52 protein-coding genes (2 of these 52 running past the window's edge) are annotated in these 56,231 nt (G+C 68.6%); 29 read left to right on the top strand and 23 right to left on the bottom strand.

Annotated features, from left to right (window positions below; translation table 11 throughout):
- Positions 1-560, bottom strand: partial view of a peptidylprolyl isomerase gene (locus tag ACZ1DY_RS24550; protein ID WP_465480973.1) — the 5' portion only. It extends 298 nt beyond the left edge of the window; the window shows 560 of its 858 coding nt (coding positions 1-560); the start codon lies at positions 558-560; its stop codon lies off the left edge, out of view.
- A gap of 156 nt (positions 561-716) precedes the next feature.
- Here ACZ1DY_RS24550 and ACZ1DY_RS24545 point away from each other — a divergent pair, with 156 nt between their 5' ends.
- Both ACZ1DY_RS24545 and ACZ1DY_RS24540 read left to right on the top strand, forming a co-directional pair.
- Positions 717-1,325, top strand: coding sequence for an MBL fold metallo-hydrolase (locus ACZ1DY_RS24545; protein ID WP_465480972.1), 609 nt, complete (start codon positions 717-719; stop codon positions 1,323-1,325).
- A complete protein-coding gene (locus ACZ1DY_RS24540) occupies positions 1,325-1,981 on the top strand; it encodes a hypothetical protein (protein ID WP_257486236.1) in 657 nt (218 codons plus the stop codon). Before ACZ1DY_RS24545 ends, ACZ1DY_RS24540 begins: the two co-directional genes overlap by 1 nt.
- A gap of 168 nt (positions 1,982-2,149) precedes the next feature.
- Here ACZ1DY_RS24540 and ACZ1DY_RS24535 read toward each other — a convergent pair whose 3' ends face one another.
- From ACZ1DY_RS24535 to ACZ1DY_RS24525, 3 genes are all read right to left on the bottom strand, one after another.
- The gene (locus ACZ1DY_RS24535) at positions 2,150-2,410 is read right to left on the bottom strand and encodes a hypothetical protein (protein WP_257486237.1); all 261 of its coding nucleotides are present in this window, start codon (positions 2,408-2,410) and stop codon (positions 2,150-2,152) included.
- 83 nt (positions 2,411-2,493) lie between these two features.
- The gene (locus tag ACZ1DY_RS24530) at positions 2,494-3,915 is read right to left on the bottom strand and encodes a YibE/F family protein (RefSeq protein WP_465480971.1); all 1,422 of its coding nucleotides are present in this window, start codon (positions 3,913-3,915) and stop codon (positions 2,494-2,496) included.
- A 41-nt stretch (positions 3,916-3,956) separates the two neighbouring features.
- Positions 3,957-4,934, bottom strand: coding sequence for a GlxA family transcriptional regulator (locus ACZ1DY_RS24525; protein ID WP_034307757.1), 978 nt, complete (start codon positions 4,932-4,934; stop codon positions 3,957-3,959).
- A 98-nt stretch (positions 4,935-5,032) separates the two neighbouring features.
- On the opposite strand from ACZ1DY_RS24525, the gene ACZ1DY_RS24520 reads away from it, so the two are divergent.
- Together ACZ1DY_RS24520 and ACZ1DY_RS24515 are read left to right on the top strand one after the other, a co-directional pair.
- Positions 5,033-5,743, top strand: coding sequence for a DJ-1/PfpI family protein (locus ACZ1DY_RS24520; protein ID WP_465480970.1), 711 nt, complete (start codon positions 5,033-5,035; stop codon positions 5,741-5,743).
- Between the two features lie 86 nt (positions 5,744-5,829).
- Complete coding sequence (locus ACZ1DY_RS24515) at positions 5,830-8,796, top strand: AfsR/SARP family transcriptional regulator (protein WP_465480969.1); 2,967 nt, start codon at positions 5,830-5,832, stop codon at positions 8,794-8,796.
- Between the two features lie 175 nt (positions 8,797-8,971).
- On the opposite strand, the gene ACZ1DY_RS24510 is transcribed toward ACZ1DY_RS24515, so the two are convergent.
- Positions 8,972-10,090 carry an erythromycin esterase family protein gene (locus tag ACZ1DY_RS24510; RefSeq protein WP_465480968.1) on the bottom strand — a complete coding sequence of 373 codons (1,119 nt, stop codon included), beginning with the start codon at positions 10,088-10,090 and terminating at the stop codon, positions 8,972-8,974.
- Positions 10,091-10,730: 640 nt separating this feature from the next.
- Here ACZ1DY_RS24510 and ACZ1DY_RS24505 point away from each other — a divergent pair.
- The 3 genes from ACZ1DY_RS24505 (at position 10,731) to ACZ1DY_RS24495 (ending at position 13,595) form a co-directional block, all read left to right on the top strand.
- Entirely contained in the window at positions 10,731-11,588 is an 858-nt protein-coding gene (locus ACZ1DY_RS24505; RefSeq protein ID WP_126734598.1) for a helix-turn-helix domain-containing protein, read from the top strand.
- Between the two features lie 69 nt (positions 11,589-11,657).
- Positions 11,658-13,166, top strand: coding sequence for a CYTH and CHAD domain-containing protein (locus tag ACZ1DY_RS24500; protein WP_465480967.1), 1,509 nt, complete (start codon positions 11,658-11,660; stop codon positions 13,164-13,166).
- A gap of 75 nt (positions 13,167-13,241) precedes the next feature.
- Positions 13,242-13,595: an STAS domain-containing protein gene (locus ACZ1DY_RS24495; RefSeq protein ID WP_465480966.1), complete on the top strand. Its 354-nt coding sequence runs from the start codon at positions 13,242-13,244 to the stop codon at positions 13,593-13,595.
- Here ACZ1DY_RS24495 and ACZ1DY_RS24490 read toward each other — a convergent pair.
- From ACZ1DY_RS24490 to ACZ1DY_RS24475, 4 genes are all read right to left on the bottom strand, one after another.
- Positions 13,592-15,040: a DNA polymerase ligase N-terminal domain-containing protein gene (locus ACZ1DY_RS24490; protein WP_465480965.1), complete on the bottom strand. Its 1,449-nt coding sequence runs from the start codon at positions 15,038-15,040 to the stop codon at positions 13,592-13,594. The two genes, ACZ1DY_RS24495 and ACZ1DY_RS24490, sit on opposite strands and share 4 nt — an antisense overlap.
- A 128-nt stretch (positions 15,041-15,168) precedes the next feature.
- A complete protein-coding gene (locus tag ACZ1DY_RS24485) occupies positions 15,169-17,193 on the bottom strand; it encodes an ABC transporter ATP-binding protein (protein ID WP_371878843.1) in 2,025 nt (674 codons plus the stop codon).
- Positions 17,193-18,926: an ABC transporter ATP-binding protein gene (locus tag ACZ1DY_RS24480; RefSeq protein WP_465480964.1), complete on the bottom strand. Its 1,734-nt coding sequence runs from the start codon at positions 18,924-18,926 to the stop codon at positions 17,193-17,195. The genes ACZ1DY_RS24485 and ACZ1DY_RS24480 overlap by 1 nt, the downstream gene beginning before the upstream one ends.
- A gap of 30 nt (positions 18,927-18,956) precedes the next feature.
- Entirely contained in the window at positions 18,957-19,586 is a 630-nt protein-coding gene (locus ACZ1DY_RS24475) for a TetR/AcrR family transcriptional regulator (protein WP_465480963.1), read from the bottom strand.
- A 271-nt stretch (positions 19,587-19,857) separates the two neighbouring features.
- On the opposite strand from ACZ1DY_RS24475, the gene ACZ1DY_RS24470 reads away from it, so the two are divergent.
- The 7 genes from ACZ1DY_RS24470 (at position 19,858) to ACZ1DY_RS24440 (ending at position 25,098) form a co-directional block, all read left to right on the top strand.
- Positions 19,858-21,084 carry a sensor histidine kinase gene (locus ACZ1DY_RS24470; protein ID WP_257486247.1) on the top strand — a complete coding sequence of 409 codons (1,227 nt, stop codon included), beginning with the start codon at positions 19,858-19,860 and terminating at the stop codon, positions 21,082-21,084.
- Positions 21,081-21,515: a roadblock/LC7 domain-containing protein gene (locus tag ACZ1DY_RS24465; RefSeq protein WP_005159022.1), complete on the top strand. Its 435-nt coding sequence runs from the start codon at positions 21,081-21,083 to the stop codon at positions 21,513-21,515. The genes ACZ1DY_RS24470 and ACZ1DY_RS24465 overlap by 4 nt, the downstream gene beginning before the upstream one ends.
- Positions 21,516-21,534: 19 nt before the next feature.
- Entirely contained in the window at positions 21,535-21,918 is a 384-nt protein-coding gene (locus ACZ1DY_RS24460; protein WP_125683188.1) for a DUF742 domain-containing protein, read from the top strand.
- Entirely contained in the window at positions 21,893-22,510 is a 618-nt protein-coding gene (locus ACZ1DY_RS24455) for a GTP-binding protein (protein ID WP_125683190.1), read from the top strand. The genes ACZ1DY_RS24460 and ACZ1DY_RS24455 overlap by 26 nt, the downstream gene beginning before the upstream one ends.
- Before the next feature lie 25 nt (positions 22,511-22,535).
- Positions 22,536-23,762, top strand: a complete 1,227-nt coding sequence (locus ACZ1DY_RS24450; protein WP_257486248.1) for a styrene monooxygenase/indole monooxygenase family protein — start codon at positions 22,536-22,538, stop codon at positions 23,760-23,762.
- A gap of 118 nt (positions 23,763-23,880) precedes the next feature.
- Positions 23,881-24,735: a non-homologous end joining protein Ku gene (ku, locus tag ACZ1DY_RS24445; protein ID WP_465480962.1), complete on the top strand. Its 855-nt coding sequence runs from the start codon at positions 23,881-23,883 to the stop codon at positions 24,733-24,735.
- Between the two features lie 150 nt (positions 24,736-24,885).
- Positions 24,886-25,098: a hypothetical protein gene (locus ACZ1DY_RS24440; RefSeq protein ID WP_126734587.1), complete on the top strand. Its 213-nt coding sequence runs from the start codon at positions 24,886-24,888 to the stop codon at positions 25,096-25,098.
- A gap of 157 nt (positions 25,099-25,255) precedes the next feature.
- Here ACZ1DY_RS24440 and ACZ1DY_RS24435 read toward each other — a convergent pair whose 3' ends face one another.
- The 6 genes from ACZ1DY_RS24435 to ACZ1DY_RS24410 form a co-directional block, all read right to left on the bottom strand.
- Positions 25,256-25,477, bottom strand: a complete 222-nt coding sequence (locus ACZ1DY_RS24435) for a DUF2795 domain-containing protein (protein WP_126734586.1) — start codon at positions 25,475-25,477, stop codon at positions 25,256-25,258.
- A 148-nt stretch (positions 25,478-25,625) separates the two neighbouring features.
- Entirely contained in the window at positions 25,626-25,781 is a 156-nt protein-coding gene (locus ACZ1DY_RS24430) for a DUF6131 family protein (RefSeq protein WP_007034891.1), read from the bottom strand.
- 318 nt (positions 25,782-26,099) lie between these two features.
- Positions 26,100-27,575: an adenosylhomocysteinase gene (gene ahcY, locus ACZ1DY_RS24425; protein ID WP_257486251.1), complete on the bottom strand. Its 1,476-nt coding sequence runs from the start codon at positions 27,573-27,575 to the stop codon at positions 26,100-26,102.
- A gap of 245 nt (positions 27,576-27,820) precedes the next feature.
- Entirely contained in the window at positions 27,821-28,873 is a 1,053-nt protein-coding gene (locus ACZ1DY_RS24420) for a DNA polymerase IV (RefSeq protein ID WP_465480961.1), read from the bottom strand.
- A 10-nt stretch (positions 28,874-28,883) separates the two neighbouring features.
- Positions 28,884-29,309, bottom strand: a complete 426-nt coding sequence (locus ACZ1DY_RS24415; protein WP_465480960.1) for a YciI family protein — start codon at positions 29,307-29,309, stop codon at positions 28,884-28,886.
- A 61-nt stretch (positions 29,310-29,370) separates the two neighbouring features.
- On the bottom strand, positions 29,371-29,637 hold the full coding sequence (locus tag ACZ1DY_RS24410) for a DUF3040 domain-containing protein (RefSeq protein WP_257486254.1): 267 nt from the start codon (positions 29,635-29,637) through the stop codon (positions 29,371-29,373).
- Between the two features lie 255 nt (positions 29,638-29,892).
- Here ACZ1DY_RS24410 and ACZ1DY_RS24405 point away from each other — a divergent pair, with 255 nt between their 5' ends.
- On the top strand, positions 29,893-30,951 hold the full coding sequence (locus ACZ1DY_RS24405) for a cobalamin-independent methionine synthase II family protein (RefSeq protein ID WP_465480959.1): 1,059 nt from the start codon (positions 29,893-29,895) through the stop codon (positions 30,949-30,951).
- A gap of 23 nt (positions 30,952-30,974) precedes the next feature.
- Here the strand turns inward: ACZ1DY_RS24405 and ACZ1DY_RS24400 are convergent, their stop codons facing one another.
- On the bottom strand, positions 30,975-31,601 hold the full coding sequence (locus ACZ1DY_RS24400) for a LysE family translocator (RefSeq protein ID WP_257486256.1): 627 nt from the start codon (positions 31,599-31,601) through the stop codon (positions 30,975-30,977).
- Positions 31,598-32,164, bottom strand: a complete 567-nt coding sequence (locus tag ACZ1DY_RS24395) for a GNAT family N-acetyltransferase (RefSeq protein WP_192742069.1) — start codon at positions 32,162-32,164, stop codon at positions 31,598-31,600. The genes ACZ1DY_RS24400 and ACZ1DY_RS24395 overlap by 4 nt, the downstream gene beginning before the upstream one ends.
- Positions 32,165-32,215: 51 nt before the next feature.
- Between ACZ1DY_RS24395 and ACZ1DY_RS24390 the strand changes: the two genes are divergently transcribed.
- Positions 32,216-33,001 carry an alpha/beta fold hydrolase gene (locus ACZ1DY_RS24390; protein WP_465480958.1) on the top strand — a complete coding sequence of 262 codons (786 nt, stop codon included), beginning with the start codon at positions 32,216-32,218 and terminating at the stop codon, positions 32,999-33,001.
- 209 nt (positions 33,002-33,210) lie between these two features.
- On the opposite strand, the gene ACZ1DY_RS24385 is transcribed toward ACZ1DY_RS24390, so the two are convergent.
- Together ACZ1DY_RS24385 and ACZ1DY_RS24380 are read right to left on the bottom strand one after the other, a co-directional pair.
- Positions 33,211-34,026 carry a MerR family transcriptional regulator gene (locus ACZ1DY_RS24385; protein WP_465480957.1) on the bottom strand — a complete coding sequence of 272 codons (816 nt, stop codon included), beginning with the start codon at positions 34,024-34,026 and terminating at the stop codon, positions 33,211-33,213.
- Positions 34,027-34,071: 45 nt separating this feature from the next.
- Positions 34,072-35,226: an epoxide hydrolase family protein gene (locus ACZ1DY_RS24380; RefSeq protein WP_257486260.1), complete on the bottom strand. Its 1,155-nt coding sequence runs from the start codon at positions 35,224-35,226 to the stop codon at positions 34,072-34,074.
- A 109-nt stretch (positions 35,227-35,335) separates the two neighbouring features.
- Here ACZ1DY_RS24380 and ACZ1DY_RS24375 point away from each other — a divergent pair, with 109 nt between their 5' ends.
- Both ACZ1DY_RS24375 and fdhD read left to right on the top strand, forming a co-directional pair.
- Positions 35,336-36,667, top strand: a complete 1,332-nt coding sequence (locus ACZ1DY_RS24375; RefSeq protein ID WP_465480956.1) for an OFA family MFS transporter — start codon at positions 35,336-35,338, stop codon at positions 36,665-36,667.
- On the top strand, positions 36,667-37,494 hold the full coding sequence (gene fdhD / locus ACZ1DY_RS24370; RefSeq protein WP_465480955.1) for a formate dehydrogenase accessory sulfurtransferase FdhD: 828 nt from the start codon (positions 36,667-36,669) through the stop codon (positions 37,492-37,494). The genes ACZ1DY_RS24375 and fdhD overlap by 1 nt, the downstream gene beginning before the upstream one ends.
- 35 nt (positions 37,495-37,529) lie before the next feature.
- Here fdhD and ACZ1DY_RS24365 read toward each other — a convergent pair whose 3' ends face one another.
- From ACZ1DY_RS24365 to sucC, 3 genes are read right to left on the bottom strand one after another with little or no spacing between them, the layout of a single operon-like run.
- Positions 37,530-38,015: a beta-class carbonic anhydrase gene (locus ACZ1DY_RS24365; protein WP_371878844.1), complete on the bottom strand. Its 486-nt coding sequence runs from the start codon at positions 38,013-38,015 to the stop codon at positions 37,530-37,532.
- A complete protein-coding gene (gene sucD / locus ACZ1DY_RS24360) occupies positions 38,012-38,884 on the bottom strand; it encodes a succinate--CoA ligase subunit alpha (RefSeq protein WP_465480954.1) in 873 nt (290 codons plus the stop codon). The genes ACZ1DY_RS24365 and sucD overlap by 4 nt, the downstream gene beginning before the upstream one ends.
- Position 38,885: 1 nt before the next feature.
- Entirely contained in the window at positions 38,886-40,049 is a 1,164-nt protein-coding gene (gene sucC / locus ACZ1DY_RS24355; RefSeq protein WP_465480953.1) for an ADP-forming succinate--CoA ligase subunit beta, read from the bottom strand.
- 208 nt (positions 40,050-40,257) lie between these two features.
- Here sucC and ACZ1DY_RS24350 point away from each other — a divergent pair, with 208 nt between their 5' ends.
- Genes ACZ1DY_RS24350 through ACZ1DY_RS24335 form a run of 4 tightly spaced genes read left to right on the top strand, consistent with a single transcriptional unit; the run spans position 40,258 to position 46,799 of the window.
- Positions 40,258-41,997 (top strand): thiamine pyrophosphate-binding protein, encoded by a 1,740-nt coding sequence (locus ACZ1DY_RS24350; RefSeq protein WP_465480952.1) that lies wholly within the window; start codon positions 40,258-40,260, stop codon positions 41,995-41,997.
- Positions 41,998-42,013: 16 nt separating this feature from the next.
- Entirely contained in the window at positions 42,014-43,243 is a 1,230-nt protein-coding gene (gene frc / locus ACZ1DY_RS24345; RefSeq protein ID WP_465480951.1) for a formyl-CoA transferase, read from the top strand.
- A gap of 10 nt (positions 43,244-43,253) precedes the next feature.
- Positions 43,254-45,383 carry an acetate--CoA ligase family protein gene (locus tag ACZ1DY_RS24340; protein ID WP_465480950.1) on the top strand — a complete coding sequence of 710 codons (2,130 nt, stop codon included), beginning with the start codon at positions 43,254-43,256 and terminating at the stop codon, positions 45,381-45,383.
- 33 nt (positions 45,384-45,416) lie between these two features.
- Positions 45,417-46,799 (top strand): OFA family MFS transporter, encoded by a 1,383-nt coding sequence (locus ACZ1DY_RS24335; RefSeq protein ID WP_465480949.1) that lies wholly within the window; start codon positions 45,417-45,419, stop codon positions 46,797-46,799.
- On the opposite strand, the gene ACZ1DY_RS24330 is transcribed toward ACZ1DY_RS24335, so the two are convergent.
- Positions 46,796-47,524 (bottom strand): GntR family transcriptional regulator, encoded by a 729-nt coding sequence (locus ACZ1DY_RS24330; protein ID WP_192742080.1) that lies wholly within the window; start codon positions 47,522-47,524, stop codon positions 46,796-46,798. The two genes, ACZ1DY_RS24335 and ACZ1DY_RS24330, sit on opposite strands and share 4 nt — an antisense overlap.
- 407 nt (positions 47,525-47,931) lie before the next feature.
- Between ACZ1DY_RS24330 and ACZ1DY_RS24325 the strand changes: the two genes are divergently transcribed.
- The 7 genes from ACZ1DY_RS24325 to gcl form a co-directional block, all read left to right on the top strand.
- The gene (locus ACZ1DY_RS24325; protein WP_257486269.1) at positions 47,932-48,924 is read left to right on the top strand and encodes a 2-dehydropantoate 2-reductase; all 993 of its coding nucleotides are present in this window, start codon (positions 47,932-47,934) and stop codon (positions 48,922-48,924) included.
- A gap of 14 nt (positions 48,925-48,938) precedes the next feature.
- Positions 48,939-50,858 (top strand): molybdopterin oxidoreductase family protein, encoded by a 1,920-nt coding sequence (locus ACZ1DY_RS24320; protein WP_465480948.1) that lies wholly within the window; start codon positions 48,939-48,941, stop codon positions 50,856-50,858.
- 10 nt (positions 50,859-50,868) lie between these two features.
- Entirely contained in the window at positions 50,869-52,605 is a 1,737-nt protein-coding gene (locus ACZ1DY_RS24315; RefSeq protein WP_465480947.1) for an NADH-ubiquinone oxidoreductase-F iron-sulfur binding region domain-containing protein, read from the top strand.
- Positions 52,602-53,525: a 2Fe-2S iron-sulfur cluster-binding protein gene (locus ACZ1DY_RS24310; protein ID WP_257486272.1), complete on the top strand. Its 924-nt coding sequence runs from the start codon at positions 52,602-52,604 to the stop codon at positions 53,523-53,525. The genes ACZ1DY_RS24315 and ACZ1DY_RS24310 overlap by 4 nt, the downstream gene beginning before the upstream one ends.
- Before the next feature lie 345 nt (positions 53,526-53,870).
- Positions 53,871-54,698, top strand: coding sequence for a hydroxypyruvate isomerase family protein (locus ACZ1DY_RS24305; RefSeq protein ID WP_465480946.1), 828 nt, complete (start codon positions 53,871-53,873; stop codon positions 54,696-54,698).
- Positions 54,695-55,582, top strand: a complete 888-nt coding sequence (locus tag ACZ1DY_RS24300; RefSeq protein ID WP_465480945.1) for a 2-hydroxy-3-oxopropionate reductase — start codon at positions 54,695-54,697, stop codon at positions 55,580-55,582. The genes ACZ1DY_RS24305 and ACZ1DY_RS24300 overlap by 4 nt, the downstream gene beginning before the upstream one ends.
- 3 nt (positions 55,583-55,585) lie before the next feature.
- A protein-coding gene (gene gcl, locus ACZ1DY_RS24295) for a glyoxylate carboligase (protein WP_257486275.1) crosses the window boundary here: on the top strand, positions 55,586-56,231 show its 5' end (the start). 1,049 nt of this gene lie beyond the right edge of the window; the window shows 646 of its 1,695 coding nt (coding positions 1-646); its start codon is at positions 55,586-55,588; its stop codon lies beyond the right edge, outside the window.

The raw sequence follows: 56,231 nt of genomic DNA, 5'->3' as shown, positions 1-56,231 counted from the left end.
ATACCGCTGGCCTCGGGGTCACCGCACTGCAGCATCTGCAGGCCGGTGGTGCCGAGCCGGTGGCATTTGGTGTCGTTGAAGTAGCCCTGCTGCGAGAGGCTGATGAAGCTCTGCACGGCGCACGGGGCGAGCGCCCGGTCGAGCGTCAGCGGGATGTCGCCCGCGGTGCTCTTCAGCACGACGTTGACCGTGCCGTTCGAGGAGACGTCCTTGCCTTCCGGCTTGTTCACCTTCTTCGACGCCGGCTTGGAGGTGTCGTCCTTGTAGTCACAGGCCACCGGGTTCGCCAGCGGCGTCGGCCGCTTCGGCATCGGAGCGCGCTCCGTGGGGATGGTGACCTCGGGGGTCGGAGGGGCCGAGCTCGGGGAAGCGTCGGAGGCGGCATCGTCACCACTGTTGCTGCTGACGATCCACCACACCGCGCCCGCCACGATGGCGACGACACCGACGACCGCTACCGAGCCGACGATCCTGCGCCGCTTGGCCTGTTCGGCCCGTCGCACGATCTGTCGCTCGAGCTTGCGCTTCGCGGCTTCGCGGCGCTGCTGGTTGGTCGGCACCCGCCCTCCCGGTTTCCACTCGATGTCACACGTCTGAGGTAGCGGGAGTCTATTGGCACAGCCTGTGAGGCCCCCGTACAGGGGCCGCTAGGCTTACTTGATCGTGATCAGGGCCATCCTGCCACCTGTTCGGCGGAAGAATTGAGGAGGCGTTTCGTGCTGGTCGTCGGTTTTCCGGCAGGCCCCCTCGAAGCCAATTGCTACCTGCTCGCCCTTGAAGGCGGCGGGGAGTGCGTGATCATCGATCCCGGGGAGGACGTCGCCGGACCACTCGCGGCCGCGCTTTCCACCCACGGCCTGACACCCGTCGCGATGCTCGCCACCCACGGCCACCCCGATCACGTCGCTTCGGCGGACGAGATCGGCGCGCGCCACGGAATACCTCTCTATCTGCACGAGGCGGACCGGCCACTGCTCGGCCGGGACGCCGGAGAACGGAAGGACGGGATCGTGCCACTCGCCGATGGCCCGCTCGGGCTGGCCGGACTGGAGATCACGGTGTCCGGTACACCGGGGCACACCGCCGGTTCGGTGGTGTTCGGGCTGACCTCCGCCGAGGGCGGCCGGATCGTGCTCACCGGGGACAGCCTGTTCGCCGGTTCGATCGGCCGGTCCGCTGGGGACGGGGACGAACTCGTGCGGTCGCTCGGTGCCAAGGTGATGACGATGCCCGACGACACCGTCGTCCTCCCGGGTCACGGCCCGGCCACCACGATCGGGCAGGAGCGGGCGGGGAACCCGTTCCTGGCCGGGACGGGCGCGTGATGGCCGAGCCGACCGGGACCCCGGAGACCCCCGAACGTCTCCCGCTGTTCCACGACGACCCCAAGCTGCGCCGCAGGCGGGGCTGCTCCAGCGTCGTCGGCGTCGTGATCTTCGCGGCCGCGTTCGGCGGGATCGCCGGGCTGATCGGCGGTGAGATCGCCGGGCTCGTGGTCGCAGGCGTGATCGCGATACCGCTGCTCTACATCATGTTCTACAACCTGCGGCGCCGGGTGTGGCTCGAAGGCGACACGCTCATCGTGCGGACCTGGGGTGTGCGGCGGATCGACCTGACCGCGGCCGAGCGCATCGACCTGGTGATCAGCGACGTGCGCGGCACCCGGACGGTCAGCCTGCTGGTCAACGCGGGCAAACGCCGCAAGGTCGCGAAGGTCGACCTGGCCGTCTACTCCGGTGCGGGCGGCCGGGAGCTGGGCATCCTGCAGCTGCGCAAGCTGGCGAACGCGCTGCTGAACAACACCGACGCGAACGGACTGGTGTTCTCGGAACTGCTGGTGGCCCAGCTGAAATCGGAGGCGCGCGGGGACGCGGCGGCGGAGCGCCCGCTCTACCGGCTGGCCTCGGCGGCGCCCGCCGGGAAGTACATCCAGCGGTTCACGATGGAGGCGGTCAGCCGGTTCGTGGCGACCCTGGACTGAGCCGCGCGGACGGCGCTCGGCCTTGTGAGTGGTTAGAACCGTCTTTACCACTCACGAGACCAGACCCGCTCGGTACCGGGATTCTGCGGGGTGCTCGTCCTGGTGGTCATGTCGCGAAAGCCACTTTCGAGACGTCTGGTGTCCCGAAAGTGGCTTTCGCGACACCGGCTAGGCCTTCTCGGTGCGGGTCTCCAGCTTCTCCAGCCGCGCCTTGATCTCCTCCAGCTGGTAGACGATCTCCGGCAGCTCGCCCGCGGCGAAGGTCGCCAGCCGCTCCGAGTGCTTGAGCGTCGACCGGACGTCGTCGAGCGCGGCGGCGATCTTGGGTACCGCCTCGACGGCTTCCCACGCCGAGCCGAGCACGCGCCGCGCGACGGCGGTCAGCTGTCTGGGGACGGCGAACACGTCGAACATGGCCCCTCCGATCACGCGGCGAACCTCGGGTGCGGCCTCTTCGTACCCGACTCCGGCCCGTGATCGCGCGGCGGGCTCGCGCTTTGGGGCGCTTGTGGTTACAGGGACTCTTGGGGCTCCCGCGAGGCGATCAGCGCGGCCAGCACGGTGGTGACCGGGACCGCCGCGACGATGCCGACACTGCCGGCCAGCGTCCGGACGATCTCCTGCGCGATGTCCTCCGCGCCGAGGATCGAGCCGAGCCCGACCCCGGAAAGCGACGTGTACAGCAGCACCGGCAGCGCGGCGCCCGCGTACGCCATCACGAGGGTGTTGACCGCCGAGCCGACGTGGTCGCGGCCGATCCGCAGGCCCGCGCCGTACAGCTCACGCCAGCCGAGCGACGGGTTCGCGCGCCGGAGCTCCCATACCGCGCTCGTCTGCGTCACCGTGACGTCGTCCAGCACACCGAGCGCGCCGATCACGACGCCCGCCAGCAGCAGGCCGCGCGCGTCGATCCCGTGCCCGAGCGAACCGATCAGCTGGGAGGTGCTGTCGTCAAGCCCGGTCAGCGACGCCGCGGCCGAGAAGATCGCGGACAGGACGCCGATCAGGACCAGGCTCACCAAGGTGCCCAGCACCGCCACCGACGTTCTCGCGGACAACCCGTGCGTCAGGTACAGCGCGACGAACATGATCGCGCCCGCGCCCGCGATCGCTACCAGCAGCGGGCTTTCCCCGGCGAGGATCGACGGCAGCACGAAGAACGCCAGCACCAGGAAACTCAGCCCCAGCGCGACCAGCGCGGCGAGCCCCCGCCAGCGGCCCAGCACGATCACCGCGAGCGCGAACAACCCGGCGAGCAGCAGCAACGGGGTTCCGCGCTGGAAGTCGACGATCTGGAACGACGCGGGGTTCGCGACGTCGCCGCCGTTGTAGGACAGCACCACGTCGTCGCCCGCGGCGAACCGCGGCGTGCTCGGCTCGATGGGAAGCGTGAGCTTCAGCGCCTTCCCGGTCCCGGGGCCGTCGGTCATCGTCAGCTCGCTGGTGAGACACGGCTTCGCGTCCGGCGGCGGCTCGCCGACCTGCACCTGCCCTTCGGCGAGGCACGGGCCGGTGATCGTCCCGGTGATCGTCGCGTTCACCGGTGTCCCCTGGGGGAAGACGCTTTTCGCCGGATCCCCGCCCCACGGGTAGAGCACGATCATCCCGACGACCGTGGCGGCGGCGAGCGGGATCAGCAGCCACATCAGCAGGAGCCGGACCCGGCGCGACGCCGGTGCCGCCGGCCCGTGGCCGTGCGAATGCCCATGACCGGCCGGCGGTTCGGGTTTCGGTTCGGGCTTCGGTTCCGGGGCGCGACGCCGGCCCGATTCCGCCTGCCGCGGCCGCTGGGCCGGAGGACGGGGGCGCCGTGTCCCCTCGGGCGGCGGAGTCCGGCGCGGCGAACGGGACGTTCCGGGCGAACGATCGGACGGGGCGTCCGTGACCCGGCGAATCGGGCCGGTGTCGTCGTCGGAGATGTCGCGGCGGTTCACCCGCACATCCTCCACAGTCGGCGGCGCGCGCCGCACACGGCCTAGCCGAACGCCTGCCGAAGGTGGACACGGCGATAGGCCGAAGGCGGGGTGTCGAAGTGATCGAGGAAGGCCTGGCGCAGTGTCTCGGTCGAACCGAAACCGCAGCGTCTCGCGATCGAGGTCAGCGGAAGTTCGGTGCCGCACAACAGTTTCGCCGCGTTCTCGGTCCTCGCCGCCCGCACGTACCTGCTCGGCGTGGTGCTCAGATGCGCGTCGAACAGCCTGGTCAGCTGCCGGGTGCTGATCCCGGCCCGTTCGGCGAGGACGGCGGTGCCGAGATCGCCTGCCAGATGTTCCGCCACGTACGCGGTGATGTCGCGGACGAGCCGGTTCTCCGGCGGCGGGCCGGACAGGAACATGCTCACCTGGGCCTGGTTGCCCGGCCGCTGCAGGTAGGTCACCAGCATGCGGGCGACCTCCCTGGCCACACTCGGGCCGTGGTCGGCCTCGACGAACGCGAGGGTGAGGTCGATCCCGCTGGTGACACCCGCCGCCGTGTAGACGTTGCCGTCGCGCACGTACAGCGGCACCGGATCGACGTTCACCTGCGGGTAGCTGGTCGCGAGCCGGTTCGCGAACCGCCAGTGCGTGGTGGCGCGCCGCCCGTTGAGCAGCCCGCACGCGGCGAGCACCGTGGCGCCGGTGCACACCGAAGCGACGCGGCGGCTTTGCTGCGCGAGCCTGCGGACATGGGTGACGACCCTCGGGTCCGCGGCGGCCGCCTCGTGCCCGGTGCCGCCCGCGACGATCAGCGTGTCCAGTTCGCCGGTCACCTGGTCGAGCCGGTGCTGCGCCTGCAGCGTCAGCCCGGACTCGCAGCGGATGCCGCGCCCGTCGACGCTCGCGAGCATGATCTCGTACCCCGGCTTGCCGCCGAGTTTGGTCGCGGCGTCCAGGACGTCCGACGGACCGGCGATGTCGAGCAGCTCGGCGTTGCTGTAGCCGACGATCAACACTCGTCTGGGTGAACCCGGCATGATCGAACGCTACCAGTAGTGCCCGGCCGTCGGACGTTGTTCGCAGGAATCCGGACATCGGGGCCACCACGGTCCCGCGCCTGCGACACCGTTGTCCCATGACAGACGACAAGAAGACGATCGCGTTCGTGGTGTACCCGGGGATGACCCCGCTCGACATGGTCGGTCCGCTGACCGTGCTGGACGGGATGGCGAGCACGGCGCAGGAGTACCGGACGGTCGTGGTCGGTGAGACGAAGGACGCGGTCACCACCGACAACCCGCTGAAGCTCGTGGCGACCCACACCTACGACGAAGTCCCATCGCCGTACGCGCTGCTCGTGCCCGGCGGCGCCGCGCCGACGCTGAAGGCGCTCGCCGACGAGAAACTGGTCGGATACCTGCGGACCGCCGGGGCGAACGCCGAACTCGTGACCTCGGTGTGTACGGGCTCGCTGCTGCTGGGGCAGGCCGGACTGCTTAAGGGCCGCAAAGCCGCGACGCACTGGATGTTCCGTGAGCTGCTGGGCGCTTTCGGCGCGGAGCCCGTCGCCGAGCGCTGGGTCGAGGACGGGAACGTGATCACCGCCGCCGGGGTGTCGGCGGGGATCGACCTCGCGCTGCATCTGGTCGAGCGGCTCGTCGGCACCGAGATCGCCAGGACGATCCAGTTCGTCATCGAATACGACCCGGAGCCGCCGCTGGGCCCGCTCGACTGGTCGCAGCGGCCGTACGGGGATCTCAAGCCCCTGCTGGAGCACACGCTGAACGAGGCACTCGCGGACGAACCCGCGTTGCGGGACAAGCTGCTCGCGCACACCGGGAAGTAAGAGGCGGCCATCCGGGTGAGAAGTCGCTGTCACGGGGACGGCACCGGGTTACATTCTGGGTCATCCGTCCAGGTGATAGGTGGTTCGTGGAGTTCAAGGTGCTCGGCCCGCTCGCGGCCTCTGTCCCGCTGCCGTCGGCGGCTCAGCCCCGCCGGGTGCTCGCGGTGCTCCTGGCCCGGCCGAACGAGTTCGTCCACCGGGACACCCTCGTCGACGAACTCTGGCCGCAGGGGCCGCCGTCGAGTGCCGCCGCGGTCGTGCAGATGGCGGTTTCCAAGCTGCGCAAGGCGTTGTCGCCCGGGGTGCCGGTCGACGACGTCGGCCAGCGGCTGCGGTCCGGCCGGAGCGGTTACCGGCTGACGGTGTCGGACGGAGAACTGGACGTCACCGCGTTCTCCGAACTGACCGCCGCGGCCGCGAAGGCGACCGGAGCCGAGCGCAGGGTCTTGCTCGAACAGGCACTGGGGTTGTGGCGTGGGCGGGCCTTCGCCGACGTGCCGGTCGGTCCGTTGGTGGAGGCGCACCGCCTGTGGCTCGAAGATCAGCGGAGTTCGGTACTGGGCAAGCTCGTGGAGCTGGAACTGGCGGCCGGTGACCACAAGGCGGTCGCCGACAGGCTGGGACCCGAACTGGCCGCCCGGCCGGGTGACGAGCGTCTGGCCGGGTGGCTGGCCGAGGCGCTGCACGGGCTCGGGCGGCGGGACGCGGCGCTGGCCGTCCTCGACCGGTGCCGTCAGGCGTTGTGGGAGCACGCCGGTGTCTCGCCGGGGGAGGAGCTGCTCGCAGCCCATCGCCGGATCACGGGCACCGGCTGGTCCGCGGGCGGCGCGCCGTGCCGTCTGCCGCCGGCGACGCCGGATTTCACCGGCAGGGCCGGGGAACTGGCGGAGGTGGGACGCGCGCTGCGCGGTCCGGCGCCGGTCGTGCTCCATGGAGCGGCGGGGTCGGGGAAGAGCGCGCTGGCCGTCCAAGCCGCGTGGCGGGTGCGCAAGCGGTTCCCGGACGGGCAGCTCGTCGGCGATCTGCGCGACACCGGCGACGTGCTCACCGGGTTCCTCCGCGCGCTCGGCCTCGCGGATGAGGAGATCCCCGCCGAGCGGGCCGGGCGGATCTCGTTGTGGCAGAGCCACACCGCGGACCGGCGGCTGCTGGTGATCCTCGAGAACTGCCGGTCCGAGGCCGAGGTGAGGCCGTTGCTGCCGACCGGGCCAGGCTGCGCGGCGATCGTCACCACGCGGCGGCGGCCGGCCGGGCTCGTCGGCGCCAGATTCGTCGAAGTCGGCGCGCTGTCCGACGCGGAGTCGCGGGACCTGCTCGGCGCGATCGCCGGTGAGGCCCGGTTGTCCGCCGAACCCGACGCGGTCCGCCGGGTGCTGACCCGGTGCGACGGTCTCGCGCTGGCGGTGCGGGCAGCGGGAATGAAGCTGCTGCAGCGGCCGCGGCTGAGCGTCGCCGAGTTCGCGGCGCGCCTGGAGAACGAGCGCCGGCGCCTCGACGAACTCGCCGCCGGTGACCTCGGCGTCCGCCCGGTGCTCGCCGATGCCCTCGCCGAGCTGTCGCCACGGCAACGGAAATCCTTGCGGTTGCTCGGGTTCCCCGGCGCCACCGAGTTCGCCGGCTGGTTCGCGGCGGCGATGCTCGGCCGATCGGAAGGCGAGGCGGCCGAACTGCTCGACGAGCTGGTGGACGACCACGTGCTGCACGCCGAGCCCGATCGAATGGGCGTCGTCCGGTACCGGCTACCGGCCCTGACCAGGCTCGCGCTCCGGGAACCGCCGGATCCCGGAGCCCTTCGGCGTGCGCTGACGGCCATGGCGGCGTTGGCCGAACACGCGTTGGCGGCACTCGGCGCCGAGTACCCGCCGTCTCGGCGCCCAGACGTCCCGGCGGCGGTTTCGGATCGCGTCGCGGCCGACCCGATCGGCTGGCGTGACACGGAAAGGGCGAACCTCGCCCTCGCCGTCCGGACCGCGAAGAACCACGGCTGGACCGAGCTGGCCATGCGGCTGGCCGACGCCTACAGCGATCTCGTCGGCCCGGCGAAAGGCGGATCCCCGGCCTGGCTCGGGTTCGGCATCGTGCGCGACCGCGTCGATCTCCCAGCCGAGGCGGGGAAGCTGCTCAAGCTCGGGCATGCCCACGCCGACGCGGGGGATCTGGCGCGGGCGCGGACCTGTTTCTCGCTGGCGGAGACCAGGTTCCGCTCCGTGGGTGACCATCCCGGCACCGGGTCCGCGCTCGTCGCGCTCGCCGACGTCGACGCCGACACCGGGCGGACCGGTGCGGCGGTCCACGCGCTGAGGGAGGCACTGGACCTGTTGCGGGACTGCGGTGACCTCGCCGGGCAGGCGATGGCGTCGGCGCAGTTCGGCTCGCTGTGGGACGACCTCGGCGATTTCCGGCGGGCGCAGGAATGCTTCGACGCGAGCCTGCTGCTTTCGCTCCATTGCGAGGACGGGCGGCAGCACGACAGGTCCGCCAAACGCTACGCCGACGTCCTGCGCCGCAACGGCCGGATGGACGAGGCGGGCGAGCTGCTGACCAGTGCGCTGATCGGCACGCGCAGCTCGCGTGAACGCCACTGGGAGGCGCACGTCCTCCGGAGCTTCGGCGATCTCCACGCGAAGGCCGGCGACGCGGGGGAGAGCGAACGATGCCTCGCGCGGTCGCTGGAGCTGTTCGAATACGTCGGACACCGGCATGCGGCCGCGTACACGCACCGGAGCTTCGGCGAGTCGTTACGTCTGGCGGGTGAACACGGCCGCGCCGCCGAGCACCTGAACCTGGCGATGAGCACCTTCCGTGAACTCGGCGACCGCCGGGGCGGTGGATACGCCCTGCTCAGCTTCGGGCGGCTGCGGGCCGACGAAGGCGTCGCGTCCGAAGCCGCCGACGGGCTCCGGACCGCGGCGGGGCTGTTCCGTGAACTGGGCTTCCCGGTGTGGGAATTGCGCGCGCTCAAGGATCTTTCCGCCGTGGACCAGAGCGGCCGCCAGCGGGACCGGGCTCGTGAAGCCTTGACGAAGATCCGCTTCGGGGCGACTCCGGCATAGCCCGGTGGACCACCGCCGGCCGCGGCGTTTGGCGAAGTTATGGCACCGGCGTGTTGACTCCTGCTCAAGTGAGCGGACTTCGCGCCGCCCCGGATTCGCGGCACTGGGGGTGGCGGCGCGTGCTCGTGGCCGGGTGACGCCTTCCGAGGGCAGGAGGCGTCACCCGGTTCGACGGCTAGGCCCGGACGTGCAGGATCGCGTCCGCGTCGGTCAGGATCCCTTGGTCGAGCGGGAAGTAACCCTGTCGCGGGGTGGGGTCGGTCCGGACGCTCGACGGCGGGACCTCGGACGCGGTGAGCAGGGCCCAGTCCGTGGTGACGTGCTTCTGCAGGAACCCTTCGTAGGTATCGGGTTCCGGCTCATCGAGCGCTATGGCGTCGCTTCGGCCGAGGCTGGTCGCGACGAAGACGTAGCGGTCACCGAGCAGCGGGGCCACCAGCGCGCCGGCGGGGAACCAGGTGGTCTCCGTCCCCGCCACCCGCATCGTGCTCGCCTGGCGGCGCAGGTGGAGATTGTGGGCGAAGACGAGCGTCCTGCCCCGGACGGCTTCGGCGGCGCGGATGTCCAGGAGGTTGCGCGCCATGATGGCGTCCCGGGTCGCGACGAGGGGCGTGTACCGCTCGTGCGGCTCCAGCGGTTCGGCGCATTGCCGGTGGTAGCGCAGCAGATCGATGCCCGCCATGAGCTGGATCTCCGCCCGCGACCAGTCGTCCGTGACCGGCTCCGGTTTCCGGGAGCGGAGCGCGGCGAGCAGATCGGCCGCGATCGCGCGCAGCCGGTAAGCGTCGGCCGAGGCACCGGGCGACGAAGCCGCGTCCATGACGGCTTCGGTGCGGCTCCAGCGTTCGTCGTCGCCCGCCGGGCCCGCGATGTCGACGTCGATACCCAGGAAGTCGCGGGCGTACTCGAGGTAGGGCCGCGGACTGGGCGCGGAGGTGTTCTCGGTCTGGGTGTCGAAGCCGTGGAACGAAAGCCGCTCTTCGGAAGGCCGGTTCTCGTTGAACTCGCGCATCCAGGCGATCAGCCGCCTGTTCGCCTCGACGGTACCGAAGACGTGCGAGAAGCCTTCGCTCATCGCGAGGTCGAGAGTCCCGGTGCCGTCGCGGACGAAGTCGTTCGCGACGAGCGCGGCGACGCGATCGGTTTCGAGGGCGATCGAGCGGAAGCCGCGGTCGACCAGCTGGGCGAACAGTGTGTTGCGGACGTCCGCGAAGACCGGGGTCGCGTGCGTCGGCTCGCCGAGGGCGAGCAGGTCGCAGGAGGGGGTCACGAAGTCTCGGATGTCTTGACTCATGAGGTTCAAGCGTATCGTTGATGCTTCGGTTTAAACTTTTGTCAGCTTCGCCCATGAACATTATTCCAAAGTCTCAAACGTTGTGTCAGGCGTGGGTCGGTAAGCCTTCGTGAATGACGATCGGGTTCTGGCCAAGGCTGGCTTTCGCGACATGGTCGCCAGTGCGGTGCCGTGCCCGGGCTCGGCCGACGGGTTGCGAAAGCCACTTTCGCAACCCTCAACGTTGCGAAAGTGGCTTTCGCAACCCTCGGCCAAGCCCCGCACCCGGCAGGGCCGCCGGGCGATACAGGTGAGCTAGGGGCACCGATACCGACGGACGACGTGACCATGGCCGGGTCGTCCGCCTGATCACGCGAAGACGCCACCCGAGCCGCCTCACTCCCGGCGGCAGGCCCACGACACCTGCCGCGAGGCGCCAGGCAGCAGCGGTGGTCTGCCGTGCCGCAAGAAAAGCACTTCCGGACAACTCGCCCCCATTCCATTCGTCCGCTATAAAGTTTAAGAACGCTTCGCGCGCGAAGGTGCTTCGCTTGCGAAGTGGCCCTTCGCGGAAATGCGCGAGCGCAAGTTATCAGCAGTTGAGGTGAATCACCGCGTGGCAATCACCGCGCGGCCGGAGTTCGGCCCTAGCTTTGCCCGCATGGTTGAGAAGGATTCGACGGCGCGGACCCGGGAACTGGGCCACCGCATGAAGGCGTTCCGGCAGCGCAGGCACTTCAGCGGAGCCGACGTCAGCCGCCGTAACGGCTGGTTGCAGAGCAAGGTCACGAGGTGGGAACAAGGGCTGCGCGAGCTGTCCGTGGTGGACGCGGCGCTGTATCTCGCGACCTGCGGCGAGGCGGAGCCCGAGCGTGACCTGCTGCTGGAACTGACCCAGCCCGGCGGAGACCTGTACTGGGTTCGGCCGTACTTCGACGAACTCGTCGATCCGATGAAATCCCTTGCTATCCAAGAGAATCTCGCGCACACCCTGGTGCGCTACGAGTCGCTGACGCTGCCAGGGCTGCTCCAGACCGAACAGTACGCCCGCACCGCCTTCGAGCTGATCGGCAACCGCGATCAGGCGCAGCTGGATCAGGTCGTGAACGCCAGGATGGAGCGGCAGCGGCTGCTGCAACGCGATCGCCCGCCGCGGTGCCGGTTCTACGTCCACGAGCGCGCGCTGCGGTCGGTCGTCGGCGGCCCCCGGATCATGCACGAGCAACTGCTGCACCTCGTCCTGTCGGCGAACCTGCCGTATTGCTCCATTCGTATCGTCCCGGAAAGCGGCGGCGTCGGCACGGTGCTCGAGAATTCTTTCACCATCATGGAATTCACGGAACATCCGGCGGTGGTGTACACGGATTCCTATGCGGCCGGGGTGTTCATCGACGACCGGGTGGCGGTCGAGGCTTACTATTCCCTTGTCGCGAGACTGGAAAGCGACACCCTCACCGAGGAGAGGTCACGGCAAACGCTCGCCGAATGGGCGGACCGGTACGACCGGATGGAGGAGTGAACCGTCCGAGGTTTCCCGCGGGCACTTCCGGGGGTAATCCTTCCGGGTAGCCGAGAGAAGGAGTTCGTGGTGACGAAGACGCAGGGTGGTGCCCCGGTCGCCGAGACGGAGATCGAGCGGAAGTACGACCTGGCGGCCGACCGGCCCATCCCGCCGCTGGTCCCGGTCGGCCCCGTGACGAACCAGGCCGAGCCGAGGGTCGACGTCCTCGACGCCACGTACTTCGACACCTCCGACTTCCGTCTCGCCCAGGCCGGCATCACGCTGCGGCGGCGGCTGGGCGGGAGCGACGAGGGCTGGCACCTCAAACTCCCGGTCGGCGAAGACCGGCGAGAGGAACTCCGCCTCCCGCTGGCGGGCAAGCCGGACAAGGTGCCGGGCGCGCTGGCGAAGCTGGTCCGGGCGCACACCCTCGGCGCCAAACTCGTCCAGGCCGCGCATCTGCGAACCGAGCGCACTTCGTATGCCCTGCTCGACGCCGGAGGCCGCGAGGTCGCGACGCTGACCGACGACGTCGTCACCGGGGAAGCGGGCGGGGAGAAGGCACACCTCGACCGCTGGCGGGAGATCGAGATCGAACTCTCGCCCGGTGCCGATCCCGAAGTGCTCGACAGTTTGGACCACGCGGTCCTGGAAGCGGGGGCGGAGCGGTCGCGCTGGCCGTCGAAGCTCCGGCGCCTGACCGATGAGCTCGTGCCCTCCGCGAGGGGGAAGTCGGGTTCGGTGCTGGCGGATTACCTCGCCGCGCACCTGGACGCGCTGCGACGCAACGACATCGGGGTCCGCCGCGACGCGGAGGACGCGGTGCACCAGATGCGGGTCGCGAGCAGGCGGTTGCGCAGCGCGCTGCGGACGTTCCGGCGCTCCCTCGATCCGGACGTCGCGGACGGGCTGACCGCCGAGCTCCGCTGGCTCGCGGGTGAACTCGGGCCGGCGAGGGACACGGAGGTGATGTCGGCGCGCCTGCACGACGAGGTCAAGGCGCTGCCGGCCGAGCTGGTGCTGGGCAATGTCGAGCAGCTGATGACGCGGCACTTCGCGCGCGAGGCCGAAGAGGCCAAGGCACGGGCGATCCGGGCACTCGACAGCAAGCGGTACACGGAGCTGTTGCGAGCACTGGAAAAGCTCGTCCGCAAACCCCGGAAGATCAAGGACGGCAAGAAGGAACTGCGCAAGGCGGTCGCTCGGTCGAGCCGGAAGCTCGGCAAGGCCGTCGCCGCGGCACGCGAGCTGGAGCCCGGCGCGGAGCAGGACGCCGCACTGCACGAGGTGCGCAAGAAGGCCAAACGAGCCAGGTACGCGGCGGATACGGTCCGGCCGGTATCCGGTCGGAAACTTCGAAAATGGCGAAAGAACGTCAAGGCGGTGCAGTCCACGCTCGGTACGCATCACGACATCGTGGTCACCCGGGACGTCCTGCGGCTTCTCGGCCTGCGCGCGTACGCCGAGAACGAAAACGCTTTCACCTTCGGGGTTCTGCACGGCCGCTCGATCGCCGCGGCCGAGTCCGCGCACCGGCGCTTCACCGGAGAATGGCAAGACTTGGGTAAAGGTTCCCGCCCGAAATGGCTCAAATGAGGTAGCCCGGGTTGACCTCTCGCCGTCGCCGAGTACCGTCGAGGGAACTTGGTGGTCTGGAGAGAGGCGCCCCCAATGTTGACTGGCCAGCGCGTACCCGGCGAAGCGCCGCCCCTGGCCGTGACCACCAGCCGCCGCAAGGACGGCGTCCTCGTCCTCACCGCGGTGGGGGAGATCGACGCCGCCACGGTCGGCCGGTTCCGCACCGAGCTCAGCGGTGCGTGTGGCAAAGGAAAGCACGTGATCCTCGACCTCTCCGGTGTCCGCTTCCTCAGCTGTGCCGGGCTGCAGGCGCTCGAGGAGGCGAACGCGGTCTCACCTCGGTTCTCGGTGATCGTGAAGACCGCTTTGGTGTCACGGATCCTGGACGTCAGCGGGGTCGGAGCCGATCTCGACGTCCGGTGGGACCTCGAGGACGTGCGCGTCTAGTCCTGGCCGCCGTCGAGCTCCACCTCGTCGGCCGTGACGTCCGGCAGCAGGCCGCGCCAGCGCGGATTGCGCAGGCAGCCCGCGTCGGTCCAGCCGCCGAAGACGACCTCGCCGACGATGATCGGCCGCGACCAGCGCGCGTCCCGCGCCTGTTTGTCCGGGACGGAGTGGAACGGGGATGTGTTGCGCTCCAAGCGGTACAGCCGCTGGGAAAGCTCCGCCAGTTCGTCGCCCGCGAAGCCGACACCGACGTTTCCGATGTACCGCAGGCCATCCCCGTGCGGAACGCCGAGCAGCAACGAGCTGAACGTGTCCGCCCGGCTGCCGCCACCCGGCCGCCAGCCGCCCAGAACCACCTGCTGTACCAGGGTTCCGGTGATGGAAAGCCATTCCCCGGTGCGCCTGCCCGGGTGGTACGCGGAGCCTGCCCGTTTGGCGACGATGCCGGCGAGGCCGTGTTCGCGGGCCGCCCGCGCGACCGCGCCGCCGTCCCCGAGGTAGTACCGAGGGACCTGCCAATGCGGCCCGGCGAGCCCGAGTTCGTCGAGGAGTTCCCGTCGTTCGACATAAGGCGTCTCGACACAGGAGCGGCCGTCGAGATGCAGGAGATCGTTCACCAGGTAGAAAGCCGGATACCGGGACGTGAGCCGCTTCGCGGAACTCTTCGTCGCCCGTGCGCGGTGCCCGAGCCCTTCCGGACTCGGCTTCCCACCGTCGAAGACGACGATTTCCCCGTCCAGAAACGCTTCCGTGGCACCGAGTTGCTCACCGAGGCCGCGGAATTCGGGAAACAGCCCGGTGACGTCGTCCCCGGAATCGTCGTAGGCGGTGATCCGTCCGCCGGACACCCGGATCAGCGTCCGGCGCCCGGACCAGTCGAATTCGTAGGCCCAGTCCGCGTCTTCGCTCGTCGACGGAAGCCGCCCCGGTTTGCTCAGCATCGGGGCGAGGAAGGAGGGGAGTTCCGCGCGGCCGGGATCGGCCGGGTCGAGCCTTTTGAGCAGCCAGCCGTTGTCCCTGCCGTCCTTCTTCACGTTGAGGAACAGGTATTTCCCGCGTGCTCGCTCGCCGTGGAAGACGACTTCGACCTTGTGGTCGTTGAAGTGCAGCGTTTCGTACCGGCCGGTGTCCCAGATCTTCATGGTGCCGCCGCCGTATTCGCCCGCGGGTATCTCGCCTTCGAAAGTGAGGTATTCCATCGGGTGGTCTTCGGTGTGCACGGCGAGCCGTTCGAGATCCGGCGACATCGGCAGGCCCTTCGGCACCGCCCAGGAGACGAGCACACCCTCCCGTTCGAGGCGGATGTCCCAGTGCAGGCTGCTCGCGTGATGTTCCTGGATGACGAAGAGATCGTCGGACCCGGTGTCCCCGTCGCGATCCGGGAGAGGTTCGGGAGTTCGTCCCGGTTTGCGCTTACGGCGGTATTCGCCGAGTTTCTCCGCCATGGCCGGCCAGCGCACCCCTCTTTCGGATCGGGTCCCGCAAGCCTAGCGCCGTTCACGGTCCTTTCGTGCGATGAAGGCCCCTTTTCCCACGGTTACGGCAGGAAAAGAGGCCTTCACGTCGATGCGGTTCAGTCGGTCTCGGCCAGTGCCTCCGCGAACTGCGCGGCGTAGAGCCGGGAGTAGGCACCGCCGGTGAGCAGCAGTGTTTCGTGGTCGCCCTGCTCGACGATCGACCCGTTCTCCATCACCAGGATGACGTCCGCGTCGCGGATGGTGGAAAGCCGGTGCGCGATGACGAAACTCGTCCGTCCTTCGCGCAGCGAGTTCATCGCCCGCTGGATCAGCACCTCGGTCCGCGTGTCGACGGAGCTGGTGGCCTCGTCGAGGATGAGGATCGCGGGTTTCGCCAGGAACGCCCGCGCGACGGTGATCAGCTGTTTCTCACCGGCGCTGACCGTGCCGCCCTCGTCGTCGATCACCGTGTCGTAGCCGTCCGGGAGGGTGCGGACGAACCGGTCGACGTGGGTCGCCTTGGCGGCCGCGACGACCTCGTCGTGCGTGGCGCCTTCGGAACCGTAGGCGATGTTCTCCGCGATGGTGCCGCCGAACAGCCACGCGTCCTGCAGCACCATGCCGGTCTTGGCCCGCAGGTCCTCGCGGTCCATCCCGGCGATGTCGACGCCGTCGAGGGTGATCCGGCCGCCGTCGAGTTCGTAGAACCGCATGAGCAGGTTGACCAGCGTGGTCTTCCCCGCCCCGGTCGGGCCGACGATGGCGACGGTGTGCCCCGGTTCGACGGTGAGCGACAGGTCCTCGATGAGCGGCGTGTCCTCGGTGTACCGGAACGACACGTGCTCGAACTCGACCTGCCCCCGTACCTCCTCGACCCGTGCGGGTTCGGCGGGCTCGGGTTCCTGCTCGTCCGCGTCGAGCAGCGCGAAGACCCGCTCCGCGGACGCGATCCCGGACTGCAGCAGGTTCGCCATGCTGGCGATCTGCGTGACCGGCTGGCTGAACTGCCGCGAGTACTGGATGAACGCCTGGACGTCGCCGAGCGACAGGGTTCCGGACGCCACCCGCAGCGCGCCGATCACGGCCACGAGCACATAGCTCAGGTTGCCGATGAACATCATCGCGGGCTGGATGGTGCCCGAGATGAACTGCGCCTTGAAGCTCGCGCCGTACAGGGTGTCGTTGTGCTCACGGAAGACCTCTTCGGCCTCCTCACGGCGGCCGAACACCTTGACCAGCGAGTGCCCGGTGTACATCTCCTCGATATGCGCGTTGAGCCGTCCGGTGGTGGACCACTGCTTGATGAACTGCGGCTGCGCCTTCTTGCCGATCTTGGCCGCGACCAGCACCGACGCCGGCACCGAAAGCAGTGCGACCAGGGCCAGCAGGGGCGAGATGACGAACATCATCACCAGCACGCCGACGACCATCAGCAGCGACGATACGATCTGCGCGAGGGTCTGCTGAAGGGACAGCGCGAGATTGTCGATGTCGTTGGTCGCCCGGCTCAGCACCTCGCCGCGCGGCTGACGGTCGAAGTAGCTCAGCGGGAGCTTGGCGAACTTCTCCTCGATCCGCTCCCGCAGGTCGAACACCGCCCGCTGGACCAGGTTCGTGGTCAGCCTGGCCTGCAGCAGCGAGAAGAACGACGCCACGATGTAGAGCAGCAGCACCCACAACAGGACCTGGCCGACGGCGTCGAGGTCGATGCGCTGACCGGGGACGAAATCGATCCCCGAGTACAGGTCGGCGACGGTGTTGTCGCCCGCGGCCCGCAGCCCGGCGATGACCTGTTCCTTGCTCACTCCCGCGGGCATGTCCTTCGCGACGACGCCCGCGAAGATGAGGTCCGTGGCCATCCCGAGGATCTTCGGGCCGATGACGCTCAGCGTGACACTGGCGATGCCGAAGATCAGGATGCCGTACAGCATGGCGCGCTGCGGTTGCAGCAGACGCAGCAGTCGTTTCAGGGATCCCTTGAAGTCCAAGGCCTTTTCGGCGGACGGCCCGCCCATGAAGCCGGCGGGGCCACGGCCGAGACTGCCGCCTCCGGGGCCGGGTCCCCGCGCGGCGCTCGCGCGCTCGCCCACCGGTTTGGCCGGGGTGTCCGAAGAAGACTGTGTGGATTCGGGCGCGCTCATCAGGCGGCCTCCTGCTCGGTCAGCTGGGACAGCACGATCTCCCGATAGGTCTCGTTCGTGTCCATGAGTTCGGTATGGGTTCCACTGCCGACGACGCGGCCTTCGTCGAGCACGACGATGCGGTCGGCGTGGCGGATCGTGCTGACCCGCTGCGCGACGATGACCACGGTCGCCTCGGCGGTCTCGGTCGTGAGCGCCCGCCGCAGCGCGGCGTCGGTCGCGTAGTCGAGCGCGGAGAAGGAGTCGTCGAAGAGGTAGATCTCGGGGCGCCGCACTAGCATCCGCGCGATCGCGAGCCGCTGCCGCTGCCCGCCCGAGACGTTGGTCCCGCCCTGGGCGATGGGGGAGCTCAGCCCCTCGGGCATCCGCTCGACGAAGTCCTTGCCCTGGGCGACCTCCAGCGCGTGCCAGAGCTCTTCGTCGGTGGCGTCGGATTTGCCGTAGCGAAGATTGCTCGCGACCGTCCCGGCGAACAGGTACGGCTTCTGGGGCACGAGCCCGACGGCGTCGGACAGCACGGTCTGATCCAGTTCCCGGACGTCGACGCCGTCGACCCGCACGGAGCCGCCGGTGGCGTCCATCAGGCGGGGGATCAGGTTGAGCAGCGTGGTCTTGCCGCTGCCGGTGCTGCCGATGATCGCGGTGGTCTCGCCGGGCAGGGCCAGCAGCGAGATCTCCTGGAGCACCGGCTTCTCCGCGCCGGGGTACCGGAATTCCACATCGGACAGTTCGAGCCGTCCGTGCACCTCGCCGGGGCTGACCGGGTTCGCCGGGAGGACGACGCTGGTGTGCGTGTCGAGCACCTCGGTGATGCGTTCGGCGCTGACCTCGGCGCGGGGCACCATCATGAACATGAAGGTCGCCATCATGACCGCCATCAGGATCTGCATCAGGTACGACAGGAACGCGGTGAGCGCGCCGATCTGCATGCTGCCGTCGTCGATGCGCAGCCCGCCGAACCACAGCACGGCGACGCTGGAGGCGTTCATCACCAACATGACGATGGGGAACATCAGGGCCATCAGCCTGCCGACGACGAGCGAGACGTCCAGCAGTTCGGTGTCGGCCTTGGTGAACCGGCGCCGTTCGTGGGTGTCCTTGACGAACGCCCTGATCACGCGGATGCCCATGATCTGCTCGCGCAGGATCTGGTTGATCTTGTCGAGACGCTCCTGCATGAGCCGGAACGCCGGGCGCATCTTCGCGATGATGACCCCGACCGAGACACCCAGGATCGGCACCGCGAGCACGAGCAGCCACGAAAGGGTGACGTCCTGGTTCAGCGCCATGATGATGCCGCCGAAACACATGATCGGCGCGGACACCATCAGGGTGAAGGCCATCAACGTCAGCATCTGCACCTGCTGGACGTCGTTGGTGGTGCGGGTGATCAGCGACGGCGTCCCGAACTGGCCGACTTCGCGGGCGGAGAAGTCCTGGACCCGGTGGAAGATCGCGCCGCGGAGGTCCCGGCCGACCGCCATCGCGGTCCGGGCGCCGTAGTAGACGGCGCCGATCGAGCAGGCGATCTGCACCAGCGACACCAGCAGCATGACGCCGCCGACACCGAGGATGTAGTCGATGTCGCCGGTGACCACACCGCCGTCGATGATGTCGGCGTTGAGCGTGGGGAGGTAGAGCCCGGCGAGGGTCTGGACGAACTGCAGCAGCACGATGAGCCACAGGTCTCGCCGGTACGGGCGCAGGTGAACGCGCAACAGCTTGGTCAGCACAACGGTTTCTCCCCAGTGGTGGGTCGGGTGTTACTTCTTGTTCGGGCCGGCGAGCGAGGGAATGCCCGCCGCGGCCTCGTGCAGGAGGACGTCGAGCGTCTCCAGGAACGGCCTGGAGCCCTCATCGATCAGCCAGCTGAAGAACGCGGTCTTCACCGCGGACTCCACGATCGCCGCCATGAGCCGCGCGTTCAACGCGTTTTCCGGGCCCGCGCCCGCACGTTCCAGGATGGCGTCCGCCAGCACCTGTTCGACCTTGGCATGCGCCTTGAGGAACTCGCCCTGCACGGACGGGTGCAAAAGCAGTGACCGCGCCAGCTCGACCGAGCCGCGATTCGGTTCTCCCAAGCTGCCGTAGGCCTCCACCGTCGCGGTACCGACAGCCTCCCACAGCGTCTCTTCCGAAGGCCGCGCGCGCAGCGCCTCCCGCAGGAGTTCCTGCCGTTCGACGATGAACGAGCAGATCGCCTCCTCCTTGCTGGAGAAGTAGTTGTTGAACGTGCGTGGCGAGACCCCGACGGCGGAAGCGATGTCCTCGACGCGGACCTGTTCGACGCCCTTCTCCATGGCGAGTTTGAGCGCTGCCTCGCTCATGGCGCGACGGGCCGCGCGCTTCTTGCGTTCGCGCAGCCCCAGCGGCGGGTTCGGGTCGGAGGACATGCGTTCAGCCTAGGGAAAAGTTGCGGGGCGCGCAAATTAATGCGCGGCACGCACTTTTCGGGCATCCCCCGTGGCGCGGAACACTCAGATGCAGCCGAATGGCCTAGCGCGCCGCGCTCACCAGCCGTAACGCGTTCGTGACCACGTCACTGCCAGCGGTTGAACGGAAACCGACTGTGGACACGGATAGTGACTTCTGCTTGCATGGCCGTCGTTGTGCTGGGGAGTGCGACACGGGTCCGGGTATGCGAAGAGAAAGAAGTGGAAGCACATGGTGACGCGGGCTCGAGGCTTGCTTGACCGCTCACGGGTTCTTCTGGACCGTTCCAGGGTCGCCGCGGCGCAGTTCCTCGCCGCCCCGCCCCGGCACGCTCCGTCGGCTCCGCCTGCCGAACCGGAGGTGGAGCAGAGGCCCGCCGTGGAGGCGCCGGACGCCGGCGCGCTCGCCGGGGTCTGCTCCAATGTCGCGCTGCGCGACCTCAACCTGCTCGACCAGCTGCTCGCGCAGCTGGAGACGATGGAGGCGGGGGAGGAGAACTCCGACCGCCTCGCCGAGCTCTACCGGCTCGACCACCTGGCGACCCGGTTGCGGCGCAACGCCGAGAACCTGCGCGTCCTCGCCGGCCGCGACGCCGACGACACGACGGCCGGGATCTCGTCCGTGCTCGACGTGATGCGGGCCGCGATGTCGTCGATCGACCACTACTCGCGGATCACCATCGGCCGGGTCGTTTCGCTCGGTGTGGTCGGTTTCGCCGCCGAAGACGTCAGCCGGATCCTCGCCGAACTGTTCGACAACGCGGCGAACCAGTCCTCGCCGAGTTCGCCGGTCAGCGTCAGCGCGCATCTCACCGAACAGGGCAGCGTGCTGATCCGCATCGAGGACGAGGGCATAGGCATGCCGCCCGAACGTCTCGCGGCGCTGAACGAGCGGCTGGCGGCCGGCCCCGTGCTCGACGACGAGTCCGTGCGGCATATGGGACTCGCGGTCGTCGGCAGGCTCGCCGACCGGCACGAGATCACCGTCAAACTCGACCGCCGCACCCCGCACGGCACGGTCGCGACCGTGCTGCTGCCGGTCCCGGTGGTGTCGGAACTGGCCGAGAAGCAGTGGTCCGGTTCGCAGACCGTCGTGCTGCCCCAGGCCAGGATCACCAACGGAGCGCCCGTGGGGACCCCGGTCGCGACACCGTCCGGCCTGCCGCGGCGCCGCCCGGCTCCTTCGGCGGCACCGGAACCGGAACGGAAGCCCAGCCCGCGTCCGCGCACGGCCTTCGAGCCGCCCGCCGACGGCGGCACCACGGCCAGCGGCCTGCCGCGCCGGGTTTCCCGCAGTATCAGGACTTTGCCCGACGAACCGGCCCCGCCGACCACCCCGCCCGCCGACGCGGCGGACGGGCACGAGGCGCTGCTGGCCGACCTCGATGCCTTCACCGACGGCGAGCGTGCCGCCCTCGACGACCGGCACGAGCGTGAGACCGGAGGAAACACCCAGTGACCGCCCAGGACGCGACCACGGATTTCACGTGGTTGCTCGACGACTTCGTGCGCAAGGTGCACGGTGCCAGCCACGCGCTGATCATGTCCGTCGACGGTTTCCCTTTGACCGCTTCGGAATCGGTGTCCAGCGACGACGCCGAGCAGCTCGCGGCCATCGCGAGCGGACTGCTCAGCCTCGCGGGCAACAGCGCGGCGCTGTTCGGCAAGGGCAACTGCGAGCAGATCATCATCCGGCTCACCCGCGGGTACTTCCTGTTCATGGGGATCGGTGCCGAGGCGGGGCTGGCGGTGCTCACCGAACCGGACTGCGACATGAAGGTCGTCGCCTACGAGATGACCCAGTTCATCACCAACGCCGGTCACGCGCTCACCCCCGAGGTGCGAGCGGGACTCCGGCAGGTCCTGACCGCCCGACGGCCGCAGGCCTGAGAATCCGGAGAAGGAAGGGATGACCGTGTCCAGCGACCAATCTCCGGACCGGCCCGTCAAGATGCGCAGCCGCAGAATCCGGCCGTACGCGCTGACCGGCGGCCGGACCAAGAGCAGCCAGCTGCTGCTGGTGGAGACCCTGATCTCGGTCCCGCGTTACGACCCGTCACTGGCCGAGGCGCTGATGCCCGAATCGCGCTCGCTGTACGAGCGCGCCCGGGATCGCTCGTCGATCGCCGAGCTTTCGGTGGGACTGGATCTGCCCCTGGGCGTGGTCCGGGTGCTCGTCGGCGACCTCGCCACCCAGGGCGCCGTCTTCGTGCACCCGACGGCCCACGCCTACAACCACGATACGAACGTGCTCGAGAGGATCCTCGATGGACTCAAGCGCCTCCCGGTCTGACCCCAGTCTGCTGGCGATTTCCGCCAAGATCGTGGTCGCCGGTGGATTCGGCGTTGGCAAGACGACCTTCGTCGGCTCCGTCTCCGAGGTCCCCCCGCTGAGCAACGAGGCCTGGATGACCGAAGCGGGCGCCGGCGTCGACGAGCTCGTGCCGCCCGGAACCAAATCCACCACCACGGTCGCGATGGACTTCGGCCGGATCACCCTGCGTGAAGACCTGCTCCTGTACCTGTTCGGAACCCCCGGACAGGCCCGGTTCTGGTTCCTCTGGGACGACCTCTCGCGCGGCGCGCTCGGCGCCGTCGTACTGGTCGACACCAGCCGGATCGACCAGTCGTTCGCCGCGATCAACTACTTCGAGAACGACTCCGAGCTGCCGTTCATCGTCGCGGTCAACCAGTTCGAGGGCATGCCGGTGCACGACCTCGAAGAGGTGCGCGACGCGCTGGCGCTGTCCCCGGACATCCCGCTGGTCACCTGCGACGCCCGCGACCCGAAGTCGGCGGTCGCGACGCTGCAGGAACTGGTGTCGCACACGCTGTCCCTCGCGGTGGTCTCGGGGCCTGGCCGCGAATTCGCCTCACTCAGCTGAACGGGTTCTGGGAGGAACACAGAGGATGCGCAAGGTTCTGATCGTCGGTGCCGGGCAGTCGGGGTTGCAGCTGGCCTTGAGCCTGCTCGCCCACGACTACGACGTCACGGTGATGTCGGCGCGGACGCCGGACGAGATCCGCTCCGGCAAGGTGATGTCGACCCAGTGCATGTTCCATTCCGCTCTGCAGCACGAGCGGGACCACAAGCTGAACCTGTGGGAGGAAGAGACCGTCAAGGTCGAGGGGCTCGGCGTTTCCATCGCGGGGCCGGACTCCAGCCGCGTGCTGGACTGGTTCGGGCCGTTGGAGCACTACGCGCAGTCGGTGGACCAGCGGGTGAAGATGGCCGCCTGGCTGGAGCTGGTGGAGGACCGCGGCGGCAAGGTCGTCATCCACGGCGTCACCACCTCGGACCTGGCGCCGCTGGCGAAGCTGTACGACCTGGTGGTCATCGCGGCGGGCAAGGGCGAGCTGGTCCAGCTGTTCGACCGGATCCCGGAGCGTTCGCCGTACACCGAACCCCAGCGCGCGCTTTCGCTCGCTTACGTGCACGGTGTCGAGCGGCGGCCCGAGCACCCGGACAAGGCGGCGGTGCGGTTCAACATCATCCCCGGTGTGGGTGAGCTGTTCATGATCCCCGCCTACACGCTGAGCGGGAACTGCGACATCCTCTTCTTCGAAGGGATCCCCGGCGGCCCGCTCGACTGCTGGGACGACCGGCCGACGCCGCAACAGCATCTCGACCGGATCTTGTCGCTGATGAAGCAGTTCCTCCCGTGGGAGTACGAGCGGTCCCGGAACGCCGTGCTGACCGACGACAAGGCGACGCTGGCAGGCGGGTACACGCCGGTCGTGCGGAACGCGGTCGGCAAGCTGGACTCGGGGACCGCGGTGCTCGGCATGGCCGACGTCGTGGTGGCCAACGACCCGATCACCGGTCAGGGCTCCAACAACGCGAGCCACTGCGCGGCGTCCTATCTGGACTCGATCCTCGAACGCGGCGACAAGCCGTTCGACGAGGAGTGGATGTCCGCGTCGTTCGAGAAGTACTGGGAGTACGCCCAGCACGTGACGATCTGGACCAACGCGATGCTGCAGCCGCCGCCCCCGCACGTGCTCCAGATCATCGGCGCGGCGGGGGAGAAGCCCGCCGTGGCGCAGCGGTTCGCGAACGGGTTCTCCGATCCGACCGACTTCCAGCACTGGTTCCTGGACCCCGCGAAAGCCGAGAAGTACCTGGCCGAGGTCTGATTCCGGGACCGCGACAGTCCCGCGATCGGGTTCGCGGGACTGTCGCGGTGCGCCGTTTCGGGCTACCGTGGTCACCGTGTGTGAGTACGGTCGGTGACGGCAGCGGAGGTGCGGCTCGATGCGTTCGATGTGGAAGGGCTCGGTGTCCTTCGGGCTGGTGAGCATCCCGATCCAGCTCTACGCGGCCACCGAGAACAAGAACGTCTCGCTGCGCCAGGTGCACGAGGCCGACGGCGGCCGGATCCAGTACAAACGGTTCTGCACGATCGACGGCGAGGAAGTGCCCTACGCCGAGATCGCGAAGGGCTACGAACTGCCCGACGGCGAGATGGTCGTGCTCACCGACGAGGACATGTCCGAGCTGCCGCTGGCGTCGTCACGGGCGATCGACGTGCTCGAGTTCGTGCCGCTGGAGTCCATCGACCCGATCCAGTTCGACAAGACCTACTACCTCGAACCGCAGAAGAACGCCGTCAAACCGTACGTGGTCCTGCGTGACGCGCTGCAGAAGGCGAGCCACGTGGCGGTCGCGAAGGTCGCCATCAGGCAGCGGGAGACGCTCGCGATCCTGCGGGTCCACAGCGATGTCCTGACGATGACGACGATGTTGTGGCCCGACGAGGTCCGCGTCCCCGATTTCGGGTTCCTCCACGAGGATCCGCCGCAGGTGCGGCCGCAGGAGCTGACGATGGCGGGTTCCCTGATCGACTCGCTCTCGGAGCCGGTGTTCGAGCAGGAGAAGTACAGCGATTCGTACCGCGAGGCACTGGAAGCCATGATCGAGGCCAAGGCCGCGGGCAACCAGACGACGAAACCGAAGTCCGTCGGCGCGAAGGCCGACGTCGTCGACCTCATGGAAGCCTTGCAGGCCAGCGTGAGCGAGGCGAAGAAGAGCCGGAAGCCCACCGCGGCGAAGAAAGCCACCGCGGCCAAGAAACCCGCGTCGGCCAAGCGAACCCCGAAGAGCGCCTGACTCTCCTTTGTGGACGGTTGTGCCCGGTCTCACCGCACCGGGTGCTCCGACACGCCGCGCGTATGCCGGAAATTGTCGCCCCTCGGTGGTAGTAAGGCAATCGAGGAGAACTTTTCCGAAGCGATCTTCGACCTGATCGCGGGAGGCGGCATGAACATGGAGTGCGCGTTCTGCGCCGGCGAGCTCGACCACTGCCACGGGACCCTGGTGGTCCACGTCGACGGTGGTTTCACCGAATGCAGCGAAGACGGCTGCGTCGACCTCGACTTCTCCCGGCACACGCTGACGATCGACTGCTTCGACGTCGACGGCGGCTGCTCGTGCGCCGAGATGGCGGCCCAGCTGCTGCTGCGGGCTTCTTGACCGGCGGCCAATACACCAGTCCGGCCCGATTCGGGCGTTCGTGCCCGATTGCCACTCGAAGGTGTATGCGTTCGTGTACATCGCGGCCGGGAATGTGTTAACTATGACGGGGTCCTCCGGCTCTCCCTCCCCCTCGGAGCCGGGGGGCCCCTTCATGTCACGGTGCTTCCTTCGCGGTGTCGTGGATCGGCGCCCCGTTGCAGGAGCGGACGGCCTCCCAGACGCCGTCCCCGTCCGCGTAGTCGTCGGCGGGCAACGTGCCCAAGGGGCCCAGGACATCGTCGCCCGCCCCGGCCGCCGCGGCGGCCCGTAGGAGTTCGTCACGTCCACACGGGTACTTCGCGTCCGTCAGGTACGGGCGGGGGTCCATCCCTGCCATCGGCTCTCCCTCCTTCTCCTCGTCCGGGGTGGATACCCGGCGGGCGGAGTACGAAAACGGCCCGGGCACCCGGCGTGAGGGGAACGCCGGGTGCCCGGGCCGTTTTTCAGCGCGGTACCGGGGGCTCGGTACCGGTTCGGTCCGGTGCTCAGTACCAGTGGGCGCGACCGCCGATGGCCTTCCCGGTGTTCCCGAGAACGGCCAGGATGATGCCGATGACCGCCAGCGCGATCCCGATCGAGTACAGGACCGGGATGCTGGCGATGACACCGACGACAATCAGGATGACGCCGAGAATGATCACGGGAACACCTTCTCCTTCGTAGTCGCCCGGTCCGAGTGCTGCCGGGGTGTGGCTACTGGAGGGATTCCCGCCTCGATCGGGGCGAAAACAGGTCCATCCGGCGCAAGTTTTCACGCATTCGGCCTAATGGCTGCCCGGCCTCGTGAGTGGCTAGGACGGCTGGAGGCGGCACGACTGCGCGTGAAGGCCCCCTTCCCTCGGCTCAGCCGAGGAAACTCGACCTTCACACCTTTCCCGGTCCGTGAAGGCCTCCTTGCCTACCCTGAGGGGAGGGAAGGAGGCCTTCACCACCTGTGGGACCGCTACGGTCGCTGAGCCTCAGTACCGGTAGTGGTCCAGCTTGTACGGGCCCTCGACGTCCACGCCGATGTACTCGGCCTGGCGCTTGGTCAGCTTCGTCAGCCGGACGCCCAGCGCGTCGAGGTGCAGGCGGGCCACCTTCTCGTCGAGGTGCTTCGGCAGCACGTGGACGTCGGTGGTGTACTCGCCCTGCTTCGTGAACAGCTCGATCTGCGCGATCGTCTGGTTGGTGAAGGAGTTCGACATCACGAAGCTCGGGTGGCCGGTCGCGTTCCCGAGGTTCATCAGCCTGCCTTCGGACAGCACGATGATCGAGTGCGCCTCGCGGTCCGCCGTCGCGGGGAAGACCCACTCGTGCACCTGCGGCTTGATCTCGATCTTCTGGATGCCCGGGATCTTCGCGAGGCCGGCCATGTCGATCTCGTTGTCGAAGTGCCCGACGTTCGCGACGATCGCGTTGTGCTTCATCTTGGCCATCTGGTCGGCCATGATGATGTCGAAGTTGCCGGTGGTGGTGATGAAGATGTCGCCGCGCTCGACGACGTCGTCGAGTTCCACGACGTCGAGACCCTCCATCGCCGCCTGCAGCGCGCAGATCGGGTCGATCTCGGTGACGACCACGCGGGCGCCCTGGCCGCGCAGCGATTCCACGGCGCCCTTGCCGACGTCGCCGTAGCCGCAGACGACCGCGACCTTGCCCGCGATCATCACGTCGGTGCCGCGGTTGAGACCGTCGATGAGCGAGTGGCGGATGCCGTACTTGTTGTCGAACTTCGACTTCGTCACCGAGTCGTTCACGTTCATCGCCGGGAAGAGCAGTTCGCCTTCCTTGGCAAGCTTGTAGAGCCGCTTGACGCCGTTGGTGGTCTCCTCGGTGACCCCGCGGACCTCCTTGGCGATACGGGTGAACCGGCTGGTGTCGCGACCGAGGCTTTCGCGAAGGGTCTCCAGCACGAGGTGGTACTCCTCGGGGTCCTCCTCGGTCGGCTGCGGTACGGCACCGGCCGCCTCGAACTCGACGCCCTTGTGGATCAGCAGGGTCGCGTCGCCGCCGTCGTCCAGGATCATGTTCGGGAGGCGCCCGTCACCGAAGTCGAAGAGCTGGTCGGTGCACCACCAGTACTCGGCGAGCGTCTCGCCCTTCCACGCGAACACCGGCGAACCCGACGGCTTCTCCACGGTGCCGTCCGGGCCGACGACGACGGCCGCGGCCGCCTCGTCCTGCGTGGAGAAGATGTTGCAGGACACCCAGCGCACCTCGGCGCCCAGCGCGACGAGCGTCTCGATCAGCACGGCGGTCTGCACGGTCATGTGCAGCGAACCCGCGACCCGCGCGCCCTTCAGTGGCTGCGAGCCGGCGTATTCGCGGCGCAGCGCCATCAAGCCGGGCATCTCGACCTCGGCGAGGCGCAGCTGCTTGCGGCCGGCCTCGGCGAGGGAAAGGTCGGCGACGGCGAATTCGATCCCGTTGACCTTGGACAGGGTCGGGCTCATGGGTTCTCCAATCATCAGGAAAGGCAGGGTGGAGCGGTCCTTTTCGCCGGTGGCGGGAAGGACGACGTCAGTGCGGGGGTTTCAGTGCTCGGCCTCGAAGACCGGAAAAGGGTTCGGACGCAACAAAGGCACCTCCACAGTGGGAGGCGCCCTTACGTCTGTCGCGGCGGGCCGAGCGTGGCGGAAGAATTCCGTCGCAGCGCCTCTCGACCCGGAACCAGAATGGCAAAGCGCCGCGAGCGCTGTCAAGGCGACGCGGATCGCTCCGCGGTCGAGGGGAATTCGGCGCGGACACCCAACAGGCGGACCGGTCTGCCGAGGTCGAACATGCCGAGAACGGCCAGCGCCGCCTTCTCGATTTCGGCGGGGTCGGAGGTCCGTGCGGGCAGGGTCATGCTGTGCGTATGGGTCTGGAACGGGGCGAACCGGACCTTGACCGCGACCCGCGCGGCGGGCCTGCCTTCCTCGGCGACGTCCTGTGAGACACGTTTCGCCAGCACGACGACCTCCGCGGCCATGGCCTCGGGATCGGAGATGTTCTGTTGAAAGGTCGTCTCGCGGCTGCGGGATCGCGCGACGTACGGCGTCGCGGTGACCTCGGCGTCGCCGATCCCGCCGGCGAGGATCCGGTACCAAGGGCCGAGTTTCGGGCCGAACCGGGCCGCGAGGTCCGCCGGATCGGCGCCCGCCAGTTCCAGCACGGTGTGGTAGCCGGCCTCGGCGAGCTTCTTCGTGGTCTTGCTGCCGATACCCCACAGGGCGTCCGTCGGCCGCTCGGCCATGACGTCCCACCAGTTGTCCTGGACGAGCCGGAAGATCCCCGCGGGTTTGGCGAATCCGGTGGCGAGTTTGGCGCGCAGCTTGTTGTCCCCGATGCCGACGGAGCAGGAAAGGCCGGTCTCCTCGGCCACTTGCCGCCGGATGTCGGCGGCGAGGGCTTCGGGATCGTCGGTGGTGGCGCCGAGGAACGCTTCGTCCCAGCCGAGCACTTCGACGACCACGGGGAATTCCCGCAGTACCGCCATCACCCGATCGGACACCTCTTGGTACGCGGGTGCGTCCGTGGCGAGGAAGATCGCGTCAGGGCAGCGTTTCGCGGCGGTCCGCAAGGGCATCCCGGACTGGATGCCGAACTCCCGCGCCTCGTACGACGCCGTCGCCACGACGGCCCGTTCCGTGGGATCGCCCGTGCCGCCGACAATGACGGGCTTACCGCGCAGCTCAGGCCGCCGGGCGACCTCGACCGCCGCGATGAACTGGTCGAGGTCGACGTGAAGTACCCACTCCCCGGCGGCCATGGAACCGAGCTTAGGACCGTTCGGCGATCTCGTCGCGCATCCGCTGCTCGTTCTCCTGGAGCTCCGGGGTGAAGTTCTCGCCGAAGTCCTCGGCTTCGAGGATCTTGCGGACCTCGAGCACGGTGTCGCCGGTCGGGGGAGTGGGGCAGCGCTTCGCCCACTCGATCGCTTCGGCACGCGAAGGGACGTCGATGATCCAGAAGCCGCCGACGAGTTCTTTGGCTTCGGTGAACGGGCCGTCGGTGACGGTGGCCCCGGCCGCGTTGAGTGTGACCCGTGCGCCCTTCGCGCTTTCCTGCAGGCCTTCGCCACCGACCAGCACCCCGGCGTCGAGCATCTCCTGGTTGAACTTCGCCATGGCGGTCAGAGCCTCCATCGGCGGCATCTTCCCGGCTTCGGAATCCTCGTCCGCCTTGATGATGATCATGAACCGCATGCGTCTTCCTCCCAGTGAACCGGACGTATCGCCCGGACTCTACCGGTGGACGGGAAGACGATCAGGCGCGCCCGAACCGGGAAAGATGGACGATCACCGCCGCGGTCACGGTGATCATTCCCATCAAGAGCAGGGCCGGGCTGTTCACCACGATGCCGAGCAGCATCAACAGTCCCGCGGTGATGTCGAGGCTGAGGACGAGCGCCAGCCGGAGCAGCGGTGGCCGGGCGGGCCTGCCGGACCGGAGTTGGGCGGCCAATGCCGGCTCGGTGAGCTCGAACCAGCGCTCGATCTTTTCCAGCTCTTGCCGATCATGATGGCTCAGCATCGGTTTCTCCTTCGGCGCGCCCCGGCCGTCGACATCCACGGAATACCCAGGGGGAGGGCCGGATAAGCATCGAATTTCGCCGACCTTCGTATAACGACCTATACGGGTCGCCGTCGAAGATTCTTCGAAGCCCTAACCATTGCGCCATTGGGGGTTTCGGCACGCCGAAAGATCGTCAAGGAGGGGAAAGGCTCGGTAGTTTCCACGCTTGTGGCCAGGGCGGCCGCGGCAGCGCCATCTGGGAGGACGCGAGCGATGACCATACCCACCGAACCGATCGGCAGTATTCCCCGTCCCGGCTATCTCGTCGAAGCGCTCGGTGAGTACGCGGCGGGGCGCCTCGACGCCGACGGACTCGGCGAGTCGCAGGAAAAAGCTCTCGTGGAGACCATCGAACGGTTCGAGGCGACCGGCTCGCCGGTCATCACCGACGGCGAACAGGGCAAACCGAGTTTCGCCACGTATCCCTTGGCGGGCCTCGCTTCGCTGGCGTCGGACGGCGTCGTCATCCCGTTCGCCGACGGGCACACCCGGCAGCTTCCGAGGCTGACCGCCGGGCCGTTCCGCTATCAGACCTACGCCGACAGCTATCTGCGTGCGGCCAAGAAGTACGCGACCCGGCCGGTGAAGCAGGCGGTGATCGCGGCTTCGGCGATCAGTCTCGTCTACCCCGGTGAAGAATTGGCCGGATACGACAAGGAGCAGTTCATCGCCGACCTGGTGAACGAGGCCGAGGCCGACATCCGCCGCAGCCTCGACGCGGGCGCGGACAGCGTCCAGATCGACTTCACCGAAGGCCGGCTGTCGCTGAAGCTCGATCCGTCCGGCGGTCTGCTGAAGTCCTTTGTGGACTTGAACAACACCGTACTGGACCGGTTCTCGGAGGAGGAGCGGAAGAAGATCGGCGTGCACACCTGCCCCGGTGGGGACCAGGACTCCGTGCACAGCCTGGACGTCGACTACGCCGGCCTGCTGCCGACGTTGTTCGAGCTGAAGGTGGGCAACGTCTACGTCCAGCTGGCCAGCGAGCCGGATCCCGAGCGGGCACTGCGGGTGATCGCCGAGCACGCCCGCCCGGAGCAGCGGGTCTTCGTCGGCGTGACCGATCCGATCGACCCGCGCGTCGAAACCGCGGAAGAGGTACGGGACAGGGTCCTCCAGGCGGCGCGGTACATCCCGCCGGACCGGCTGGGCACCTGCGACGACTGCGGTTTCTCACCGTTCGCCGACGACACCTCGACGTCGCGGGAGATCGCGTTCGCCAAGATCGCCGCCCGCGTCGAAGGCACGCGCCTCGCCGCCGAATCCCTCTGACGCCGGGTGATGGGCGCCTTCGGTCAGTTCTGCACCGCGACCCGGATGCCGAGGCCGACCAGGAAGGTGCCCATCACCGCGTCCATCGTGCGACGCACCCTGCCGGAGCCGAAGAACCTCCGCAGCGAACCGACCAGCGTCGCCAGGACGAAGGTCCAGACGACGGCGACCGTGGTGGCCAGCACGGCCAGCTGCAGGGTTTGCGCGGTCGAGGCCGAATGGGGGAGGAACTGGGGGATCAGCGCGAGGAAGAACATCGCGACCTTCGGGTTGAACAGGTTGGTGAGCAATCCCTGCCGGAAGGCCTCCTTGGGCGCGACGACCGGTGCGACCTTGTCCTTGAGTTCGCTGTAGTCGCCGCGGCGCACCGCCAGCCACGCCTTGACACCGAGGAAGATCAGGTACGCGGCGCCGATCAGCTTCACCACGGTGAAGGCGATGGCCGACGCGGTGAGGATCGCGGCGACCCCGAGCGCGATCGCGACCACCCAGACGAAGACGCCGAGCGCGATCCCGAGCCCGGCGGCGATCCCGGCCTTGCGCCCGCCGAGGATCGCGCTGCGGGTCACCACCAGGAAATCCGGGCCCGGTGCCATCGCGCCGAGCAGGCAGATCAGGACGAACGAGAGTGCGGTGGCCCCGGAGATCATGTCCGGATGCTATCCGGCTCGTCGATGTCCCTGGCCATCACGGCGCCCGGTACGTCGACGCCGTCGGGCGTCGTGACGGTCACCCGTTCGACTTCGGTGAAGCCGAACGACCGGTAGAGCGGAACGCCGGGCAGGGTCGCCGTCAGGGTCAGCGAGGTGAAGCCCTCGGCCTTCGCGGCGAGACGACAGGACTCGAGGATCGCGCGCCCGAGACCGCGGCGGGTCCAGTCGCCGCGGACGAACATGGCGCGCACGCGCGCGGGTTCGGTGGCCGGGTCGAGCGGACGGTCGTCGTCCGACGCGTCGCCGGCGCCCGCGTGGGTCTTGTTGCGTCTGCTCCAGCCCCCGCAGGCGACGATCTCGCCGTCCGCCTCGTGCACGAAGTAGGTGCCGTCTTCGATCAACCGGAGGTCGAGGCGCGCGATGTGGTCGGCGGCGCTCGCGGTCTGCCGCTCGTCGTAGAACCGGGGGAACAACTCCAGCACCGAGGCCCGCATCAGCGCCGCGATGGCGGGAGCGTCGGCGAGGGTGGCCGTCCGCTGCGGAGGCGTGTACGTCGTCATGTCGCGGAAGATAGCCAACTGCCGTGGCTCCGCCTACCGGATAATCACGTGATGATCACCGACGACGGCTGCGAGCTGTGGACCTCGGCGACCGGCCCTGGCGAACCGATCCTGTGCTGTCACGGCGGCCCCGGTCTGTGGGACATGTTCGGCACCCTCGATCTCGGACCGCGTTTCCGGTTGATCCGGTGGGATCAGCGCGGTGCCGGGCGTTCGGAAGCGCGTGGCCCGTACACCCTCGAACGGATGGTCGCCGACGTCGACGCCGTCCGCGAGTGGCACGGCCTCGACCGCGTCCCGGTTCTCGGGCATTCGTGGGGTGCGCATCTCGGTCTCCTCTACGCGCTCGCGCGACCGGAACGGGTGAGTGCGCTCGTGTACGTGTCGGGCGTCGGGCTCGGGCACGAATGGCACGCGGAGTTCAAGCGGAACTTCGAGCGGGTGGCGGGGGAGAAGCCTCGCGACGACGGACGCGAACGCGCGATCTGGCAGTGGACGGCCGATTTCGTGACCGACGGCGCGCGCCATGCCGAAGCGATGGCGACGCCCTGGTTCCGGGTGAACTACGAGGCGAACGCGGCGCTCAGCGAGGAGATGCGGACCGTGCCGGAGCGGGAGCTGATCTCGGCCTGCGAGTCGCTGCGGGTGCCGACGCTGATCGTGGACGGGATGGCCGACAACCGGCCCCGGTGGGCCGTCGACTCCTTGGAGCGGGCTCTGCCGTCGGTGCGGCGGGTGCGGTTCGAGGAGGTCGGGCACGTGCCGTGGCTGGAGGCGCCGGACGAGTTCCGTTCTGCCGTGGTCGACTTCCTGACCGCCCAGCCTTGTTCGGGATGAAGGGGAGTTTCCCGCAACAGAGGCGGGCGAACGGGTTGCGAAAGCCACTTTCGCAACCTTCGACGTTGCGAAAGTGGCTTTCGCAACGTCGGATCGGCCGGACGCGATGCGACCTCCGGCGCTGGCGGAGGCGTGTCGCGAAAGCCACTTTCGGGACATCAGATGTCCCGAAAGTGGCTTTCGCGACGCCGCTCATCGACTCATGACGGTCAGGCCTTGGTGATCGGCTGCTGCAGCTCGGTGACCCATTGGTCTCCGTCCTCCGGGCATTCGAGGTAGAACTCCCGCGCCGGGCCGCTCGCGCGGTACCCGTGGGCGTCGACCCACTTCGCCAGTGCCTGGTAGCTGGGGAGCACTGTCTCCATCGAACCCCGGTGCAGGATCGTCGCCGCGGTCGCGACTTCGGCGAGACGGACCGTCGAGAATCCTTCGGTGCCATCGGTTTCGGCCGAGATCGGGACCGCGGCGTGGATCAGCACCCGTTCGCCGTCTGCGTCGTCTTCGTAGTAGGCGATCAGCGGCCCGGACGGCGTGATCGGGCCGAGCGCGCCGAAGAGCTCCTTGTAGAGCCCTTGGACGACAGGCCCGATCTCGTTGTTCACGTAACCGCTCGCCGTCCCGGTCAGTTCGGCGACGCGCACCGCGGGCAGGCTCTTGACCACGACGTCTTCGGAAGGCATGGTTCCCTCGCTTTCGATCGACCGGAGCCTCGCTTCGACGGCCTTGAGCCGCGCCTCGTCGGCCTCGATGGCCGCTTCGAGTTCGGCGCGGCGCAGCCGCAGCATGCCGCGCAATTCGTCCGCGCCGATCTCCGCGTCGAGGATCTCCTGCACCTGGGTGAGGGTGAAGCCGAGATCCTTGAGCGCGATCACCCGGTTGAGCCGGGCCAGCTGCTCGCCGCTGTAGGACCGGTAGCCGCTGAACGGGTCGACGTGGGCGGGGCGCAGCAGCCCGATGGCGTCGTAGTGACGCAGCATCCGGACCGACACCCGGCCGTGTTTGGCGAAATCTCCGATACTGAACATGACGCCTCCCAGCGCACAGCCTGACACGGTGTCACAGTCAAGCGGTCACCGCACGAGCCGGAAGAACGACCGCACCTCCTCGGTGAACAAGTCGGGCTGTTCGAACGCCGCGAAGTGGCCGCCCCGGTCGAGTTCGTTCCAGTACCGGATGTCGGTGAAGCGGCGCTCCGCCCAGCGGCGGGACGGGCGCGGGGTCTCGCGCGGGAAGATCGAACAGCCGGTCGGCACGGTGATCGTGTCCACAGTGGACTCGGCGAACCAGCTCGACACCTCGGCGAAACTCTCCCAGTACAACCGGGCGGACGAGGCGCCGGTGCCCGTCAGCCAGTAGAGCGTGATGTCGTCGAGCATCGCGTCGCGGCTCAGCGCGTTCTCCGGATGGCCGTCGCAATCGGTCCACGACTGGAACTTCTCGACGATCCACGCGCACAGCGCGACGGGTGAGTCGGCCAGCGCGTAGCCGATCGTCTGCGGCCTCGTCGCCTGCTGGATCGCGTAGCCCGAGCCGTCGGCCTTGGCTCGTTCGAGGTCGGCGAGCGATTTCCGTTCGGATTCGGTCAGCTCGCCGAACGTCGCCGGGTCCGGCGCCGCCAGCGGTGGATTGAGATGGATCCCGGCCAGCCGCTCGGGCGCCGTCCGGCCCATGAGCGTGGTGATGCTGGTGCCCCAGTCGCCGCCTTGGGCGCCGTAGCGCTCGTATCCCAACCCCTCCATGAGGCGGATCCACGCGTCGGCGATGCGCTGGATCGACCAGCCGGCCCGCGTGGGTTTGTCGCTGAAGCCGTACCCGGGCAGGGACGGGACGACGACGTGGAAGGCGTCCGCCGCGTCCCCGCCGTGGGCGACCGGATCGGTGAGCGGGCCGAGCACGTCGAGGAACTCGAAGACCGAGCCCGGCCAGCCGTGCGTGAGGACCAGCGGCAGCGCGTCCTGATGTGGGGAGCGGACGTGCAGATAGTGGATGCCGAGTCCGTCGATCTCGGTCCGGAACTGGGGGAACGCGTTGAGCCGCGACTCGGTTGCCCGCCAGTCGTAGGCCTCCGCCCAATAGGCGCACAGTTCACGCAGGTAGGCGGCGGGTACGCCCTGCGACCAGTCGTCGACGGTCTCGTCTTCCGGCCAGCGGGCACGGCGGAGCCGATCGCGGAGGTCTTCGAGATCGGCCTCCGGGATCCGGGCTTGGAACGGCGTGCTGTCCATGCCGGCTGACGCTAACGAAGGGGTCCGACAATTCGTGGACTTCCGGCCGCCCGAATGCTATAACCAGACTACATACTGTATACAATCTGCCGTGAGCGGGGTGGGACCCATGCCCGATCCTCGAATCCTGCGAGACCACTACGGCCGCCGGTACCGCGTCGGCGAAAGCGACGTGGACCTGATCGGCAGGCCCCGGTCGTGGATGCTCTGGCTCTGCTGGACCGCGATGTTCGCCGCCGGGATCCAGCAATACGGCTTCGGCGTCGTCGCACCGGTCCTGATGGACACCTACGGCTGGACGTTCCCCGAGGTGATCGCCTCCTTCGCGCTCTGGACGGTGTGCCAGGCGTGCGCGGTGTACCCGGTCGCCCGTCTGCGCGAGCGCGGGATGTTCCCGCCCTCGGTCGCGGTGATCGCCGGCGGAGTGCTCTGTGCCACCGGGATGTTCACCCTGGGGCACGCGAACAACCTGGCCGCGATCTTCATCGGCTACTCGGTGCTCGGCGGGATCGGGACGGGCGTCGTCTACGCGACCTGCGTCGGCACGGTGATGAACTGGTTCCCCGATCGCGTCCCGGCGCGGGTGGGCGCGGTCAGCGGCGCCTTCGCCTACGGCAGTGTGCTTTTCGTGCTGGGGGCGGGCTTCTGGCTGTCGGAGGCCAACCGCCGCCCGCTCCTGGACGTCGTCGCGGTGGCCGTGCTCATGATGATCGCGGGTACCGCGGTCCTGCTGCGCGATCCGCCGCCCCGGTGGTGGCCGGAGCGGCCGGATCCGCGTACGTGGGCGGCAGACAAGGTGCGCAACCCCGGGGTCGCGGTGAACCGGCCCGCCCTGCGCGAGTACCGGCCGGGGGAGGTGCTCCGCTGTCCGACGGCGGTGGCGATGTACCTCATCGTCGTGCTGGCCGCCGCGGTCCTCCTCTTCGACGTCGCCTACCTCGCGACTTTCGTGGCGGCGCAGGGAGGCGGGCCGGAACTCGCCGCCGTCGCGCTCGCGGTGCTCGCCGGGGTGACCGGCGCGGGACGCGTCCTGCTCGGCGGGCTGTCCGATCGGCTCGGCAGGCGCCGGATCCTGCGACTGGCACTGGCCACCGGTGGGATCGCGCAGTTCGTCCTGCTCTACTCGGGCGATCACGCGGTAGGGCTCGTCGCCGGTGCCGCGCTGGCGGGGCTCGGGAACGGGAGCTGCTACTCGCTGCTGGTGTCGCTGGTCCGCGACTACTTCGGGGAGGAGTCGGCACTGCAGAACTTCGGGGTGCTGTACAGCGCCAAGGCCGTCGGCGCGTTGCTCGGAGTCGGTCTGGCCGCGTTCGTCGTGTCCACGCACGGGTATCTCGGCGCGTTCGCGGTGGCGGGCGCGCTCAGCGTCCTCGGCGCTCTGCTCGGCGGACGGATTTCCCAGCCGGGACGGCCGAAGTCGTTGCTGCCGGCGATCCGCTGATGGGCCGGGTGACGACCAGACGGCGCGTGGTCCGCGTCGTCGAAGGTGTGCCGGGTGCCCGCCCGGACACGCTGACCGTCGAAGAGCCACTGGAGATCCGCGTCGGCGGGAAGCCGTTGACGATCACGATGCGGACCCCCGGGCACGACTTCGACCTCGCCGCCGGATTCCTTGTCGGCGAAGGGGTTTCGCGGTCCGCGAAAGACATCCACTCGATCCGCTACTGCGCGGGCGCGACCACCGACGGTGGCAACACCTACAACGTGCTGGACGTCGATCTCGCCGATGGCGTGGCTCCGCCCGATGCCTCCCTGGAGCGGAACTTCTACACCACGTCTTCGTGCGGCTTATGCGGAAAGGCGAGCCTCGACGCCGTGCGGACCACCGCGACCTGGCCGGTGGACGGCGACGATCTGGTGATCACACCGTCCACAGTGGCCGAACTGCCGGGCAGGCTCCGGACGGCGCAGCTGGTCTTCGACCGCACCGGCGGGCTCCACGCGGCCGGGTTGTTCGGCGCCGACGGGGAACTGCTGTGCCTGCGGGAGGACGTCGGCAGGCACAACGCCGTCGACAAGGTGGTCGGCTGGGCGGCGCGCGACGGGAGGCTGCCGTTGTCCGGGACGGTGCTGATGGTCAGCGGACGGGCGTCGTTCGAACTGGTGCAGAAGGCGGTGATGGCCGGAATCCCGCTGCTGGCGGCGGTTTCCGCGCCGTCGTCACTGGCGGTGGACCTCGCCGCGGAGATGGGCCTGACCCTGGTCGGCTTCCTGCGGGGCGCCTCCATGAACGTGTACACCCGCCCGGACCGCCTCGGCCTGTCCTGACTGCCTGCATCCAGAGGACTAAATGCATAAGGGAGCTAGGAGACCTCGGCGAGCTTTCCTGTCCGCTCGTCGTACACGAAACCCCGAACCGAGGCGGTGTGCAGGAGGAACGGTGACGTCCGCAGCCGGGCGATGCACTGCCGGACGTCCTGTGCCGAATCGGTGAACGTCTCCGCCGCCCACGGCGGCCGGATTCCCGTGCTCGCCTCTATCTGCCGGGCGAAGTCGGTGTCGGTGAACGTCCGCATCCCGCAGTCGTGATGGTGGATGAGCACGATTTCGCGGGTGCCGAGCAGCCGCTGGCTCACCGTCAGCGACCGGATCGCGTCCTCGGTCACCGCGCCGCCGGCGTTCCGGATGACGTGTGCCTCGCCCTCGCGCAGCCCGAGCAGCCGGTACACGCTGATCCGCGCGTCCATGCACGCCACCACCGCGATCCGCCGTCGCGGCCGTCGCGGCGCCGCGCCCATGATCTCCTTGTAGCCGCGCGCGTTCACCAGCAGTGCGTCGATCTCGCTCACAGCACTTCCCGCACGAGCGCCGCCGTCTCGCTGGGGGTGCGGCCGACCGGGATGCCCGCCGCTTCGAGTGCTTTCTTCTTCGCCTCGGCGGTGCCGCTCGATCCGGACACGATCGCGCCGGCGTGCCCCATCGTCTTCCCCGCCGGTGCGGTGAACCCGGCGATGTAGCCGACGACGGGTTTGCTCACCCTCGCCCGGACGTACTCGGCCGCGCGTTCTTCCGCGTCGCCGCCGATCTCGCCGACGAGCACGATCACGTCGGTCTCGGGGTCCTTTTTGAACTCCTCGACGACGTCGATATGCGTGGTGCCGATGATCGGGTCGCCGCCGATGCCGACACAGGTCGAAAAGCCGTGGTCGCGCAGTTCGTGCATCAGCTGATAGGTCAGGGTGCCGGATTTGGAGACCAGCCCGATCCGGCCGGGTTTCGTGATCCCGTCCGGGATGATCCCGGCGTTGGACCGGCCGGGGCTGATCACGCCGGGACAGTTCGGCCCGATGACGCGGGTCGGACTTCCCTTGGCATGGGCCCAGAAAGCGGCCGCGTCGTGCACCGGGACACCCTCGGTGATGACCACCGCCAGCCCGATTCCGGCGTCCACGGCCTCGATGACGGCGTCCTTCACCGCGGGCGGCGGCACGAACAGCACCGACACGTCCGCGCCGGTCGCGCCGACGGCTTCCGCGGCATCGCCGAACACCGGCAGGGCGCGCTCACTGAGGGAGACCTCCTGCCCGGTCTTGCGCGGGTTGATCCCGCCGACGACGTTCGTTCCCGCGGCCAGCATGCGCGCGGTGTGTTTGCGGCCTTCGGCGCCGGTCATGCCGGCGACGACGATCCTGCTGTGTTCGTCGAGGAAGATCGCCATCTCACGCCTCCTGTTCCGCGGCCGCCAGTTTCGCCGCCGCGCCCGCGGCGTCGTCCATCGTGTCCGCCAGGGTCACCAGTGGATGCGCGGCCTCGACGAGGATCCGCCTGCCCTCGGTGACGTTGTTACCGTCGAGCCGTACCACGATCGGTTTGGTCGCGCGTTCGCCGAGCTGCGCGAGCGCGCACACGATCCCGTCGGCGACCGCGTCGCACGCGGTGATCCCGCCGAAGACGTTGACGAAGACGCTGCGCCCCTGCGGGTCACCGAGGATGACGCCGAGCCCGGCCGCCATGATCTCCGCCGACGCGCCGCCACCGATGTCGAGGAAGTTCGCGGGCCCGACGGCCCCCGCGTCCACCGCCGCGGCCGCGACGACGTCCAATGTGGACATCACCAGTCCGGCGCCGTTGCCGATCACGCCGATGTCGCCGTCGAGTTTGACGTAGTTGAGCCCGGCTTCGCGGGCACGTCGTTCGAGCGGATCTTCGTCCGGTGAGACCACGAAGACGGCATGGGCCGGGTGCCGGAACGCGGCGTTGGCGTCGAGGGTGACCTTCCCGTCGACCGCGACGACCGTCCCCGCCGTGGTCAGCACCAGCGGGTTGACCTCCACCAGCGTCGCGTCTTCCGCGACGAAGACGTTCCACAGTGCGACGACGGCGTCGGCCGCGGCCTCGGGCAACCCGGCCGTTTCGATGATCCGGCCCGCCAGGGCGCGGCCCACGCCGGTCCGCGGATCGACCGGGATCCGTGCCAGGGCTTCGGGTTTCCCGGCCGCGACCGTCTCGATGTCCATCCCGCCTTCGGCCGAGGCCATCGCGAGGAACGTCCGTTCGGCGCGGTCGAGCAGGAACGAGAGGTAGTACTCCTCGGCGATCGCGCTCGCTTCGGTGACGAGCACCTCGTGTACGCGGTGCCCCTTGATGTCCATGCCGAGGATGTCTTCGGCCGCCTGCTCGGCGTCGTCGGGGGAGCGGACCACCTTCACACCGCCGGCCTTGCCTCGCCCGCCGGTCTTCACCTGGGCCTTGACCACGACGGATCCGCCCAGCTCGACGGCGATCGCCCTCGCCTGTTCCGGGGTGACGGCGACCTTCCCCCGGGGGACCGGGACGTGGTGCCGCTCGAAGAGATCTCGTGCCTCGTGCTCGAAAAGGTCCACGCGAAGTCCTTTCGCGGAGGGAGAGGAAACCTGCTAGCGGCCCTGGACACCGGAGCGTTCGAAGAGTAACTATATGCCTACCTCATACGGTATGCAATCTACAGTCTGCCGCTGCCAGCGGCTTCGGCCAGGGCCGGCGGACGGAGCAGAACCGGAAACGAGCGCACGGATCAGAGAGGTCCGGCGTGCGAGATGGAGGAGTTGAACGATGTCGCCAACGACCGGCACCGCTGCGGGGGACACCGCGACGAAGGCCACCACCAACGGTTCCGAACCCGCCCCGGAGCTGATCTCCGGCGGCCACCTGGTGGCCAAGGCGCTCAAGGCGGAGGGTGTCGACACGATCTTCACGTTGTGCGGCGGCCATATCATCGACATCTACGACGGCTGCGTCGACGAGGGCATCGAGGTTATCGACGTCCGGCACGAGCAGGTCGCGGCGCACGCGGCCGACGGCTACGCGCGGATCACCGGCCGCCCCGGTTGCGCCGTCGTCACCGCGGGGCCGGGAACGACGGACGCCGTCACCGGTGTCGCGAACGCCCTCCGCGCGGAGAGCCCGATGCTGCTCATCGGCGGGCAGGGTGCGTTGACCCAGCACAAGATGGGCTCACTGCAGGATCTGCCGCACGTCGACATGATGGCGCCGATCACCAAGTTCTCCGCGACCGTCCCGCACACCGCGCGGGTGGCGGACCTGGTCTCGATGGCCTTCCGCGAGTGCTACCACGGTGCGCCCGGACCGTCCTTTTTGGAGATTCCCCGCGACGTCCTCGACGCGAAGGTGCCGGTGGAGAAGGCGAGGATCCCCGCCGAAGGCCGGTACCGAGCGTCCACCCGCAACGCCGGCGACCCGGCCGACATCGAGAAACTCGCCGATCTCCTCGTCCATTCGAGGAAGCCGGCCATCCTGCTCGGCAGCCAGGTGTGGACGACCCGCGCCACCGGACCGGCGACCGAGTTGGTGCGCGGGCTGAACATCCCGGCCTACATGAACGGTGCCGGGCGCGGCACGCTGCCGCCCGGCGACCCGCACCACTTCCAGCTCTCGCGCCGGTACGCGTTCGACAACGCCGACGTGATCGTCATCGTCGGCACCCCGTTCGACTTCCGGATGGGCTACGGCAAACGGCTCTCGCCGGACGCGACCGTCGTGCAGATCGATCTCGACTACCGGACCGTGGGGAAGAACCGGGACGTCGACCTCGGCATCGTCGGCGACGCGGGTCAGGTGCTCGCCGCGGTCGCGGAGGCGGCCACCGGCCGGGTCGACAACGGTGCCGTGGCGCGCAAGGCCTGGCTCGAGGAACTCCAGGACGTCGAGACGACGGCGAAGCAGAAGCGCTTGCCGTTCCAGCATTCCGACGCGAGCCCGATCCACCCGTACCGGCTGGTGCACGAGATCAACGAGTTCCTCACCGAGGACTCGCTCTACATCGGCGACGGCGGAGACATCGTGACCTTCTCCGGGCAGGTCGTCCAGCCGAAGGCGCCGGGGCACTGGATGGACCCCGGCCCGCTCGGGACCCTCGGGGTGGGGATCCCGTTCGTCCTCGCCGCGAAGCACGCGCGTCCGGAGAAGGAGGTCGTCGCGCTCTTCGGTGACGGCGCGTTCAGCCTGACCGGCTGGGACTTCGAGACCCTGGTGCGGTTCAACCTGCCGTTCGTCGGGATCGTCGGCAACAACTCCTCGATGAACCAGATCCGCTACGGCCAGGCGGCGAAGTACGGTCTCGGCCGGGAACGCGTCGGCAACACGCTCGGCGACGTCCCCTACGACGAGTTCGCCCGCATGCTCGGCGGGCACGGCGAGGCGGTACGCGACCCCGCGGACATCGGGCCCGCTTTGCTGCGCGCCCGCGAGTCCGGAAAGCCGTCTCTGATCAACGTTTGGATCGACCCGGACGTCTACGCGCCCGGAACCATGAACCAGACCATGTACAAGTAGCCGGGAGGGATCACCGATGGGAAAGGCACTCGACGGCGTCCGTGTCCTCGACATGACGCATGTCCAATCAGGACCTTCGTCCACGCAGATCCTGGCCTGGCTCGGCGCGGACGTGATCAAACTGGAGACACCCGGCCGCGGCGACATCACCCGCGGCCAGCTCCGGGACCTCCCCGGGGTGGACAGTCTCTACTTCACGATGCTCAACGCCAACAAGCGCAGCATCACCTTGAACATGAAGAGCGAGCAGGGAAAACAGGTCTTCGAGCGGCTCGTGTCCAGTGTGGACGTGCTGGTCGAGAACTTCGGCCCCGGAGTGGTCGATCGCTTCGGTTACCCCTGGGACCGGCTCGCGGAGCTGAACCCGCGGCTGATCTACGCCTCCATCAAGGGGTTCGGCCCCGGACGGTACGCGGATTTCAAGGCCTACGAGGTCATCGCGCAGGCGATGGGCGGTGCGATGAGCACCACCGGTTTCGAGGACGGCCCGCCGACCGCGACCGGCGCGCAGATCGGTGATTCGGGCACCGGGATCCACCTGGTCGCCGCGATCCTCGCCGCGTTGTACCAGCGGACGAACACCGGCCGCGGGCAGCGGGTCCAGGTCGCGATGCAGGACGCCGTGCTTAACCTGTGCCGCGTCAAACTCCGTGACCAGCAACGGCTGGCGCACGGTCCACTCGGCGAGTACCCGAACGACGTCTTCGGCGACGAGGTCCCACGTTCGGGCAACGCGTCCGGCGGCGGGCAACCGGGCTGGGCGGTGAAATGCGCGCCGGGTGGGCCGAACGACTACATCTACGTGATCATCCAGCCGGTCGGCTGGGCGCCGATCACCCGGCTGATCGGGAAACCCGAACTCGCCGAGGACCCGGACTGGGCCACCCCCGAAGCGCGACTGTCCAAACTGGACAAGGCGTTCGGGATGATCGAGGAATGGACCGAGAAGCACACCAAGTGGGAGGTGATGGAGGCGCTCAACGCCCACAACATCCCCTGCGGCCCGATCCTGTCCACCAAGGAGCTCGCCGAGGACACGACCCTGGCCGAACTGGGCTCGGTCGTCGAGGTCGAGCATCCCGAACGAGGTGCCTTCAAGACCGTGGGCTGCCCGTTGAAGCTGTCGGATTCGCCGGTCGAGGTCGAACGTTCGCCCCTGCTCGGTGAGCACAACGCCGAGGTCTTCGGCGAACTCGGCTACGGCGAGGACGACCTGGACCGGCTGCGCGCGGCCGGCGTGATCTGAGGAGGACTTCATGGCAGACAAAGAGATCGTCGAGAAGATCCTCGAGAAGGTCGCCGCCGAGGGACGCGCGTCGCTGACCGCGCCGGAAGGCCGTCAGGTGTGCGAGGCGTACGGCATCCCGACCCCGGCGGAACGGCTTGCCACCACCGCGGATGAGGCCGTCGCGCAGGCGGAGGAGATCGGCCTCCCGGTGGTGCTGAAGATCGTCTCGCCGGACATCCTGCACAAGACCGAGGCCGGCGGCGTGCTGGTCGGCCTGGCGACGGCGGACGCGGTGGCGGACGGTTTCCGGGCCGTCGTCGCCAACGCCGAGGCGTACGACGCCGACGCCGAGATCACCGGCGTCCAGGTGCAGCGGATGCTCAGCGGCGGGCAAGAGGTGATCATCGGCGCCACCACGGATCCGACCTTCGGCAAGATCGTCGCCTTCGGGCTCGGCGGGATACTGGTCGAGGTGCTCAAGGACGTCACGTTCCGGCTCGCCCCACTCGACCGTGACCAGGCGTTCTCGATGATCGACGGCATCGCGGCCGCCGAGATCCTGCGCGGCGTCCGCGGTGCGGAGCCGGTGAGCAGGGACGCGCTGGCCGACGTGCTCACCCGTGTGGGTGCCCTGGTCACCGACTTCCCGCAACTGGCCGAGGTCGACCTCAACCCGGTGCTGGCCACCCCCGGCGGCGCCACCGCCGTCGACGTCCGGATCCTGGTGGACCCCGAAGCGGCGCGGGAGCCCGTGCGGTTCAGCCAGGAGGAGATCCTGGCGTCGATGACCCGGATCATGAAACCGGCGTCGATAGCCGTCATCGGCGCGTCGGCCGAGGCGGGCAAGATCGGCAACTCGGTGATGAAGAACCTGGTCGACGGCGGGTTCGCGGGCGGGATCCACCCCATCAACCCCAAGGCCACCGAGATCCTCGACCGCAAGGCCTACGCGAGCATCTCCGAGGTGCCGGGCGACGTCGACGTCGCGGTGTTCGCCATCCCCGCCAAGTTCGTGCCCGCCGCGCTGGAGGAAGCGGGCCGGAAGGGGGTGGCCGGGGCGATCCTCATCCCGTCCGGCTTCGGCGAGACGGGCAACATCGAACTGCAGGACCAGGTCGTCGCGATCGCGCGGGAGCACGGCGTCCGGATCCTCGGCCCCAACATCTACGGCTACTACTACACGCCCGAGAATCTGTCGGCGACGTTCTGCACGCCGTACGACGTCAAGGGCGGGGTCGCGCTTTCCTCGCAGAGCGGCGGCATCGGGATGGCGATCCTCGGGTTCAGCCGGTCGGCGAAAATGGGTGTCTCCTCGATCGTCGGCGTCGGCAACAAGGCCGATATCGACGAGGACGATCTGCTCACATTCTTCGAGCAGGATGAAAACACCGACCTGATCGCGATGCATCTCGAAGATCTCAAAGACGGACGGGCGTTCGCGGAAACGGCGAAACGGGTTTCGGTGCGGAAACCGGTCGTCGTGCTCAAAGCGGGCCGGACCTCACAAGGCGCGAAAGCGGCGGGCTCGCACACCGGTGCGCTCGCCGGCGACGACAAGGTCTACGACGACATCCTGCGCCAGAGCGGCGTCATCCGGGCGCCCGGGCTCAACGATCTGCTCGAATACGCGCGCGGGATCCCGCTTCTCCCGACACCCAGGGGCGAGAACGTCGTCATCATCACCGGCGCGGGCGGCTCCGGCGTCCTGCTTTCCGACGCGTGTGTGGACAACGGGCTGAACCTGATGGAGATCCCGCCCGATCTCGACGCGTCGTTCCGGGAATTCATCCCGCCGTTCGGCGCGGCGGGCAATCCGGTGGACATAACCGGCGGCGAACCACCTGCCACCTACCGGAACACGATCGCGCTCGGTTTGGCGGACGAGCGAATCCACGCCTTGATCCTCGGCTATTGGCATACTATCGTCACCCCGCCGATGATCTTCGCGGAACTCGTTTCGGAAGTCGTATCCGAATATCGCGCGAAAGGGATCCACAAGCCCGTCGTCGCCTCGCTGGCAGGCGATGTCGAGGTCGAACAGGCCAGCGGTTTCCTGTACGAGCACGGCGTCGTGGCCTATCCGTACACGACGGAGAAACCGGTGGCCGTGCTCGGCGCGAAGTATCGCTGGGCCCGTTCAGCGGGACTGCTCGGCTGACTTTCCGGATCAACCCGACCAAGGAGAATGACAATGACGTCATCGACCGCGGCACAACCACCCGGAGCGTACAAGGAAGTAGTCGATTCGAACGGCCGGATCTATCGCGTCGGTGAAACCGATCGAGACATCATGGGCCGTCCACGATGGACGATGGTGATCCTGCCCTGGATCGCCATGATGGCCATCAGTTCCTCGGAATACGCGTTCACGTCGGCGGAGGAGACGCTGGCGGGCGCGCATGGCTGGCACGGGGCGACCATCTTCTGGTTGCTCGGGGTCTGGGTGTTCTTCCAGGCGATCGTCGCGTTCCCCGCAGGGAAGATGCGGGAGAACGGGACGTTACCAGCCAAAGCGGCGATGCTGCTGGGCGCGACAGGCACCCTTTTGTCCTATCTGGCCCTCGCGTACGCGCCCAGTGAGTTCTGGGCGTATCTGGGCTTCGGCTTCTTCGGCGGCGGCGGGGCCGGCCTGGTCTACGCGACCTGCGTGAACATGGTGGGGAAGTGGTACCCCGAGCGCAGGGGCGGGAAGACCGGGTTCGTCAACGGCGGATTCGCCTACGGCTCGGTGCCCTTCATCTTCATCTTCACGTCCTATATGGACCTTTCCAACTTTTCGGGCGTCCTGCTCGTGGTCGGCCTCTTCCTGGCGGCGACCGTCGCGGTCAGCGGCTTCTTCTTCAAGGACCCGCCGAAGAACTGGTGGCCGTCGCATGTGGACCCGCTGAAGGTTTCCGACGACCCGCGGGTCCGCCGGTCCCTGCTGAAGAACCCGCCGGCGGTCCGGCAGTACACGCCGAAGGAGGCACTCCGGACCGGGATGCTGCCGCTGATGTGGTTCTGCCTGCTGTGCACGGCCGGGGTGAACATCTTCGGCATCGCGATGCAGGTCCCGTTCGGCAACGAGATGGGCTTCGCGGGCGGCATCGTCGCGCTCGCGATGAGCCTGAAGGCGATCATCAACGGCACCGGCCGCGGCGTGATCGGCTGGATCTCCGACCGCTACGGGCGGCGGCAGACGTTGTTCATGGTCTGCGTGGTGCTGGGCCTCGCCCAGTTCGCCGTGTACCTGTCCGGCTCGATCGGCAGCATGCCGCTGTTCCTGCTCGCGTCGATGATCTCCGGTTTCGGCGGCGGCGCGATCTTCCCGCTGTTCGCGGCGATGACGGCGGACTTCTACGGCGAGAACAACAACGCCAGCAACTACGGCCTCGTGTACAGCTCGAAGCTGATCTCGGGCCTGGTCGGCTCCGGTGTCGGGGCGATGGTCGTGGTGGCTTGGGGCTACGGCGGCGCGTTCTTCCTCGCCGGTGCGACGAGTCTGTTCGCGGCCGCGCTCAGCCTCCTGCTGCGCCAACCGGGGCGTTCGCGCACGCGCACCCCGCGTCGTGAGCAGGAGCTGAACCCGGCTTAGTCCTCCTTCGGACGTTCGTGGAAGGCCTGCCGGGTGCGCTCGGTGTGCTGGTTCATGATCTTTTCGGCGGCGACGGCGTCCCCGGCGGCGATGGCCTTGATCAGTTCCTCGTGTTCCTGCCAGGCGTCGTGGCTGCGAGGACGGGCGATCGGCGTGTAGTACCAGCGGACCCGGCGATCGACCATGCCGATCATCTCGGCGAGGACCGTGTTGCCGGACAGTTCGGTGATGAACGCGTGGAGCGCGGCGTTGGCCGCGACGAGGCCTTCGGTGTCGTCGGCGGCCAACGCCTCCAGCCCGGTCTTCTGCAGTTCCCACAAACGTTCGACGTCCTCCTCGCCGGCCCGGTCGGCGGCGAGCCGGGCGGAGTGCGCCTCCAGCACGGTGCGCACGCTGAGCAGCTGGTCGGCTTCCTCGTCGGTGGGCATGTGCACGAAGGCGCCCTGCGCGGGGCGGAGGTCGACCCAGCCTTCGCTCTGCAGCCGCTGCAACGCCTCGCGGACCGGCTGCCTGCTGACGCCCAGGTACTCGGCGAGGTCCGCCTCGACCAGGTGCTGGCCGGGTTCGAGCGTCCGGTTGATGATCAGCTCCGCGAGCGCGTCGTAGACGACCTGGCGCAGGGGAGCGGGCCGCTCGACGCGTTTGGCCGTCGCCGGGTTGAGCGTGCCCTTCGTCCTGCGGCCGGTGGGACCGCGGTCGGGAAGGGGTGAAACGGGCTGGCTCACAGGACCTCCGGAAGACTCGTCCGGTTCAGGATACAGGTTTTGGTATGCAAAATCCCGACAATCCCCGCTTAGTTCCGCATTTCGTCCTCTGAATGCGGGGTAGCAAGGCGCGACTCCGGTGCTTGGGCGCGGAACTCGCGTGACTAGAGGCGTAACTCGCGTGATTGAAGGCGTAACTCGCCGGGTCTCGATCGCTCGGCGAGTTACGGCTTCACGCACGCGAGTTACGGGCTGAACCACGCGAGTTACGCCTCCAATCACGCGAGTTACGGGTTGGAGCACGCGAGGTGCCGGTGCGAGCACGCGTACGTGGGCGCATTTAGAGGACGAAATGCGGGAGGTCTAGCGCGGAGACCATCTACAGGATACTGTATGCAATCTGGTCTTCGGGTGAGCAGGAGGCACGTATGAAGGTCGCTGTTCTGGGTGCGGGGGCGATCGGCGCGTACGCCGGGGCCGCGCTGCACCGAGGCGGGGCGGAGGTCCACCTCATCGCGAGACGAGCGCACGGCGACGCGATGCGCGCGCACGGAGTGCGGGTGCTCAGCCCGCGCGGGAACTTCACCGCCCGGCCCCACGTCACCGACGATCCCGCGGAAGTCGGTCCGGTCGACTTCGTCTTCCTCGGCCTGAAAGCGAACTCGTACGCCTCGTGCGGACCACTGATCGCGCCGTTGCTGGGCGAGGACACCGCGATCGTGGCCGCGCAGAACGGGATCCCGTGGTGGTATTTCCACGGTCTCACCGGACATCCGCTGGAGAACCGGCGCATCGAGACGGTCGACCCCGGCGGCGCGGTCAGCGATGTCCTCGAACTACGCCGCGCGATCGGCTGCGTCGTCTACTGCTCGACGGTGATCGAGGAGCCCGGCGTGATCCGGCATCTCGAAGGGACCCGGTTCGCTTTGGGTGAGCCCAAAGGCGGCGTTTCGTCCCGGTGCGCGGCACTCGCCGACGCGATGATCGCGGGCGGCCTGAAGGCGCCGGTCGAACTCGACCTGCGCGACGAGATCTGGGTCAAGCTCATGGGCAACGTCGCCTTCAACCCGCTCAGCGCGCTGACCAGGGCGACCATGGTCCAGATCTGCGAGCACCCGGAGACCAGGGAGCTCGTCGCCGCGATGATGAACGAGACCCTCGCGATCGCCCGCGCCGCCGGCTCCGACCCGAAGGTGTCGGTCGAGAAACGTATCGACGGCGCCTGGCGGGTCGGCCACCACAAGACGTCGATGCTGCAGGACCTCGAAGCGGGCAAGCCGCTGGAGATCGACGCGATCATCGGCGCCGTCGTCGAACTCTCGGAGCTGACCGGCGTGCCCGCACCGGCGCTGCGGCACGTCCACGCGGCGATCGGCCTGCTCGACCAGACCGTGAACGCCGTTCCCGTCGGAGCGCATTGAATCGGAGGGACCCGATGAAGCGCAAGAACACCGAACCGTACGTCCGCCTCACCCAGCCGCTGGTCCGCGACTCGGGCGAGCTGCGCCCGGCGAGCTGGGAGGAGGCGCTGGAGCGCGCCGCCGCCGGGTTTCGGCGCACGCTCGAAACCAAGGGGCCCGAGGCCTTCGGCATGTTCTCGTGTGCCAGGGCGACCAACGAGATGAACTACGTGGCGCAGAAGTTCACGCGTGCGGTGATCGGCACGAACAACGTCGACTCCTGCAACCGCACCTGTCACGCGCCGAGTGTCGCCGGGCTGGCGCGGGTGTTCGACAGCGGCGGCGGGACGTCGTCGTACCAGGAGATCGAGGACGCCGACGTCATCGTCGTCTGGGGCGGCAATCCGCGCGAGGCGCATCCGATCTTCTTCCAGCACGTGCTCAAGGCCGTCCACCGCGGCGCCGAACTGTTCGTCATCGACCCCCGCCGGACCAGCACCGCGAGCTGGGCACACCGGCAGCTCCAGCTGCACGTCGGCACGGACATCCCGCTGGCGCACGCGGTCGCCCGCGAGATCATCCACTCCGGACTGGCCAACACCGCCTTCATCGAACGTGCCACCGAGGGGTTCGCCGAGTTCGCCGCCTCGGTCGAACCCTGGACACTCGAGGCCGCCGAGGAGGTCACCGGCGTCCCGGCCGAGCTGATCCGCGAACTCGCGCACACCTACGCCCGCGCGGACCGCGGGCAGCTGTCGTGGACGCTCGGGATCACCGAACACCACAACGGCACGGACAACGTGCTGTCCCTGATCAATCTCGCGCTGCTGGCCGGACACGTCGGCCGGTACGGCGCCGGGCTGAACCCGTTGCGCGGGCAGAACAACGTCCAGGGCGGCGGGGACATGGGCGCGATCCCGGACCGGCTGCCCGGATTCCAGAACATCCTCGACGCGGACGTCAGGGCGAAGTTCGACGCGGCGTGGGGCTCCGCCATCCCGCCGCACAAGGGCCTCAACCTCACCCAGATGCTCGACGCGATGGAGCGCGGGGAGCTGACCTGCGTCTACATCATCGGGGAGAACCCGATGCAGTCGGAGGCGGACTGCGAGCACACGATCAAACGTCTGTCCAATGTGGAGCATCTCGTGGTGCAGGACATCTTCCTCACCAAGACCGCGCGGCTGGCCGACGTCGTGCTGCCGGCTTCGGCGGCCTGGTGCGAATCCGACGGCACCTTCACCAACAGCGAACGCCGGGTCCAGCGCGTCCGCAAGGCGCTCGAACCGCCGGAGGGCGCTCGCGACGACATCCAGCTGCTGTGCGAACTGGCCCGGCGCCTGGGCCACGACTGGAATTACGTGGGTGGCGAGGACGTCTGGAACGAGCTCCGGACGCTGTCACCGATGCACGCGGGCATGAGCTACGCGCGGTTGGAGGAGCTCGGCGGCATCCAATGGCCGTGCTTCCGCGAGGACGAACTCGAGCCGACCTTCCTGCACGGCCGCCTCTGGGAGGAGGATCCGGTGAAACGCGGCCGCCCGGCGCCGTTCACCGTGATCGCGCACAGCCCGCCGGTGGATCTGCTCACCGACGACTTCCCGATCCGGCTGACCACCGGCAGGCGGCTGGATTCCTACAACACCGGTGTCCAGTCCGGCGGGTTCCCCTCGCCACTGCGTCGCGGGGAGACACTCGACCTGTGCCGGGCCGATGCCGCCGCACTCGGCGTCGTCGAGGACGAGGTCGTGCGGATCTCCTCCCGCCGTGGCGAGATCGAGGCGCCGGTCCGGATCGACGAGGGACTGCGCCCCGGGCTGGCGTTCATGACCTTCCACTTCCCGGACGAGATCGACGTCAACGTCATCACCATCGAGGCGACCTGCCCGGTCGCGGGCACGGCCGAGTACAAGGCCGCCGCGATCCGGGTCGAGAAGCTGTCCGCCACCGTGTGAGGAGTCCGGAATGGACCTGCGCTTCCTGAACGCCGAACCGACGGACGCCGAGCGGGCCGCGGTGGACGCGCTCGGCGCGGGAGGCCGCGATCAGCTGCTTCCCGCGTTGCACGCCGTGAACGACAGGATCGGTTGGGTCAGCCAGGGAGCGCTGAACCACATCTGCCGACGGCTGAACGTCCCTCCGGCCGAGGCGTACGGTGTGGCGAGCTTCTACGCGTTGTTCTCGCTCAAGGAGCGGCCACCGCGTGTTCTCCACGTTTGCACGGACCTGGCGTGCCGGGTCAACGGTGCGGAGGCGCTGACCGGGGCCGCCGACGCGGCGGGACACGAGTGGCATCGCAGTCCGTGCCTGGGTGTCTGCGAACGAGCCCCCGCCGCGCTGGACTTCGAGGCGGGCGACCCCGCTGAGTACCGAGTCCTCGCTCCGGCCACGCCGGGCGACTTCGCCCGTAGAATGTCCAAAAGGGACGAACCGCCGGTATCGGTGCCCCAGCAAGGCGAGCCGGGGCTACGCCTGTTGCGTCGCGTCGGCGTCGTCGACCCGGAGAGCCTCGACGCCTACCGGGCTTCCGGTGGATACGCGGCGCTGAGGAACGCATTGCTGCTCGGACCGGCCGGGGTCAGCCGCGAGGTGACCGACTCGGGGCTGATGGGCCGCGGCGGGGCGGCGTTCCCGACCGGCCGGAAATGGGACGCCACCGCCAGGCAACCGGTGCGAACGCGGTACCTCGTCTGCAACGCCGACGAAAGCGAACCGGGCACGTTCAAGGATCGGGTGCTGATCGAGGGGGACCCGTTCGCGCTCGTCGAGGCGATGACGATCGCCGCTTTCGCCATCGGGGCGCAGAAGGGCTACGTCTATCTTCGCGGCGAGTATCCACGCGCGCTGAGGGTGCTGCGCAACGCCATCGACATCGCCCGCGAACGAGGGTTCCTGGGCGAGGACATCATGGGGCGTCGAGGTTTCTCGTTCGACATCGAGATCAGGCGGGGTGCGGGCGCCTACATCTGCGGCGAGGAAACGGCGATCTTCAACTCGATCGAAGGCTTCCGTGGTGAGCCGAGGACCAAACCGCCGTTCCCGGTGGAGAAGGGGCTGTTCGGCAAGCCGACGGTGGTGAACAACGTCGAGACCCTGGTCAACGTTCCGCTCATCCTCACCGAGGGCGGCGAGGCCTACCGCCGTATCGGGACCGAACGCTCGTCCGGACCGAAACTGTTCTGCCTGTCCGGCAACGTCCGGCGCCCCGGCGTGTACGAGGTGCCGTTCGGGACGACGCTGGGTGAACTGATCGACCTGGCCGGGGGAGTGCCGGCGGGCCGCGAATTGCGGGCGATCCTGCTCGGCGGCGCAGCGGGTGGTTTCGTGCGCCCGGACGAAACCACCCTGCCGTTGACCATGGAGGACGCCCGCGCGGCGGGCACCACCCTCGGTTCGGGTGTCGTGCTGATGCTGGACGATCAGGCCGACCTCGGCGGGTTCCTGCTGCGGATCGCGGCGTTCTTCCGGGACGAGTCGTGCGGGCAGTGTGTGCCGTGCCGGATCGGGACCGTGCGGCAGGAGGAGGCGCTGCACCGGATCGTCGGCGGACGCAAGCCCGGTACGGGTGGGGACGACCTCGTGGTGCTGCGTGAGGTCGGGCAGGTGATGCGTGATTCGTCCATCTGCGGGCTGGGCCAGACCGCATGGAACGCCATCGAGTCGGCGATCGACCGCCTTGGCGCACTGGAGGAGCAGCCGTGACCATTGTCGAGATAGGACTCCCGCGTCGGCTCGTCGAGTTCACTGTGGACGGTGCGTCCGTCCGGGTTCCGGAGGGCTCCACGATCCTCGACGCGTGTACCGCGGCGGGCAAGGAAATCCCGACACTCTGCTACGGCGACACCCTCGAACCGGCCAACGCCTGCCGCGTCTGCATGGTGGAGGTCGAAGGTTCGCGCACGCTCGTGCCGTCGTGCTCCCGTAAGGCGGAACCGGGCATGGTGGTGCGGACCGAGACCGATCGGACGCGGCTCAGCCGCAAGGTGGTGCTCGAACTCCTCGGCTCGGCGACGGATCTGTCCACCACTCCCGGCGTCGCGGACTGGATGGCCGAAAGCGGTGCGGCACCCGAGCGTTTCGGGCCGCCCGCGCCGCCGGCGGAAGACCGGGACGAGCGCCGCCCGGGAGAGCACGAGATCCCGGACGGGATGACGGCGGCGACGGTACGCCAGCCGGTCAAAGTGGACAATGAGCTGTACGTCCGCGACTACGGGAAATGCATCCAGTGCTACAAGTGCGTCGACGCGTGCGGTGAGCAGTGGCAGAACACCTTCGCCATCACCATGGCGGGACGGGGTTTCGACGCGCGGATCTCGACGGAGTTCGCGAACCCGCTGCCGGACAGCGCGTGTGTCTACTGTGGAAACTGCATCGAAGTCTGCCCGACCGGTGCGCTGAGCTTCAAACGCGAGCACGACAAGCGCGAGGACGGGACCTGGGACGAGTCGCGGCAGACCGCGACGACCACCGTCTGCACGTTCTGCGGCGTGGGGTGCAATCTCACCCTGCACGTCCAGGACAACGAGATCGTCAAGGTCACCTCACCGCACGAGAGTTCGGTGACCCACGGGAACCTCTGCATCAAGGGCCGCTTCGGCTGGCAGCACGTCCAGAACCGCTGACGGCTGAGTGGGTCGTGAGTGGCGAGCGAGGGCAACGGCGGCGCGTTGCGAAAGCCACTTTCGCAACGTTGAAGGTTGCGAAAGTGGCTTTCGCAACGCGCGGTTGGCCGGGCGGGGGCAGGTCGCGACGTTGAGGCCCGAACGTGCCGGGGCATGTCGCGAAAGCCACTTTCGCGACGTCTGATGTCCCGAAAGTGGCTTTCGCGACATGAGCGCCAGGTTGTGAGCACCAGGTTGGCGTCGCCCCACGGCCCCAGTGTCCAGCCCGTTGACCGAGGACAGGTCAGCGGGCTATTCTCGATATACGAAAGAAAGTTTCCGCATAGCGAAATAACTGAGGTTTTGATGGCTGATCTTGCCGGTTCGCGCCACACGCTGCCCTACGTGCTGAACCTGTCGCTGGTCTTCACCGAGTTGCCGCTGCTCGACCGTGCGGAGGCGGCGCGCGCGGCGGGCTTCACCGCGGTCGAGTACTGGTGGCCGTTCGAGACGCCGGTGCCGGACGCCGCCGAGGTCGACGCCTTCGTGGCGTCGGTCGAGCGGGCGGGCGTCGCGGTGACCGGGCTGAACTTCTTCCTCGGTGACATGGCGGGCGGCGATCGCGGCCTGGTCACCTGGCCCGGTCGTGAGGACGAGTTCGCCCGCGGCATCGCCTCGGCGATCGACCTGGGCGAGCGGCTGGGCTGCCGCCGGTTCAACGCGCTCTACGGCAACCGGATCGACGGCGCGGATCCGGCCGCGCAGGACAAGCTCGGCCTCTCGAATCTGGCGCTCGCGTCGGACGCGGCCGCGCGCATCGGCGCGGAGATCGTCCTGGAGCCGTTGTCGGGGGCGGAGAAGTACCCGCTCAAGACCGCGGACGACGTACTGAAGGTGCTCGACGAACTCGGGCGGGACAACGTGAAGCTGCTGGCCGACCTGTACCACCTGGCGGTCAACGGTGACGACCTCGACACGGTCACCACCGTCCACACCGGACGGATCGGCCACGTGCAGATCGCCGATGCCCCAGGGCGTCACCAGCCGGGGACCGGAACGCTGGACATCGAGGGATACCTGGAAAAGCTGCAGACGGCGGGCTACCGCGGGCAGGTCGGCGTGGAGTACAAACCCGACGGGCCGAGCGCGGAATCGCTGTCGTGGCTGCCTTTCGAACGAAGGGGACTGGCATGACCAAGCTGGGATTCATCGGCCTGGGGATCATGGGCGGGCCGATGGCGGGACATCTCGTCGCCGCCGGGCACGAGGTGAGCGGATTCGACACCAATGCCGAAGCGCTCGCGAGGCTGGAAGCCGCGGGCGGCCGGGCCGCGAACGGGGTGACGGACGCCGTGGCGGACGCGGAGGTCGTCATCACCATGCTGCCGAACCACCCGCAGGTCGAGGCCGTCGTGCTCGCGGTGGGCGGGGTGCTGGAGTCGGCGAAACCGGGCACCCTGCTGATCGACATGAGCACCATCCGGCCGGAGACCTCCATCGAGGTGGCCGAGCGGGCGGCCGAACGGGAGATCCGGGTGCTGGACGCGCCCGTTTCCGGTGGCCAGGCCGGAGCCGAGCAGGCTTCACTGTCCATTATGGTCGGTGGCGACGGCGAGGACTTCGCCGCGGCGCTCCCGATCCTGGAATCGGTCGGCAAGACGATCGTCCACGTCGGCCCGCACGGCGCGGGCCAGGTCGTCAAGGCCGCGAACCAGCTGGTGGTCGGCGGAACCTACGCGCTGATCGCCGAGGCCATCGTGCTGCTCGAAGCCTCCGGCGTGGACGCCGGTGTCGGGCTGGACGTCCTCGCGGGCGGCCTCGCGGGCAGCCGGATCCTCGAACTGAAGCGGAAGTCCATGGTGGCGCGGGAATTCGCGCCGGGCTTCCGGATCGATCTGCACCACAAGGACATGGGCATCGCGCTCGCCGCCGCCAGGCAGGCCGAGGTCGCGCTGCCGCTCACCGGGCTGGTCGCCCAGCTCGTCGCCGCCGGACGGGCGATGGGCCACGGCTCGCTCGATCACTCCGCACTGCTGAAGGTCGTCGAAACGTTGTCCGGCGCGGAAAACAAGGAGTGACGCATGCCAAGAATCCCCGCCATGCAGGCCGTCGTCGACGTCCTGGTCAGTGAGGGCGTCGACACCGCGTTCGGCTGCCCCGGCGCCGCGATCCTCCCGCTGTACCACGCGATGCAGGACAGCGGGATCGAGCACCTGATCGTGCGCCATGAAGAGGGCGCGACCCATATGGCCGACGGCTGGGCGAGGACCACCGGCAACGTCGGCGTCGCGATCGGCACCTCCGGGCCCGCCGGGACGAACATGATCACCGGCCTCTACACCGCCCAGGCCGACTCGATCCCGATCCTGTGCATCACCGGGCAGGCCGATTCGCGGAAGCTGCACACCGAGGCGTTCCAGGCCGTCGACATCGTCGAGATCGCCAAACCGGTGACGAAATGGGCCGTGCAGGTCAAGGAGGCGGCCCAGCTGCCGTGGGTGTTCCGGGAGGCGTTCCGGATCGCGCGGTCCGGCCGCCCGGGGCCGGTGCTGATCGACCTGCCGATCGACGTCCAGCGGCAGGAGATCGAGTGGGACTCCAGTATCGACTCGCCGTTGCCGGTCACGAAGGCGACGCCGTCGCCGGCCAGGGTCGAGCGAGCGCTGGACCTGCTGCTCGCCGCCGAGCGGCCGCTGATCCTCGCCGGTGGCGGCGTGGTGCTCGGCG

This window comes from Amycolatopsis sp. PSD-21, assembly GCF_055561455.1.
The sequence above is the reverse complement of the archived record's forward strand: the minus strand, read 5'-3'. Positions and strand labels throughout refer to the sequence as shown.

Excerpts from the sequence above, each read along its gene's own strand:
- ACZ1DY_RS24510 (WP_465480968.1), bottom strand. The coding sequence starts at position 10,090 with ATGAGTCAAGACATCCGAGACTTCGTGACCCCCTCCTGCGACCTGCTC.
- ACZ1DY_RS24325 (WP_257486269.1), top strand. The coding sequence starts at position 47,932 with ATGAAGGTCGCTGTTCTGGGTGCGGGGGCGATCGGCGCGTACGCCGGG.
- frc (WP_465480951.1), top strand. The coding sequence starts at position 42,014 with ATGGGAAAGGCACTCGACGGCGTCCGTGTCCTCGACATGACGCATGTC.
- ACZ1DY_RS24485 (WP_371878843.1), bottom strand. The coding sequence starts at position 17,193 with ATGAGCGCGCCCGAATCCACACAGTCTTCTTCGGACACCCCGGCCAAA.
- ACZ1DY_RS24385 (WP_465480957.1), bottom strand. The coding sequence starts at position 34,026 with ATGTTCAGTATCGGAGATTTCGCCAAACACGGCCGGGTGTCGGTCCGG.
- ACZ1DY_RS24525 (WP_034307757.1), bottom strand. The coding sequence starts at position 4,934 with ATGCCGGGTTCACCCAGACGAGTGTTGATCGTCGGCTACAGCAACGCC.
- ACZ1DY_RS24415 (WP_465480960.1), bottom strand. The coding sequence starts at position 29,309 with ATGCGGTTCATGATCATCATCAAGGCGGACGAGGATTCCGAAGCCGGG.
- ACZ1DY_RS24320 (WP_465480948.1), top strand. The coding sequence starts at position 48,939 with ATGAAGCGCAAGAACACCGAACCGTACGTCCGCCTCACCCAGCCGCTG.
- ACZ1DY_RS24375 (WP_465480956.1), top strand. The coding sequence starts at position 35,336 with ATGCCCGATCCTCGAATCCTGCGAGACCACTACGGCCGCCGGTACCGC.
- ACZ1DY_RS24460 (WP_125683188.1), top strand. The coding sequence starts at position 21,535 with ATGACCGTGTCCAGCGACCAATCTCCGGACCGGCCCGTCAAGATGCGC.
- ACZ1DY_RS24495 (WP_465480966.1), top strand. The coding sequence starts at position 13,242 with ATGTTGACTGGCCAGCGCGTACCCGGCGAAGCGCCGCCCCTGGCCGTG.
- ACZ1DY_RS24305 (WP_465480946.1), top strand. The coding sequence starts at position 53,871 with ATGGCTGATCTTGCCGGTTCGCGCCACACGCTGCCCTACGTGCTGAAC.
- ACZ1DY_RS24315 (WP_465480947.1), top strand. The coding sequence starts at position 50,869 with ATGGACCTGCGCTTCCTGAACGCCGAACCGACGGACGCCGAGCGGGCC.
- ACZ1DY_RS24340 (WP_465480950.1), top strand. The coding sequence starts at position 43,254 with ATGGCAGACAAAGAGATCGTCGAGAAGATCCTCGAGAAGGTCGCCGCC.
- ACZ1DY_RS24380 (WP_257486260.1), bottom strand. The coding sequence starts at position 35,226 with ATGGACAGCACGCCGTTCCAAGCCCGGATCCCGGAGGCCGATCTCGAA.
- ACZ1DY_RS24335 (WP_465480949.1), top strand. The coding sequence starts at position 45,417 with ATGACGTCATCGACCGCGGCACAACCACCCGGAGCGTACAAGGAAGTA.
- ACZ1DY_RS24390 (WP_465480958.1), top strand. The coding sequence starts at position 32,216 with ATGATCACCGACGACGGCTGCGAGCTGTGGACCTCGGCGACCGGCCCT.
- ACZ1DY_RS24410 (WP_257486254.1), bottom strand. The coding sequence starts at position 29,637 with ATGCTGAGCCATCATGATCGGCAAGAGCTGGAAAAGATCGAGCGCTGG.
- fdhD (WP_465480955.1), top strand. The coding sequence starts at position 36,667 with ATGGGCCGGGTGACGACCAGACGGCGCGTGGTCCGCGTCGTCGAAGGT.
- ACZ1DY_RS24450 (WP_257486248.1), top strand. The coding sequence starts at position 22,536 with ATGCGCAAGGTTCTGATCGTCGGTGCCGGGCAGTCGGGGTTGCAGCTG.
- ACZ1DY_RS24475 (WP_465480963.1), bottom strand. The coding sequence starts at position 19,586 with ATGTCCTCCGACCCGAACCCGCCGCTGGGGCTGCGCGAACGCAAGAAG.
- ACZ1DY_RS24420 (WP_465480961.1), bottom strand. The coding sequence starts at position 28,873 with ATGGCCGCCGGGGAGTGGGTACTTCACGTCGACCTCGACCAGTTCATC.
- ahcY (WP_257486251.1), bottom strand. The coding sequence starts at position 27,575 with ATGAGCCCGACCCTGTCCAAGGTCAACGGGATCGAATTCGCCGTCGCC.
- ACZ1DY_RS24435 (WP_126734586.1), bottom strand. The coding sequence starts at position 25,477 with ATGGCAGGGATGGACCCCCGCCCGTACCTGACGGACGCGAAGTACCCG.
- ACZ1DY_RS24520 (WP_465480970.1), top strand. The coding sequence starts at position 5,033 with ATGACAGACGACAAGAAGACGATCGCGTTCGTGGTGTACCCGGGGATG.
- ACZ1DY_RS24350 (WP_465480952.1), top strand. The coding sequence starts at position 40,258 with ATGTCGCCAACGACCGGCACCGCTGCGGGGGACACCGCGACGAAGGCC.
- ACZ1DY_RS24505 (WP_126734598.1), top strand. The coding sequence starts at position 10,731 with ATGGTTGAGAAGGATTCGACGGCGCGGACCCGGGAACTGGGCCACCGC.
- sucD (WP_465480954.1), bottom strand. The coding sequence starts at position 38,884 with ATGGCGATCTTCCTCGACGAACACAGCAGGATCGTCGTCGCCGGCATG.
- ku (WP_465480962.1), top strand. The coding sequence starts at position 23,881 with ATGCGTTCGATGTGGAAGGGCTCGGTGTCCTTCGGGCTGGTGAGCATC.
- ACZ1DY_RS24300 (WP_465480945.1), top strand. The coding sequence starts at position 54,695 with ATGACCAAGCTGGGATTCATCGGCCTGGGGATCATGGGCGGGCCGATG.
- ACZ1DY_RS24395 (WP_192742069.1), bottom strand. The coding sequence starts at position 32,164 with ATGACGACGTACACGCCTCCGCAGCGGACGGCCACCCTCGCCGACGCT.
- ACZ1DY_RS24490 (WP_465480965.1), bottom strand. The coding sequence starts at position 15,040 with ATGGCGGAGAAACTCGGCGAATACCGCCGTAAGCGCAAACCGGGACGA.
- ACZ1DY_RS24455 (WP_125683190.1), top strand. The coding sequence starts at position 21,893 with ATGGACTCAAGCGCCTCCCGGTCTGACCCCAGTCTGCTGGCGATTTCC.
- ACZ1DY_RS24440 (WP_126734587.1), top strand. The coding sequence starts at position 24,886 with ATGAACATGGAGTGCGCGTTCTGCGCCGGCGAGCTCGACCACTGCCAC.
- ACZ1DY_RS24470 (WP_257486247.1), top strand. The coding sequence starts at position 19,858 with ATGGTGACGCGGGCTCGAGGCTTGCTTGACCGCTCACGGGTTCTTCTG.
- ACZ1DY_RS24405 (WP_465480959.1), top strand. The coding sequence starts at position 29,893 with ATGACCATACCCACCGAACCGATCGGCAGTATTCCCCGTCCCGGCTAT.
- ACZ1DY_RS24540 (WP_257486236.1), top strand. The coding sequence starts at position 1,325 with ATGGCCGAGCCGACCGGGACCCCGGAGACCCCCGAACGTCTCCCGCTG.
- ACZ1DY_RS24400 (WP_257486256.1), bottom strand. The coding sequence starts at position 31,601 with ATGATCTCCGGGGCCACCGCACTCTCGTTCGTCCTGATCTGCCTGCTC.